The sequence below is a fragment of the Acinetobacter sp. SM34 genome, from assembly GCF_022012365.1.
Taxonomy (GTDB): domain Bacteria; phylum Pseudomonadota; class Gammaproteobacteria; order Pseudomonadales; family Moraxellaceae; genus Acinetobacter.
On the sequence record NZ_JAKLTP010000003.1, the window covers coordinates 230,686 to 279,506 of the forward strand.

At 43.2% G+C, this 48,821-nt stretch carries 40 protein-coding genes, 5 tRNA genes and 1 other RNA gene (1 of these 46 running past the window's edge); 26 read left to right on the top strand and 20 right to left on the bottom strand.

Features of this window, described 5'->3' with window-relative positions; translation table 11 throughout:
• Together LZZ98_RS04210 and LZZ98_RS04215 are read right to left on the bottom strand one after the other, a co-directional pair.
• Positions 1-327 carry the 5' portion of a 5-formyltetrahydrofolate cyclo-ligase gene (locus LZZ98_RS04210; RefSeq protein WP_237786772.1) on the bottom strand. The gene continues 261 nt to the left of window position 1, outside the view, so the window shows 327 of its 588 coding nt (coding positions 1-327); its start codon is at positions 325-327; the stop codon falls past the left edge of the window.
• Between the two features lie 47 nt (positions 328-374).
• Positions 375-755: a MerR family transcriptional regulator gene (locus LZZ98_RS04215; protein WP_237786773.1), complete on the bottom strand. Its 381-nt coding sequence runs from the start codon at positions 753-755 to the stop codon at positions 375-377.
• 82 nt (positions 756-837) lie between these two features.
• Here LZZ98_RS04215 and LZZ98_RS04220 point away from each other — a divergent pair, with 82 nt between their 5' ends.
• Positions 838-3,933: a heavy metal translocating P-type ATPase gene (locus tag LZZ98_RS04220; protein WP_237786774.1), complete on the top strand. Its 3,096-nt coding sequence runs from the start codon at positions 838-840 to the stop codon at positions 3,931-3,933.
• Between the two features lie 166 nt (positions 3,934-4,099).
• On the opposite strand, the gene ssrS is transcribed toward LZZ98_RS04220, so the two are convergent.
• From ssrS to LZZ98_RS04235, 3 genes are all read right to left on the bottom strand, one after another.
• Positions 4,100-4,282, bottom strand: a non-coding RNA gene (ssrS, locus tag LZZ98_RS04225) — 6S RNA.
• 100 nt (positions 4,283-4,382) lie between these two features.
• The gene (locus LZZ98_RS04230) at positions 4,383-4,667 is read right to left on the bottom strand and encodes a cell division protein ZapA (RefSeq protein WP_237786775.1); all 285 of its coding nucleotides are present in this window, start codon (positions 4,665-4,667) and stop codon (positions 4,383-4,385) included.
• A gap of 2 nt (positions 4,668-4,669) precedes the next feature.
• Positions 4,670-5,221 (bottom strand): hypothetical protein, encoded by a 552-nt coding sequence (locus tag LZZ98_RS04235; protein WP_237786776.1) that lies wholly within the window; start codon positions 5,219-5,221, stop codon positions 4,670-4,672.
• Between the two features lie 64 nt (positions 5,222-5,285).
• Here LZZ98_RS04235 and LZZ98_RS04240 point away from each other — a divergent pair, with 64 nt between their 5' ends.
• The 7 genes from LZZ98_RS04240 (at position 5,286) to LZZ98_RS04270 (ending at position 12,261) form a co-directional block, all read left to right on the top strand.
• Entirely contained in the window at positions 5,286-5,918 is a 633-nt protein-coding gene (locus tag LZZ98_RS04240; RefSeq protein ID WP_237786777.1) for a UPF0149 family protein, read from the top strand.
• 75 nt (positions 5,919-5,993) lie between these two features.
• Positions 5,994-7,325 (top strand): Xaa-Pro aminopeptidase, encoded by a 1,332-nt coding sequence (gene pepP, locus LZZ98_RS04245; protein WP_237786819.1) that lies wholly within the window; start codon positions 5,994-5,996, stop codon positions 7,323-7,325.
• Between the two features lie 174 nt (positions 7,326-7,499).
• A complete protein-coding gene (locus LZZ98_RS04250) occupies positions 7,500-8,450 on the top strand; it encodes a GGDEF domain-containing protein (RefSeq protein ID WP_237786778.1) in 951 nt (316 codons plus the stop codon).
• 227 nt (positions 8,451-8,677) lie between these two features.
• Positions 8,678-8,917, top strand: a complete 240-nt coding sequence (locus tag LZZ98_RS04255) for a DUF378 domain-containing protein (protein WP_237786779.1) — start codon at positions 8,678-8,680, stop codon at positions 8,915-8,917.
• A 463-nt stretch (positions 8,918-9,380) separates the two neighbouring features.
• A complete protein-coding gene (gene ubiH / locus LZZ98_RS04260) occupies positions 9,381-10,589 on the top strand; it encodes a 2-octaprenyl-6-methoxyphenyl hydroxylase (RefSeq protein ID WP_237786780.1) in 1,209 nt (402 codons plus the stop codon).
• Complete coding sequence (locus LZZ98_RS04265) at positions 10,586-11,836, top strand: FAD-dependent monooxygenase (protein WP_237786781.1); 1,251 nt, start codon at positions 10,586-10,588, stop codon at positions 11,834-11,836. The genes ubiH and LZZ98_RS04265 overlap by 4 nt, the downstream gene beginning before the upstream one ends.
• A gap of 176 nt (positions 11,837-12,012) precedes the next feature.
• Complete coding sequence (locus LZZ98_RS04270) at positions 12,013-12,261, top strand: hypothetical protein (RefSeq protein WP_086175247.1); 249 nt, start codon at positions 12,013-12,015, stop codon at positions 12,259-12,261.
• Positions 12,262-12,340: 79 nt separating this feature from the next.
• Here the strand turns inward: LZZ98_RS04270 and rsmI are convergent, their stop codons facing one another.
• Entirely contained in the window at positions 12,341-13,180 is an 840-nt protein-coding gene (gene rsmI / locus LZZ98_RS04275; protein WP_086198679.1) for a 16S rRNA (cytidine(1402)-2'-O)-methyltransferase, read from the bottom strand.
• Between the two features lie 12 nt (positions 13,181-13,192).
• Here rsmI and LZZ98_RS04280 point away from each other — a divergent pair, with 12 nt between their 5' ends.
• The 4 genes from LZZ98_RS04280 to LZZ98_RS04295 all read left to right on the top strand — a co-directional run bounded on the left by LZZ98_RS04280 (position 13,193) and on the right by LZZ98_RS04295 (position 16,182).
• On the top strand, positions 13,193-14,128 hold the full coding sequence (locus tag LZZ98_RS04280; RefSeq protein ID WP_237786782.1) for a penicillin-binding protein activator: 936 nt from the start codon (positions 13,193-13,195) through the stop codon (positions 14,126-14,128).
• Entirely contained in the window at positions 14,128-14,556 is a 429-nt protein-coding gene (locus LZZ98_RS04285; RefSeq protein WP_237786783.1) for a YraN family protein, read from the top strand. The genes LZZ98_RS04280 and LZZ98_RS04285 overlap by 1 nt, the downstream gene beginning before the upstream one ends.
• A gap of 65 nt (positions 14,557-14,621) precedes the next feature.
• Complete coding sequence (locus LZZ98_RS04290) at positions 14,622-15,305, top strand: BON domain-containing protein (protein ID WP_237786784.1); 684 nt, start codon at positions 14,622-14,624, stop codon at positions 15,303-15,305.
• Positions 15,295-16,182, top strand: a complete 888-nt coding sequence (locus tag LZZ98_RS04295) for an alpha/beta hydrolase (protein WP_237786785.1) — start codon at positions 15,295-15,297, stop codon at positions 16,180-16,182. The genes LZZ98_RS04290 and LZZ98_RS04295 overlap by 11 nt, the downstream gene beginning before the upstream one ends.
• 1 nt (position 16,183) lies before the next feature.
• Here the strand turns inward: LZZ98_RS04295 and nudC are convergent, their stop codons facing one another.
• The 3 genes from nudC to dnaQ form a co-directional block, all read right to left on the bottom strand.
• Positions 16,184-16,957: an NAD(+) diphosphatase gene (gene nudC / locus LZZ98_RS04300; protein WP_237786786.1), complete on the bottom strand. Its 774-nt coding sequence runs from the start codon at positions 16,955-16,957 to the stop codon at positions 16,184-16,186.
• Positions 16,957-18,603 carry a chemotaxis protein gene (locus LZZ98_RS04305; protein ID WP_237786787.1) on the bottom strand — a complete coding sequence of 549 codons (1,647 nt, stop codon included), beginning with the start codon at positions 18,601-18,603 and terminating at the stop codon, positions 16,957-16,959. Before LZZ98_RS04305 ends, nudC begins: the two co-directional genes overlap by 1 nt.
• 126 nt (positions 18,604-18,729) lie before the next feature.
• On the bottom strand, positions 18,730-20,202 hold the full coding sequence (gene dnaQ, locus LZZ98_RS04310; RefSeq protein ID WP_237786788.1) for a DNA polymerase III subunit epsilon: 1,473 nt from the start codon (positions 20,200-20,202) through the stop codon (positions 18,730-18,732).
• Between the two features lie 222 nt (positions 20,203-20,424).
• On the opposite strand from dnaQ, the gene LZZ98_RS04315 reads away from it, so the two are divergent.
• The 6 genes from LZZ98_RS04315 to LZZ98_RS04340 all read left to right on the top strand — a co-directional run bounded on the left by LZZ98_RS04315 (position 20,425) and on the right by LZZ98_RS04340 (position 30,579).
• The gene (locus tag LZZ98_RS04315) at positions 20,425-23,688 is read left to right on the top strand and encodes a LysM peptidoglycan-binding domain-containing protein (RefSeq protein WP_237786789.1); all 3,264 of its coding nucleotides are present in this window, start codon (positions 20,425-20,427) and stop codon (positions 23,686-23,688) included.
• 26 nt (positions 23,689-23,714) lie between these two features.
• On the top strand, positions 23,715-25,553 hold the full coding sequence (locus LZZ98_RS04320; protein ID WP_237786790.1) for an extracellular solute-binding protein: 1,839 nt from the start codon (positions 23,715-23,717) through the stop codon (positions 25,551-25,553).
• A gap of 39 nt (positions 25,554-25,592) precedes the next feature.
• The gene (locus tag LZZ98_RS04325; protein ID WP_237786791.1) at positions 25,593-26,657 is read left to right on the top strand and encodes a microcin C ABC transporter permease YejB; all 1,065 of its coding nucleotides are present in this window, start codon (positions 25,593-25,595) and stop codon (positions 26,655-26,657) included.
• Positions 26,657-27,670, top strand: coding sequence for an ABC transporter permease (locus tag LZZ98_RS04330; RefSeq protein ID WP_237786792.1), 1,014 nt, complete (start codon positions 26,657-26,659; stop codon positions 27,668-27,670). The genes LZZ98_RS04325 and LZZ98_RS04330 overlap by 1 nt, the downstream gene beginning before the upstream one ends.
• Positions 27,645-29,234 (top strand): ABC transporter ATP-binding protein, encoded by a 1,590-nt coding sequence (locus LZZ98_RS04335; protein WP_237786793.1) that lies wholly within the window; start codon positions 27,645-27,647, stop codon positions 29,232-29,234. The genes LZZ98_RS04330 and LZZ98_RS04335 overlap by 26 nt, the downstream gene beginning before the upstream one ends.
• A gap of 100 nt (positions 29,235-29,334) precedes the next feature.
• Positions 29,335-30,579 carry an NADH:flavin oxidoreductase/NADH oxidase family protein gene (locus tag LZZ98_RS04340; RefSeq protein ID WP_237786794.1) on the top strand — a complete coding sequence of 415 codons (1,245 nt, stop codon included), beginning with the start codon at positions 29,335-29,337 and terminating at the stop codon, positions 30,577-30,579.
• Positions 30,580-30,599: 20 nt separating this feature from the next.
• On the opposite strand, the gene LZZ98_RS15485 is transcribed toward LZZ98_RS04340, so the two are convergent.
• From LZZ98_RS15485 to pyrC, 10 genes are all read right to left on the bottom strand, one after another.
• Positions 30,600-30,731, bottom strand: a complete 132-nt coding sequence (locus LZZ98_RS15485; RefSeq protein ID WP_269091551.1) for a hypothetical protein — start codon at positions 30,729-30,731, stop codon at positions 30,600-30,602.
• 181 nt (positions 30,732-30,912) lie between these two features.
• Positions 30,913-30,988: transfer RNA gene (locus LZZ98_RS04345), tRNA-Glu, on the bottom strand.
• 10 nt (positions 30,989-30,998) lie between these two features.
• Positions 30,999-31,074 (bottom strand) — tRNA-Glu (locus tag LZZ98_RS04350).
• A gap of 127 nt (positions 31,075-31,201) precedes the next feature.
• On the bottom strand, positions 31,202-32,095 hold the full coding sequence (locus LZZ98_RS04355) for a lysophospholipase (RefSeq protein ID WP_237786795.1): 894 nt from the start codon (positions 32,093-32,095) through the stop codon (positions 31,202-31,204).
• A gap of 321 nt (positions 32,096-32,416) precedes the next feature.
• Positions 32,417-32,492: transfer RNA gene (locus LZZ98_RS04360), tRNA-Glu, on the bottom strand.
• Positions 32,493-32,650: 158 nt separating this feature from the next.
• On the bottom strand, positions 32,651-34,084 hold the full coding sequence (locus LZZ98_RS04365; protein ID WP_237786796.1) for an amino acid permease: 1,434 nt from the start codon (positions 34,082-34,084) through the stop codon (positions 32,651-32,653).
• A gap of 482 nt (positions 34,085-34,566) precedes the next feature.
• Positions 34,567-34,710: a hypothetical protein gene (locus LZZ98_RS04370; RefSeq protein ID WP_237786797.1), complete on the bottom strand. Its 144-nt coding sequence runs from the start codon at positions 34,708-34,710 to the stop codon at positions 34,567-34,569.
• A 235-nt stretch (positions 34,711-34,945) separates the two neighbouring features.
• A tRNA-Glu gene (locus tag LZZ98_RS04375) sits at positions 34,946-35,021 on the bottom strand.
• A 20-nt stretch (positions 35,022-35,041) separates the two neighbouring features.
• On the bottom strand, positions 35,042-35,701 hold the full coding sequence (rnt, locus tag LZZ98_RS04380) for a ribonuclease T (protein WP_237786798.1): 660 nt from the start codon (positions 35,699-35,701) through the stop codon (positions 35,042-35,044).
• Positions 35,686-36,720: a dihydroorotase gene (gene pyrC / locus LZZ98_RS04385; RefSeq protein WP_237786799.1), complete on the bottom strand. Its 1,035-nt coding sequence runs from the start codon at positions 36,718-36,720 to the stop codon at positions 35,686-35,688. Before pyrC ends, rnt begins: the two co-directional genes overlap by 16 nt.
• Positions 36,721-36,871: 151 nt before the next feature.
• Here pyrC and LZZ98_RS04390 point away from each other — a divergent pair, with 151 nt between their 5' ends.
• Positions 36,872-38,149: a GGDEF domain-containing protein gene (locus LZZ98_RS04390; protein ID WP_237786800.1), complete on the top strand. Its 1,278-nt coding sequence runs from the start codon at positions 36,872-36,874 to the stop codon at positions 38,147-38,149.
• Positions 38,150-38,203: 54 nt separating this feature from the next.
• Here the strand turns inward: LZZ98_RS04390 and argG are convergent, their stop codons facing one another.
• Positions 38,204-39,547 carry an argininosuccinate synthase gene (gene argG / locus LZZ98_RS04395; protein WP_237786801.1) on the bottom strand — a complete coding sequence of 448 codons (1,344 nt, stop codon included), beginning with the start codon at positions 39,545-39,547 and terminating at the stop codon, positions 38,204-38,206.
• Between the two features lie 729 nt (positions 39,548-40,276).
• Between argG and lldP the strand changes: the two genes are divergently transcribed.
• From lldP to LZZ98_RS04430, 7 genes are all read left to right on the top strand, one after another.
• Positions 40,277-41,959: an L-lactate permease gene (gene lldP, locus LZZ98_RS04400; protein WP_237786802.1), complete on the top strand. Its 1,683-nt coding sequence runs from the start codon at positions 40,277-40,279 to the stop codon at positions 41,957-41,959.
• 32 nt (positions 41,960-41,991) lie between these two features.
• Positions 41,992-42,735: a transcriptional regulator LldR gene (lldR, locus tag LZZ98_RS04405; RefSeq protein ID WP_237786820.1), complete on the top strand. Its 744-nt coding sequence runs from the start codon at positions 41,992-41,994 to the stop codon at positions 42,733-42,735.
• A gap of 2 nt (positions 42,736-42,737) precedes the next feature.
• Complete coding sequence (gene lldD / locus LZZ98_RS04410) at positions 42,738-43,892, top strand: FMN-dependent L-lactate dehydrogenase LldD (RefSeq protein WP_237786803.1); 1,155 nt, start codon at positions 42,738-42,740, stop codon at positions 43,890-43,892.
• A gap of 387 nt (positions 43,893-44,279) precedes the next feature.
• Positions 44,280-45,977 carry a D-lactate dehydrogenase gene (gene dld / locus LZZ98_RS04415; protein WP_237786804.1) on the top strand — a complete coding sequence of 566 codons (1,698 nt, stop codon included), beginning with the start codon at positions 44,280-44,282 and terminating at the stop codon, positions 45,975-45,977.
• A 172-nt stretch (positions 45,978-46,149) separates the two neighbouring features.
• On the top strand, positions 46,150-48,183 hold the full coding sequence (locus LZZ98_RS04420; RefSeq protein WP_237786805.1) for an NADPH-dependent 2,4-dienoyl-CoA reductase: 2,034 nt from the start codon (positions 46,150-46,152) through the stop codon (positions 48,181-48,183).
• Between the two features lie 97 nt (positions 48,184-48,280).
• Positions 48,281-48,370, top strand: a tRNA-Ser gene (locus LZZ98_RS04425).
• A 224-nt stretch (positions 48,371-48,594) separates the two neighbouring features.
• Positions 48,595-48,821 (top strand): transposase family protein (locus LZZ98_RS04430; protein ID WP_237786806.1); only part of this gene is annotated, 227 nt, incomplete at its 3' end.

Genomic DNA, 48,821 nt, shown 5'->3' on the forward strand with positions numbered 1-48,821 from the left:
CTCTTTCATGCCTAAAGGGTGATATGAAAATTGATTGTTTCTATATTGTTTTTGGCTAATTTGCACCCAGTGCAATTGCTGGTTCATGCTGCAAATCATGGGAAGATAAACTTCTTTACCCAGTTTGAAACAATATTCAATGATGTGTTGGGTATGGATTTCACCAAAGGCATTCAGATAGATGCCGATCTTTTTGGCTTGCTGAAAAGCCTTGATTCGAAGAAGTTGACTCAGTACCTGTTGCTGTGACTGTTTGTGTTGAAAGCTGGAAACGGCTCTGCGCTGATGTCGAAGTTGCTTGCGTAAAAATTTTAAATCCACTGACATCTGTTATAGGTTCCCCAAAATATATACATTTTCATCGTAAAAGCAGTTTAACTGTTTTTCAGCTCTTTCAAAATCGGGCAACAGCTTTCATTGGTGGTTTTACATTCATCTACCCAACTGCTTAAACGGGTTTTGAGTGCCTGCAATTCCTGAATCCTTTGATCAATTTTTTCCAGGCGTTGTTCAATGACATGTCTCACCTGTTCACGATCTTCGAGTTGAAGTTGCAGTAATTCCTGTATTTCACTGAGTTGCAAGCCTGCATCTTTACCTTTTTGAATAAAGCTTAAAGTTTCAATATCTTTGTCATTGTAATAACGGTAACTCTGCGTGGATTCAGGCACGCGCATTAAACCGATACGCTGATAATAACGAATGGTTTCAACATTGACATGACACTGTTTGGCCAGTTTTCCGATGGTGAGCATAAAATATCCTCAAATGACTTGACTCTGTACCTGGGTACAGACTTTATGCTAACACAATGAAAGAATAAAATAGGTGAGTCGGATGAATGAGCAACAAAAATCTTCCTGCTGTGCAAAACAGGATTCAGCTCTTGAATTAGTAACAGTTGATCCAGTCTGTGGAATGAATGTTTCGGAAAGTTCAGAACATTATTTTGAATTGGAGGGGAAAAAATATCTGTTCTGTAGTAATGGCTGCAAACAGAAATTTATCGACTCTCCTGAGCAATATCTTCAACAGCAAAACAAGCCAGCTTCCGGTTGTGGCTGTGCCAGTCGGGCAAAAACTGTTGCATCCTCAAGCTCATGTTGTGGCAGTCAAAAAGCTGAGTCACAACAGTATATTGATCCCGTCTGTGGCATGACCGTGACAGATTTGTCCAAGCCGCATAGCGAATATTTGGGACAAAGTTATTATTTTTGCGGTCAGGGCTGTTTAAACAAATTTCAGGCCAATCCAGAACAGTATTTAGAAAAAAATAAATCTAAAACCTCAGGCTGCGGTTGTGCATCTCAATTAAAAACAGATGAAAAAAAATCTTGCTGTAGTTCTCAAAATCAACAACCAGTAGTGCAATCATCAGGCTGTTGTGCGGGAAATAAAGCGCAAACCGCAGAGCAGGTGAGTGAAACAACTGTTGATCCCGTCTGTGGCATGCAGGTAAAAACAGATTCAAAATGGCACAGCCAGTTTGAATCAAAAGATTATTACTTCTGTTCAGAACGCTGTTTAACTACATTTAACCAGCAGCCTGAGCAATATCTGCAAACCAAGCAAACAGCATCCTCTTGTTGTGGTTCAACAGCAAAAGTCGCAGTTGAAGAAAAGAAATCCAGCTGCTGTGGCGGAACTCATCCTGCATCAGTACAGAGTTCAGAAATTGATCCTGTGTGCGGCATGTCGGTAGATACTTCAACCGATTTAAAAACAGAGTATCAGGCGAAAACTTACTATTTCTGTAATCCGTCCTGCCTGGAAAAGTTTAAAGGCGACCCTGAATTTTATTTGCTTCCAGCAGATCAGCGACCTGTACCGGAAGGCGCGGAGGATATGGATTATACCTGTCCGATGGACCCTGAAATTGTGCAGAAAGGGCCAGGAACCTGTCCAATCTGCGGTATGGCTTTGGAGCCGATGCAACCGACTTTAAATGATGCACCCAATCCTGAGCTGGTCGATTTCAGTCGCCGTTTCTGGATGACTTTACCTTTAACTCTAATTGTATTTGTGTTGGCGATGGGTTCGCATATTCATGCCTTTATTCCGCAGCATATTCAGCCGTGGATTGAACTGGTACTTTCTATTCCCGTCATTCTTTGGGCAGGCAAGCCATTTATAGAGCGTTGCTGGATTTCCTATAAAACCCGTAACCTGAACATGTGGAGCCTGATTGGTGTCGGGGTGCTGGCGGCATTTATTTACAGTGTCGTGGCAACGGTTTTTCCATCCCTGATTCCGATGCAGGCCAAAACCGGTCATGGGGTTGCCGTGTATTATGAAGCGGCCTGTATGATTGTGTCCTTGAGTTTGCTTGGGCAAATCATGGAGTTAAAAGCTCGTGCCAAAACTGCTGATGCCTTAAAATCACTGCTGAAACTGCAACCGCATACTGCAAAGCTGGTGCAGCATGATCAGGTAGTTGAGGTGGATATTGGCATGGTGAAACAGGGTGATATCTTGCAGATTTCTTCAGGTGATCAGATTCCACTCGATGGCATTGTGGTGGAAGGCAAAACCTATGTTGATGAAGCCATGATGACGGGTGAACCTGTTCCGGTGAAAAAAGAAGTTGATGACCGGGTGATTGGTGGGACGGTGAACCAGCAGGGCAGTATTCGTATTCAAACCACGGCAGTGGGTGCCAATACCACCTTGGCGAAAATGATTCAGACCGTGGCGGAAGCACAGCGTTCCAAAGCGCCGTTGCAAAAACTTGCCGATGTATTTGCCAAATATTTTGTGGTGATTGTTTTAGCGATTAGTGTGTTGACCTTTATGGCTTGGATGCTCTTTGGCAAAGCACAGTTTGATCTGGCGCTGATGTGTGCAGTGGCAGTACTCATTATTGCCTGTCCATGTGCTTTAGGGCTGGCAACGCCGATGTCAGTCATGGCCACCACAGGGCGGGCAGCGCAAAAAGGCGTGCTGTTTAAAGATGCTGAAGCGATTGAGGCTTTAAGCAAAGTCACCACTTTAATTGTTGATAAAACCGGAACCTTGACCGAAGGTAAACCGAGCCTGAAAGAGATTAAACTGCTTTCAGATACAGCCCAGCAAGCGCAAGTGGAACAATGGATTGCCTCGATTGAACAGTATTCAACCCATCCGATTGCACAGACTTTAACCAAGCTTATTCCGCATGAGCAACTGTTGAAAGTCATTGATTTTGAAGATGTCACCGGTTTTGGGGTGAAAGGTCAAATTGATGACCAGACCCTGTATGTGGGCAGTCAAAAGCTGATTGATCAATTGGGTTTGCAGCTGCCTGAACATGTTCAAGTGAAGCTGGATGCTCAACGTGAGAGCGGTAATGTGATTAGCTTTCTGGCTAATCAGCAGCAAGTTCTGGCTTATATCTCCATTCACGATGCGATTAAACACAATGCCCATCAGGTAATAAACCAGCTGATTGCTGATGGCATAGAAGTAGTCATGGCCACAGGTGACCATGAACAAAATGCAAAACTGGTCGCAGCAGAACTAGGAATTCAGCAAGTTTATGGCAACTGTACCCCGACTGAAAAATTAGACATCGTGAAAAAATATCAGGCTCAAGGAAAAGTTGTGGCCATGGCGGGAGATGGAATTAATGATGCGCCAGCACTTGCCCAAGCCAATGTGGGTGTGGCAATGGGCAATGGTACCGATATTGCCAAACAGACGGCACAAGTAACTTTGGTGAAAGGAGATATTCGCGGTGTGGCAGATGCCATTCACATGGCTAAATTAGGGGTGAAAAACATGAAGCAGAATCTGGCATTCTCTTTTGTGTATAACGGTTTAGGTGTGCCGGTCGCAGCAGGTATTTTTTATCCATTGACCGGGCTGTTGTTGACCCCGATGCTTGCGGCGGTTGCCATGTCGCTCAGTTCATTATCAGTAGTCATTAATGCTTTGCGACTACAAAAGTCTAAATAACTGAATGCCAGAAGTTAAGTGATATACCCAAGATGAAAATCTTGGGTATTTTTTTGCACAAAATATTGATGAATATAGCGGGGGATGAGATGAAATTTAAAAATGAAAATTTTTTAAAATAGATGAATAAGTATTGTAATAAATCACGCTTAGAATAATAAGAAAAAACACTCCGAAGATGCCGCTGCATGTCGTTACCCTGAACCCGAAGAAGTTCAAGGTGGACGCGACGCATACTTGCTGGGTTTCCCATTCGAAGATGGGCATACACTCTAAATATGCAGAACACAATCCGTAGATTTAAGTATCGGCAGGGATATAGACTCGCTGGCGAACACCTCAGAGATGAAGTAAGTATAACCAATAATGAGATATTGGCAAATCTTCAGTGTTCAGGAACTGTAAACTTAGTTTTCAACTGTCGATACTTTAGTCAATTTAAATGAAAATTAAACTAACTCATCCACTTCTTCTAAAATTGTCGTCAATAAGCGTTCACAGTGTGAGTATTCCTGCAAGGATTTGTTCATGGCCAGCACTTCCTGCATCAGTTCCAGTGCCACCATAATAATCAGCTTGCTGGGTTCAACCCGCGGTGCTTTACGACGAAAATCATCATATTTTTCATTTAATAATTCAGCAGCATGTTCCAGATCGGCTTTCTCGGTTTCCGTGGTTGCCAAGCGGAAATTATGACCCAGTACACGCAGTTCCACAGCAATTTGTTCACTCATGATTAAATATCCTCATTTGCATCGGCTGGGTGAGCAAGCTGTTGAATTTCTTGCGCATGCTGATCTTGAGCAGTACCTAAAATTGCAAGACGCTGAATAATGGCTTCAACTTTGGCTTTAGCATGTTCATTTTTTTGTAACAATCTTTCACGTTCCTGTTGCAAGCCCTGAATTTCCTGTTGAGCAACACGGTGATCATTTTGCATTTTTTCTTTAATGACACGTAATTCATTACGTTCAGCCAGAATTTCCTGAAAACGGTTTTTAAGATCGGTACAACTTTTCTCCAAACGGCTATAACGGTCGGCCAAAGATGCGGCATCTGTATTCAATTGCTTGAATTGGGACTGGGTTTCGCTTAATTGCTCGCTCAGATTATCTATTTCTTCTTGTTTTTGGGTGATAATGCCATTTTTTTGCACAATTTGGGCATGATGATGCTCGGCAGAATTTTCTTTTGCCGCGGTGAGTGCACTATTTTCACTTTCATAATGCGTAAGTCGCGTTTTTAAAACGCCAATATGCGCCTGTAGACGCTGTAATTCTTCTAACATATGGTAGTCGCACAGTATTGCAAACAAAGGTAATATATACGAAGTATAGAGATTGGATAAACGAATGCAAGACGATATTTCAGGTTGGTCGGAATGGCACCACAATTTTTCAAAAATTGAAGAGATTTCAAGCCCAAGTGAGTTACATGGACTACTTACGGGTATTGTTTGTGTTACTCAGGCACCGACAAGTGAGGAATGGCAACAAATTTTAGCCACGCTGGAAATCCCCGCATTGGACGAGCATATTTTAAATGTCTTAAGCGATGAAGCGGAAGATGTGGCACACGCGCTATCCGAAGATGAACTCGACTATCTTCCTTTACTTCCTGATGATGAACATGTGCTTGCAGACCGTGTACAAGCCTTGGCAGACTGGTGTGCCGGTGTGGTTCTGGGTTTTGGTTTGGCCTCAGGACATATCCGTCAAGATGAAATGGAACTGATCGAACATCTGCAAGATGTAGCAGCAGTCGAGTTTGATGCGTCGGATGATGACGAAGAAGGCGAAGAAAGCTATCAGGAACTTTACGAGTTTGTGCGCTTGATTCCTGTCAGCCTGTCTTTAGGTCGTAAAAAGGTAGAAGTGGCAGAAACCCCATTGTTGCAAAATATTCAGCCGCAGTTGCAAAAAAATAGCGCGACTACAGAAGCCAGCAGTGTAGTGGAAATGTTTACTCCACATCGTCCGAGCTAATTCGGGCGATTTTATTCAAGAACAGACCCTTTAAAAGTTATAACCTACTCATAAAAGACAAAAGTACACTTAATGATGAAACTGACTCAAGCAGATTTTCAGGAACGTCGTGACCGCCTGGCAGAAGAAATGGGTCCGCACAGTATTGCAATTATTGCCACCAGTCCGGTTGCTATGCGTAACCGCGATGCGGATTATAAATTCCGTGCAGACAGCAGCTTTTTCTATCTGACCGGCTTTGCAGAGCCTGAAGCAGTAGCCGTGATTGAGACTTTTGAATCGATTGATGAAGGTTATACCTATAGTCTGTTCTGCCGTGAACGTAACCGCGAGATGGAAATCTGGAACGGTTACCGTGCCGGTGTAGACGGTGCAGTGGATGATTACGAGGCGGATGAAGCCTACGCGATCGATCTGTTAGATGAAGAAATTATCGAGAAACTGCTCGATAAACAAAAATTGTTCTATCGGATTGGCCAGCAGGCCGATTTTGATGCCCGTGTAGCAAAATGGATTGCTCAGGCCAGTGGTGAATCACGCAAAGGTACTTCAGCACCTGCGCATGTGATTCAGCTGGACCGCATTCTGGATGAAATGCGTTTACACAAATCCGAAAAAGAAATTAAGTTGATGCAACTTGCGTCGAATATCAGTACTGAAGCGCATACCCGTGCCATGCAAACCGTGAAACCGGGCATGATGGAATACGCACTGGAAGCAGAATTGAATTATGTGTTCGGTAAAAATGGCTGCCTACCTTCCTACAACAGTATTGTTGGCGGGGGTAAAAATGGCTGTATCCTACATTATGTGGAAAATGACAAAGAGCTCAGAGATGGTGATTTGGTGCTGATTGATGCAGCATGTGAATATCAGCTATATGCCTCCGACATCACCCGTACTTTCCCGGTCAATGGCAAGTTTAGTCCTGAACAAAAAGCCTTGTATGAACTGGTTTTAAAAGCACAGCTTGCAGCGATTGATGTAGTACGTGTCGGCAATTCCTATAAAGAACCGCATAATGTTGCGGTGCGCATTCTGGTTCAGGGCTTGCTGGATTTAGGCCTTATGCAGGGTGATCTGGAAGAAATTATCGAAAAAGAAACTTTCCGTCAGTTCTATATGCATGGTACCGGTCACTGGCTGGGCATGGACGTACATGATGTTGGTTCATATAAAATTGATGGTGAATGGCGTACTTACGAAGACGGCATGGTGGTGACTGTTGAGCCAGGTCTGTACATTGCACCAGATGATGAAACTGTAGATGCAAAATGGCGTGGTATTGGCATTCGTATTGAAGATGATGTGGTTGCTACCGAAAATGGTCCACTGGTGCTCACCAAAGATGTGGTGAAAACGGTAGAAGATATTGAAGTGTTGATGGCTCAAGCAAAAGCAGCCTAAGCGAAAGTGTATGTTAAAAGCCGGTCGAAAGATCGGCTTTTTTATTGTTTTACATTTAAAACAAATTCCAAGATCTATTTCACGTGAACATGAGATTATTTTGAGCCTAAATATTATATTATAGCTTTTTAAATTTCCTACTTTCTGTCATTTCGAACATTATGGGCTGTGTTCATGCATAACATTCAATTTCACAACTTTGAGGAAGCAGGAAAACAAGTTCTTGAATATCTTCATGAAAATTTAGGTTTTGGCTTGTGGATGATCACTCGTGTAGAGGGTGAGAATTGGATTGTGTTACAAGCAGAAAATGAAAAATATAATGTTAAAGCGGGAAATTTTTTTCGTTGGGCTGATTCATTTTGCTACCATATGGTACAAGGCAAAACGCCAAATATCGCTCCATGTGTGAGTGATATTTCACTGTATGCGAACGCAGCTATTAATCAAAATTTATCGATTAAATCGTATATTGGTCAGGCTTTATTTAATGAAGATGGCTCTGTGTTTGGCACCATGTGCGCAATTGATACTGAAATTAAGCCAAACGATATTTTAAAAGATGCACCATTGGTGCAGCTACTCGGCAGTTTATTAAGCTCTATCCTGCAAGGTGAATTACGTGAAAATCAGCAACGTCGATTACGTGAACGTTTTGAAGTTGAAGCTTTAACTGATGGGCTAACAGGATTATTTAATCGCCGTGCCTGGGATCGTCTTGTTGAGTCAGAAGAAGGTCGATGTCGGCGTTTTGGTTTGCCAGCGACGATTTTTAGTATCGATTTAAATGACTTGAAACAAGTGAATGACCAATTTGGTCATGCACAGGGCGATCACCTTATTCAGAAGGCAGCAGAACTGTTGCTGAAAACCACTCGAAGCAATGATGTGGTTTCACGTTTAGGGGGTGATGAATTTGCTATTTTATGCCCTGAAATGTCGATGTTCGATGCGGAAGTTTTGTTTAAGCGTCTGATCAGTGTGTTTTTAGAGGAAAATATTCACGTTGCAATAGGCTATGCAACTCGACAATTAGATTCCGATTTACCTGGGGCATTTATTAAAGCTGATAAAAATATGTATGAACATAAGCGGCAAGTGAAGCTAGAAAACACGAACGTTTAGGTACTCATGCTGATATCAATAAATCTCAGTAAAAGCCGGTCAGTTGATCGGCTTTTTTACTTACGTTTATCGCCAATAATTCAAATAAAACTCACCAAGTTAAAAATTAGAACCTATAAAATGACACTAACTCAACACAGAAAATCGGTTTTTAGCATTAAAACAACATATTAACTCCAGTTTCGTTCTCATAATTTTGATCATTAAATATACAGTTGGAGAAATTTATGAAACTTAATACGATTGACTGGATTGCCTATGCTTTAGCGATTATTGGTGGCCTAAACTGGGGCTTAATTGGTGCATTCAACTTTGATTTGGTCGCTGCGATTTTTGGTGAAATGAGCACTCTATCTCGAATTGTTTATGTCCTGGTGGGTTTGTCTGCACTCTATTTAATCTATACAGGCACGAAATTAGGCAGAACAGTACATCATACTGACACACATACAAATATTGTGCGTTAACAGCCAAGGTTTGAATGTATAGATTAACTTGAATCTTGATGAAGTTGATTGTTGCGTCATTTATATCATCGGCTTATTTGCATGACTTAATTGTCCTAAACAAAAACGGAGCCTAAGCTCCGTTTTTTATGAGAATAAGTTGAGAACTATATGTTTTTCTGTGGGAAGCTTTAATTGATATTGAGCTTAGGAATCATTATTTCAACATATTTTGCTATGGTAGAAACTTTAAAATTATTCCTACAATTCGAGTAATAGTGAAAATTCCCCGTATGGCGAAAAGGTAGCAATGCATGAACATCTGTATAGCCGAATTTAGCCACACTTCCATATCATGAACAAGCAAAGTTCTAATTCATTATAAAAATGAAAATCTTTGATGTAATATAAAATCCATTACAGCTTATACGTATTTCGATTAAATCTCCTGAATTCGAATACCTGATAAAAAAAGGATGAAAGCATGCAGCAAGAAGTCATCATTGTTGGCGGCGGTATGGTCGGACTCAGTCTGGCTTTAATGTTGGCAAAGGCTAATATCGGGGTGAAGCTGCTCGAAGCCATCAAATACCCAAATTATGATGATGCCAATCTTGCACCTTATCACTCCAGTTTTGATGCACGAAACAGTGCCTTGTCACGACGTAGTGTACAGATTTATCAGGAATTGGGCTTATGGAATGCCTTGCAAGAACATGCCACCCCTATTTTAGAAGTGCATATTACCGAACAGGGCAGCTTTGGTAAGGCGCGTTTAAAAGCAGAACAGGAAAAAGTCGAAAGCTTTGGTCAGGTGATTGAAAATGCCTGGCTGGGCCGTGTACTACTGACTGAAGTACGTCAACAGCCTTTAATTGAATTGATTGATGGCGTACAGGTCACCTCACTGAAACAAGATTCTGATCAAGCTTTTATTGAAGCACAACGTGGCGAAGAAACATTATCTTTACAAGCAAAACTGCTGATCGCTGCCGATGGCCGTGACTCATTCTGCCGTAAAGCCCTAGGGATTGGTGCTTCAGAGCATGATTATGATCAGGTGGCGATTGTCACTACTGTGCAAACCTCAAAACCGCATAACCATGTTGGCTTTGAACGTTTTAGTCCACTTGGACCTTTAGCATTATTGCCATTACCGGGTGAATATCGCCGTTCGGTGGTCTGGCCGGTGAAAAAAGGTACAGAAGGGGAATGGTTAGGCGAAGAAAACGACCAGCACTTCTTAGATGCCTTACAGGAAACTTACGGTGACCGAGCCGGCAAATTCCAGAAAACGGGTCGTCGTTTTAGTTTCCCTTTATCACAAGTTTTAGCAGAAAAGCAGGCAGTTGGTCGTGTGGTGCTGATGGGCAATGCGGCGCATACCATTCACCCTGTAGCAGGTCAGGGCTTTAACCTGTGTATGCGTGATGCCTATGTCTTGGTGCGTTATTTAACTGAACAACTGGCACAAGCAGCCGACTTGGGTGATGCAGTCATGCTGCTGGAGTATGAAAAATCCCGTCTAACCGATCAACAACGGGTGATCAAGTTCTGTGACAGTGTGGTGCGTGGTTTTAGTAACCAGAATCCCATCCTGAAATTAATACGCAATACCGGACTGGTGGCTTTTGATACCATTCCAGGGATTAAGCCGCTGGTGGCCAACTATGCCATGGGGTTGAAAGCATGACACTTAATCAAAATAGTAAAGTTCGTGATGTAGTGATTGTGGGTGGCGGTCTGGTTGGTGGTCTGACTGCATTATTGCTTGCTCAAGGCGGCGTGCAGGCGACAGTACTGGATGCGGCTCCCATTCTAGATGCAGAAAAAACCAAGGCGATTGCCAATCCGCGTGTATTGGCATTAAGTCAGGCGACTATTCATTTACTAAAAACGGTCGGGGTGTGGGAAAAGCTAGCACGTCAGATGCCTTATAGTGGCATGCAGGTGTGGAATAAAAACGGCTACGGTGAAATCAATTTCGGTCAGGTATCTATAACAACACCAATGGCTGAACAGGCATTGGGTTCAATGGTCGAGCCGAGTATCCTCAATCTGGCGATTCAGCAACAAATGCTGCAGCAGCTTGAAGATTACCGCACTCAGGTTAAAGTGACAGCTATAGAGCAGGGTGTAGCAGGCATTTGGTATATCCATCTGGCGGATGGAACCCAGCTGAAAACCAAGCTGCTGATTGGTGCAGATGGTGCCAATTCTTTTGTCCGTGAACAAGCCTTTATTGATCTGGATATCCTCGATTATAAGCAGGCTGGCCTGACCTGCGCGATTCGTACAGCTCAGCCTCATCAGCATGTGGCCCGACAGATTTTTCTGGAAACGGGACCGTTGGCCTTTTTACCGATGGCCAGTTTAAAGCCGGAACAGGATGGCTATTGGCAATCGATTGTCTGGACATTACCAGACGATTATGCAGCAGAATATGCCGCTTTAAATGATGCCGATTTTACTGCGTTGCTCACGCGTGAAAGCCATCACATGCTGGGTGAGGTTGTAGAAGCAACGCCACGAGCGCAGTTTCCGCTTAAAGCACGTGCTGCACAGCAGTATGTCAAAGCCGGTTTAGCCTTGATTGGAGATGCTGCACATGTGATTCATCCGCTTGCCGGTCAGGGGGTGAATATTGGTTGCCTGGATGCCGCCATTTTATGTGATGCACTGCTGCATGATCTAAAACGTGGGGTATGGGCACATGAACAAACCTTGCATCGCTATGAGCATCGCCGTAAAGGTCAAAATGATGCCATGATGCACAGCATGTCTGCGATTGGATGGATGGAAACCACAGCGCTTTTCCCGGTGGTTTGGGCCCGAAATTTCGGCTTAAAACAGGTGGAACAACATGCGGCATTAAAAGATGCCTTTATGTCACAAGCCAATGGATTACAAACCTTAAAAGACACTTGTTATGCAGTTTGAGGTTGAACAACTGTTTTTTGTACAAATATTTATACAAGTTTACTTTTTTGATTAAAAAAGATACGATTTTTTTAAAATTGACCCTATGCGAAACGTGCAGAGATTGTTAAATTTCTTCCTAATTCGCAATCAATTTAAATTGGATTGATAGAAGTCATTGGTGGGGAGAAAGAAAGATGACAGATATGAATGACTACGATGATGTAGAAGAAACTGCAGTCGATGAAGATGAAGCAAAAGCTGCTGAAAAAGGTGCATCTGACAGTGATACAACTGCAACTGATGGTGATGTTGCCGAAGCTGAAACACTTACAGTGACTGCCAAACTGAAACAGCGTCAAGCTTTGGAAGATGAAGTTGCTGCTTTCCTTGCTCGTGGTGGTCGCATCACTGAAGTACCTGCAGATGAGTCAGCAAAAGATTAATTGAATCTTTTGCCGGGTTTTTCTACAGAATAAAAAAGCATCACTTTGGTGATGCTTTTTGTTTTGAACTGACAGCCGATCAGATTTTATTGCTGAGTTCCAAAGCACGTTGATAAGCCACTTTCTTTTTAATTCCGGTCAAGTCTGCGGCCAGTTGCGAAGCGGCCTTCACTGATAAGTCCTGTAATAAACGGCTCAACAACTGGTCCAGTTTTTCCTGTTCCAGATCTTTTTCTTCAGTTGCACCGCCAATCACCAGCACAATTTCACCTTTCTGCTGGTTGTGATCAGCTTCAATAAACTGCACCAGTTCTGCCAAAGTCATCTTTTTGATGGTTTCAAAGGTCTTGGTAATTTCACGCGCAAAACCCACAGGACGATCTGCACCAAACACCTGTGCCATATCTTTCACCGATTCCAGGATGCGATGCGGTGCTTCATAAAAAATCAGGGTTTGGGTTTCATCTTTCAACTTTTCTAACTGGCTAAGACGCTGGCTTTGGCGAGAAGGCAAGAAACCTTCAAAACTAAAACGGTCACTCGGTAAACCGACTGAACTCAGCGCGGCAATGGCTGCACATGCACCAGGCACCGGAACCACACGGATATTGTGTTGCTGAGCTGCACGAACCAGTTTAAAACCCGGATCGCTAATCAGCGGCGTTCCTGCATCACTAATCAGCGCCATGTTCTCGCCGTTTAGTAATCTTTGAATCAATACATCAATTTTATTGCTTTCATTATGTTCGTGACAGGCAGTAAGCGGAGTTGTAATATTAAAGTGCTTTAATAATTGAGCAGAAGTGCGCGTATCTTCTGCCGCGATGATACTTACAGACTTTAGAATATCAATAGCACGATAAGTAATGTCATCTAAGTGCCCAATTGGGGTCGCTACAACAAATAACTGAGCACTCATAAGGTTTCTCCAATGTTGAATAATAAAAAAATATTGATGAGCTTCATCCTGTATTGCATTTTGAATCACGCCCAAGCTGAAGTGCTGGTCATTTTACCCGAATCGGGACCTTTGGCGCGAGCCGGATTAAGTATCAAACAGGGTTTTATGAGTGCTTATCAGGCATCAGACCTGAAAACGCCAATTAGATTTGTAAACTCGGACAAAAAACAAATCGCGCAGTTGCTTAAACAAAATGTCAATAAAAAAACCCAACTGGTGATTGGACCCTTGGCACGTCAAGATGTGGAAGCTGTAATCAAGGCGCAGCCGAAGGTTCGGGTTTTGGCTCTGAATGAGGTGTCATCGCAGTTTGCCAATGTGGGACAATTCAGTTTGTCCAAGCAGGATGATGCGGTGGCGCTAGATCAGGTATTACAAAATGACCAGATCAAAGAGCTGTATGTTTTGCAGCAAAAGGATTCTGAAATTGACAATGAACTGTTTTTGATTTCTTTGCTTACCCAGACTGATTACCCGCTGAATTTAATTGAGGGAGCCCCGAAAAAATTAAATAAACAAACCGGTTTATTGTTACTGGGCAATAATAGCTGGCTAAATAAGCTGGTAAAGCTGCCACATAAAAACATCTATATCTTAGCTAATGCTATTGAACAAGATCAGGCATTACCCGTAGGGGTGAAGTTTTGTGATGCTCCGGCTTTATATGACACTGAATGGTCAGATGTCATGCAAGCCAATCAGCAAAACAGCGTTTCCATGGCCTATCAGCGACTGATCGCCTTTGGTGGTGATGCCTGGCATATTGCAAGCCAGTATTTGGTAGACCCCCATTTAAAAAGCCTACAGTTTCAGGGACGTACTGGCTTGATTCAAATCAATAATAACCTAATTCACCGGATTCCCCATTGTTATGAAAATACCAAAAAAGGGATCAGGGCATTGTGATGTCAAATCTTCCAGCGCATTTAAAATTGGGGCAATGGGCTGAACAGCAAGCGTTAAAGTTAGTAAGGGAGCACGGTTTTCAGTTGCTTGTGGCAAATTATCATTGTCGTTATGGGGAAATTGATTTAATTGTACATAAAGCTCAGGAACTGATTTTTGTCGAAGTTAAAGCGCGTTCAGTGACCCAATATGCTCAATCCTGTGAAAGCATTTCTTTTTCCAAACAACGCAAGATTATGAAATCGGCACTGTGTTTTTTGCATGCCTATCCAGAATATCAAACTTGTTATTGTCGTTTCGATGTGATTTGTTTTGATTTTTCTCAACAATTTGCAAAAACCATACAGCAAGATTTTTCCAAATTCACTTATGATCAACAATGGATTGAAAATGCTTTTACTTTTGATCAAGAGTTTATTAATCTTTGAACAAAATCATAGCGTAAATGCTGACATAAAATAGAATTTAAATTAACGATTAGGAGTCTTGCTGAGTGTTTAACCGTATTGCAATGACGTTACTGTGTGTAGCAAGTTTATCTGGTTGTGCAAGTTTTATCTCAAGTGGCACAGGGTCAGCCCCGGTAGGTACAGAAAGTGGCGCCCGTTCTCTTGGACAGGTATTTATTGATTCCTCTATAGAACGTACCGCTAAAATCAATTTATATAAATTAGACAGTCGCTTTAAACAATCTCGCGTTAATATTGAAAGTTTTCATGGCAATGTATTATTAACCGGTCAAGTGCCTGATGCACACTTAAAGCAGTTGGCTGAAGATAATGTCCGTGCCATGAGTGATGTGAAGACCGTGCATAATTACATTACTGTCGGTAACCAGATTGGTTATGGCACCATCATGCAAGATACCACCGTGACTGCGAATACCCGCGGCCTGATTATGAAAGCCGTAGTGGTATCTGACAGTAAAGTACGCATTCACACCGAAGATGGTGTTTTATATGTGATGGGGCGTTTAAATACCGCAGAAATTAATGATCTGAACCAAGTGCTGCAGCAAGTTGGCAATGTCACTAAAATCATTACCCTGATTGATAATATTGAACAGTCTAGAGCAGTGACTTCAAGCTTGAGTAGTGCGCTTGTGAATGCACAACCGGTGGAACAGACACCAGTGGCCATTGATCCCGATCAAGCAGAGCCAACCTATGCTCAATAAGGTTGTACAAGCAGTTAGAAAGGAAATCCAGCAAAAGGTCGAAAAAGCGAAAATACTCTACAAAGATTTTCGCCTTTACGATTTTGGCAGTTATGCCCTTAACCGTTTAACCCCACGCAAAGGTTATACGCTGCATGAAAATATTGCTTATGGCTTAAAAGCACGTCAGCGTTTTGATATTTTCTCCGCTGCATCTCCGCTTGAGCAGCGGCCTTTAATCGTGTTTGTCCACGGTGGGGCATGGTTGCACGGTGATAAAAAAGATTATCGTTTTGTTGGTGAAGCCTTTGCCAAAGAAGGTTATGACGTTGCGGTGATTAACTATCATCTTGCACCAGAACATGTGTTTCCAAGTTATATTGATGACCTGAGTCTGGCGCTGAATTATTTGACTCAGCATCAATCCAGATTGAATATTCGGACTGAAAAAATAGTACTGATGGGGCATTCAGCCGGTGCATTTAATATCATGTCGGCCTTGTATCATCCCCATCCTTATAGTCTGCAATGCCGTTCTCAGATTCGTGCCATTATTGGTTTGTCGGGACCCTATCATTTTGATTATAAAGATGATCCGCTATGTGCAGAGGCCTTTGACCAGAGTGTGCCTTATCAGCAGGTGATGCCTTACTATTTTATTGAATCCAATCAGGTGCGGCATTACCTGTTTTTGGCTTCCAATGATCAAGTTGTAGGGCATAGTAATTCGCAGGATTTGCACCGTATTTTGCAGGAAAAGGGCAATCATAGCCAAATGATTACCATTCCCGGAACAGGACATGTGTCTATTATGGGTTCGGTATCGAGTCTGTTTAGCCGTTATTTTCAGACCAAGAAACAAATTTTGGCGGTTCTGGATGAAGCTTTAAAACCCTAGTTTACAGCCATTCACGGGTGTCATCTGCTACGGGATGACCTTCGGTAATGTGTTTAATCATGGCGTAGGCAATACTGCCTTTAAATGGAATTTCAGGCAGTTGATCCATTTTAAAGAATTGCGCATCGCTAATTTCTGCTTCTTGAAGCTTGATTTCTCCAGAAGCATATTCAGCACGGAAGGCTAGCATCAAGTTACTTGGGAAAGGCCAGGGCTGGCTGGCAAGATATTGCACATTTTTTACTTTTAAACCGACTTCTTCCATTGTTTCACGGCGTACTGCTTCTTCTAAAGTTTCCCCGACTTCAACAAAACCGGCAATCAGGCCGTACATATTGCTTTTGTTGTTGGCATTTTTAGCCAGCAGAATTTCATCTTGACCGCGGGTAATGATGGTGATGACGCAGGGTTGTACCCGTGGATATTGATGATAACCACATGCTGGGCAAACCATGGCATATTCAGTTGCATGGGCTTCAGTTGGATGTCCACAATGACTACAGAACTTGTGGTTGCGGCGCCATTCTAACAGCTGGATGGCACGACTGGCGGTTTCAAACTGTTGGGTATCCCACAAGGTTAACAATTGACGGATAGGAACCAGTTGCAAGCCTGCAGGAATAGGTTCGTTTTCATGAAGATCACGGGCAATCACTTGATCACCCGTGCTGAAGTGAAGGTCACTTGCTAAACGTTCTACCCGAGGGAGCTGAAAGTTTTCATCGACTAGAAGTTGATGTTGATGAAAGATATAAGCAAGTGACAATTCAGACATTAGGCAACAGTTTTCAGTTTTTCGCTACTTTGCAATGCTACATCAAACATGGACTGCAGGACAGGCTGTTTTGATTTTAAATTGTCAATCAGCATGTCGGCACTGGCTAAAGTATCGAGGGTGTGGTTGATTTGTTCAGCAGTAATCGTTGCAGCATTTTCAATTTGCTGTTGAATAAAGGTTGCAGCCGTATTCAATGAAGTTCGACCCGATTCTGCATTTAAGAACAGCAGAGCACCGCCAATTTCACGTAATTGAGTAGGAATATTTTCAAGTGCAGCCAGATTTTGATCTTGCAGATACTGCATCAAGATTTGACTAGAAAGGTCAATCACAGCTCTAGTTTCGTTTAATAAAGCTTCATGTGCTTCATCTAAACGGTCTAAAGAAATGTTCATATTATTTACACGAAGTTGTAAACGGCTTGAGGTGTAATGGCGTTCCAGAACCCCAATCGAGTTCATTGCTGACAAAATGCAATTCATCAACTGCTGTGCAAAATTTTCATCTTTTAAAATATCACCTTGGCTGAGTGATGCAGCCTGACGCGATAAATCCTTATATGCTTCATTCAGGTTCAATACTTTAAAGATATTGGCCAGACTGATTAATTGCGCTTGTAGTTGCTGCGTTTTCTCGGCTGTCATATTTTGATAGTTAAATTCAATATCATTACGAATTTGTTCCATTTCAGCACTCACCAATTCACTGATGGTATGCATGGTATCAAAATCAGGGCCATAGAGATGTCGGCTGAACACCTGCAATTGTGTATCCGTTAAGTGATCTTCACCAATATTCAGCTGGCTACGGATATGTTGAGCCGTCTCATCTTCCTGGCTAATACATAGGCTTAAAATATTGGCTAGATCAGATAGGTTGGGCTTGAAGCGATCTGGCGCGCTGAAATATTGGGCCATATTGCGTTCAATGCTGACCAGGGTGCGTAAACGTGCATCATTGATCAATAAATGGTTCACCTGATTAAATGCAACATGCACCAGATTCCAGTATTGTTTGCTTAGCGTATTTTCTGCCAGACCTGCCAAATAGGCACCGACCAGTTTGATCGCTTGCAGATCTAATTCAGTTTCTTCCTGTTTAATCAGCTTGTTTAAAGAGAGTTTGTACAGGCGATGTACATATTGCGACTTTTCCAGGCTTGGTGCTTGAGGCAGCTTAAAATCAGGAGTAATACAGTCCAGTAAAGGCTCAATATGCTGACCTTCATGGCTAAGAGGTTTGCCCAGCACGATTTCTAGACGGTTTAAGGTATCCAGTAAAAATTGTGGAATTTTCACTTCGCGCAAGCAAATAAATTCGATGTAGCGTTTTAACATGGTGGTGCCTTCGCTTAAGGCAATCACTTCCTGGGTGTTAATTTGAGCAGGATTCCCCATGATCTTGCGCATTAACTCTGCAGAATATTGAGCAATTTTAGCCAGGCTTTGCATGTCAATGAGGGCAAGAACCTGGGCACACTGTTCAAACTGATTCAGTGCATCGTCAATACCAAAGGGTAAAGTGTGGTCTTCTGCCAAGGTGCTAACCGCTGATTCAACTAATTTAATTGAGTTATCAACCTCATTTTTTATTATCAGCAATGCAGTCGGGTCAAAATGAATAGAGGTTTGGTAAGAAGACATGGATCTGCACCTTTCCTAGTGTTTTATCTGTTTATGAGTAGCCCGTTCAAGGCCAAACTTCTTTGAGTTTAACTATAACGTAACTGTTAAACGTTTAAATACAAAAAACCACTAGAAATGTAGATTTTATTTTGCAAAAAGACAAGCTGTTCCATGTTTTTCTGCAAATTGTTTGACCCAATTCTCATGTGCATGCAGTTCTTCAGCTGAAGGTAAAATCACAGGCAGGTCTATTTGCACAGTGGTACGGGCAGTTTGGCCTTGTTGTTGCTCGGCTTCAGTCAGGGTATCCATATCAAAGGAAACCTGACCACCGGTCATGGCCAGATAGACATCCGATAAAATTTCGGCATCCAGTAACGCACCGTGGAAAGTACGGTCACGTTGCGGAATTTCATAACGGCGTACCAAAGCATCCAGGGAGTTTTTTTGTCCCGGGTGCTTGCTCTTGGCCATAGCCAAGGTATCGGTTACTGCACATACTTCCGATAATGCAACAAAGCCTGCGCGCTTGAACTCCATATCAAGGAAGTTCATATCGAAGGTGGCGTTATGCGCGATAATTTCTGCGCCTTTTAAATAGTCAAACAGCACATTAGCAATCTCTGCGTAAAGCGGTTTGTCTTTCAGGAACTCATCTGAAATACCGTGAATATTTTCAGATTCGCCAACAGGTTTTTGCGGATTGATATAAATATGAATGGAGCTGCCGGTCAGTTTGCGGTTGACCATTTCAATCGCCCCGACCTCAATAATCCGGTCCGTGTCCTGAAAATAGAAACCGGTGGTTTCAGTATCCAGAATCAGTTGACGTGGACCATGAACTTCCTTGGTTCGTGGGGTAATCACGATATGCGGGTGTAGTGGTTTATCCGAAGCAGGTGTTGCGCTTGCTAAAATAGGTTCTGGAACTTCCGCTAGTTGTTGCAAGCTATCTGCCTGATGGTTTTCCTGTTCCGTATTTTCTAAAGCCTGACTGTCTAAGCTTGGATTTTCTAAAGCATCGTTTTCTAAAGCTGCATTCTCCAAAACTTCGCTGTCATCTTGCAGCTCGGCTTCGATCAGGTCGAAACCAAAAGGATCGTCTAATAACCAGTCCTTTTCAGCTTTTTTTTTATCCAGCATATCCACTTGTTCTAAGTTGGTTTCGGCAGATGCTAAGGGATTTTTCATAATCTTTAAGGTTTGATCGGCACCCTGATTGGCCAGCTGATCGGCCATTTCGTTGCCTGGATGTCCGGCATGACCTTTAATCCAGTTCCACTCAATGTCGCGACCCTGACAAGTCGCATCCAGTAATTTCCACAGATCCGGATTTTTGACATCTTTCCAGTTTTTCTTTTTCCAGCCGTGAATCCATTCGGTAATGCCTTGTTTGACATATTTGGAATCGGTCCAGATGATCAGTTTGGCATTTGGAGGACAAAATTTAATGCCTTCAATTGCCGCGGTAAGTTCCATGCGGTTATTGGTGGTTTCTGCTTCGCCACCATAAATTTTATGCTTTTCTGATTCGGTAATGATATATGCACCCCAACCGCCTAAACCAGGATTGCCACGACAAGCGCCATCGACATAGAGAGTGATTGTTTGAGTCATATAAACCAAATCCGAACGCTAAAATAAGAGTCAAGTTAAACCAAGTGATTGGCATATTGTATAACGCAATTCCACCTTAAAAGTGTATTACATGGTTATTTTTTAAATTCTTGTAACATTTATAGTGAAATCGCGCTAAATTAATCGCTTGTGTCTACCCCATGCTTCACTACAATGGCAGATCTAAAAAATAAATTTTATACGAGTTGTTTGGATTTTTTTATGTATAAACCAACCGCGATTTTGTGGCAGCCTACATTACCCAATTTTTTAAAAATAACTGTACTGGGTTCAGCTTTAGCTGCTTTGGGACTGACAGGATGTTCCTCAAGTCAGAGTGTAACACATGGCTCAAAATCGAAAATGGTGGGTTCATCCGGATATCTGGATGCCGACAGCTTGGATTCATTGGAAGATTTATTGTCTGCAACAGATATGAGTGCGGTAGAAGGTGACCGCTTGCTGATCTTGAAACATGGTGATGTGTGGAAACGTATGACCGTGGGTTTCAAGATGGATCAGAGCCATTGGGATACGCGTATTGAAGCTCAGCGCGGCTGGTTTGTTTCTCGACAGCCTTATCTGGACCGTTTAAGTGCCCGTGCATCTCGTTATCTTTATCATACCGTGAAAGAAGCGGAACGTCGTGGTTTGCCGACAGAGCTGGCTTTATTGCCGATTATTGAAAGTTCATATGACCCTGCAGCGACCAGTAGTGCAGCAGCAGCCGGGATGTGGCAATTTATTCCAAGTACCGGACGTATTTACGGTTTAAGACAAACCAGTTTGTATGATGGCCGCCGTGATGTGGTGGAATCGACCCGTGCAGCCTATGAGTTTTTAGGCGGCTTATATAACCAGTTTGGGTCATGGGAACTGGCTTTGGCGGCGTACAATGCAGGCCCGGGACGTATCCAGCAAGCCATTAACCGAAATAAAGCGGCAGGTCTGCCTACGGATTACTGGTCACTGAAACTGCCTCAGGAAACCATGAACTATGTGCCACGTTTCCTGGCGGTGGCGCAAATTATTAAGAATCCGAATGCCTATGGGGTGTCTCTACCACCGATTGCTAACCGTCCGCACTTTAGGGAAGTGTCGGTGGGGCCGGTGAGTTTAAATGAAGTGGCATCGGTGACTGGTTTAAGCCGTGCCGAGCTATATCAGTTGAATCCAGGGCATCGTGGGGACTGGGTCGATGAGCAAAGCCCGATGAAGATTATTATTCCAGCCGATTTAAGCCCTGCTATTGATGCCCGACTTAAAAAGCTCTCGCCAAATTCGGGTACGCTATGGGCCAGCACTGCAAAACCTTTTACCCCGGAAAGAAGCAATCCACCTGAGTTAAATACTCAAGTGATTAATCCGGTAAAAACAGCTCCACCGGCATTAACCGCAAGCACCACCAAAACCTCTCAGCCGGTCAGCAGTACGTCGATTAAAGCAGTAAACCCTGTAACGGTAACCAAGCCTTCGACCACAACCCGTATGGCTACGCCTCAAGGGTCTGATGCCTTGGCATCTTTTGCTGCAAATAGTGATATTCCAAGTGCACCACGTATTCCTGTTGCGGTGAGTCAGGTGGCCAATGTCAAGCTAGTGACTGTAGAGCCACCATTGTCTGCGGCTGAGCGTGAGCAAATTATGGCGGCCGTGAAAGCAGACGGTGAAAATAAAACGGTAGAACAGGTGCTTCAGCCTGTGGCAAGTAAAGCTGAACAGGAAAAAGTGGTGGCAGAAATTAAAGCCATTGCACCGAAAGGCACCGAAATTGTCGATCCATTTGACGGCAAAATTAAGTTAACTGCCATTCAAACTAGCTTGTCAGTGGCTGAGCAGCAAGGTAAGGAGTTAACCAAAGGGTTTGCTTATCCAAAAGGTGTTGCGGAAAATACCAAGCCTGATTCAGATGAAGCTAAACGTAACCAAGGTAAAAATTACGTTAAGACAGATACTGAAATTGTAGTGGTTGCACCGAAAGGAAAACGCAGTACTTATACCGTTCAACAGGGCGATACTTTAGCCGTCATTGCCATGAAAAATGGCCTGAACTGGCGCGATGTAGCCAAATGGAACCAGATTGATCCAAACTCTCCGCTGTACGTGGGAACCAGCATTTATTTATACGATGCCAAACCACAAAGTACAGAGACTTCAGGCAGCAAGTCTAAAGCACAGCCGGAAACTTATGTGGTTCAAGCCAATGATAGTCTGACCGGGGTGGCTAGCCAATTTGGCCTATCGGTCAAACAATTGGCAGAGTACAATAATTTGTCGGTCAGCAGTGGTTTGCGGGTTGGGCAAAAATTATCGTTAAAAGAAACTGCGCAAAGTAATTCCGATACTGCTGAAACCAAGACTAATAATTCAAAATCCACTGCCAAAGTGAAGACCAAACCTTATGTGGTTAAGCGTGGTGAATATCTCAAACTGATTGCTGACCGTTATGCCTTGTCCAATCAGGAGTTGGCTGATTTAACCAGCGGGTTAACTGCAGGCAGTAGCTTAATGGTGGGACAAAAAATTAATGTACCCTTACATGAAGTGGCCAATAAGCCAGAAGAAAAAGCGAGTCTAGTTAAAATAGATCCGGTAGTCATTGAGCCATCTTATAAAACGGAAAATTATCAGGTGCAACGTGGCGATACCCTGTCGAGCATTGCAGCTAAATCGAAAATTTCCTTAACCGAATTGGCACAGCTGAATAAATTATCCAACAACAGTGGCGTCCGGGTAGGTCAAACCCTTAAAATTCCTGCAAGTTCAACTGTTCCGGAGAGTTATACCGTGCAATCCGGGGATAGTCTGTCGGCCATTTCTGCCAAATATAATTTAGGCATGGATTATATTGCCAATATTAACGGGATTAACCGCAATACGGGTTTACGCGTGGGGCAGCGTTTAAAACTCAGCGGTGAAGAACCCATCGCAGCAGCTAACAAAGTAGAAGTCAAAGTTGAAAAAGTCAGCTTTGAAAAGAGCGATAGCCATGTGGTGAAACCGGGTGAAACATTAAGCAGCATTGCGAAAAAATACCATTTACAGCTGGATTATTTATCAGCGTTAAATGGTTTAACCCGCAATTCCAGCGTACGTATCGGGCAACGCTTAAAAATCGAGGGTGATTTGCCCCAGCTTGAAACTAAGGCGGAAGCAGCGGTAACAAAAGCAGTGAAATCATCGAAAAGTACCGATGCGTATACCGTGAAAGCGGGCGAGTCTTTAAATGCGATTGCTAGTCGGACAGGGGTATCGGTTGCTGAATTGGCGGCGATGAATGATTTGAATGCCCGTGCCGGTTTACGCGTGGGGCAGCAGATTGTTATTCCTAAAACTGTGGTTGAATATAAAATCAAACGCGGTGACACTTTGATCGGTTTGGCTAACCGTTATGGATTAGATAAAGATAAACTGGCGGAAATGAATGCGATCAAACCAGATACCCAATTGCGTATTGGTGAAGTGATTAAAGTTCCAAACTTATAATAATGCAAAGACAGGGAGTCATTTAGATGTCATTTGCTATCGCAAAACGCTTGAGTTTTGCCTGTGGGATGAGTCTGTTGACTCAAGGGCTGTGGGCTGCTGTGCAGACTACGCCCTACATTGCAGTACATAGCCAGCCGAAATATGCTGGCTTGTTAGTCATGCCTTATGCCAATGCCCGAGCGTCTAAGGGCGGTTATTTAAGTACAGCCAGCAATGGTACTTTTGACAATCTAAACAGTATGAATGGCAAAGGCAGCTCAACGGACGGGGTGGAATATCTGTTTGATTCGCTGATGTCGAATTCGCTGGATGAGCCGGGGGTAATGTATCCCTTGCTGGCCGAAAAAGTAACGTATGATCCTGATCAAACCAAATACGTTATTTTTCATCTCAATCCCAAAGCGCGTTTTAGTGATGGCAGTGAAGTGACTGCACAAGACGTCAAATTCAGTTTTGATACCTATAAAACCAAGTCTAATCCGGGACTGCAAATGTATCTGGCCGATTTGGATAAAACTGATGTGTTGTCCAAATATGCGATCAAGATGAGTTTTAAGTCTGGCAATAATTCGGAAATGCCGCTGATTCTGGCACAAATGCCGATCTATTCCAAAAAAGATTGGCAGCATAAGGATTTTACCCGGGTCACCATGCAACCGATTTTGGGTTCAGGACCGTATTTGATTGACCGTATAGATGCCGGGCGTAGCATCAGCTATAAACGCAACCCCAAGTATTGGGGCAAAGACCTGGCGGTCAATCAGGGGCGTTATAATTTTGACCGTTTGAAGTATGTCTACTACCGTAATTTAGATATTGCTTTTGAAGGTTTTAAGTCGGGCCAATATACCCTGCATGAAGAATTTACCGCGCGTAAATGGGTGACTGAATATTATTTTCCTGCGGTCAAAGCAGGCATGGTGGTGAAATACAGGTTCCAGCATCATAATCCCATTCCAACGCAAAGTTTTGTGTTTAATACCCGCCGTGCGCCTTTTCAAGATATTAAATTTCGTCAGGCCATCAGTTATGCTTACGATTTTGAATGGCAAAATAAGGCCTTGTTTTATGGCCAGTATCAAAGGCTGCAAAGTTATTTTGCCAACAGTGAACTGGAAGCCAAAGGCACGCCAAACCATGCAGAGCTGGCAATTTTAAAACCCTATTTAGCCAAACTGAATCCCATTCAGCGGCAGGGTGTGTTGAAGAATTGGAAATATCCAGTGTCGGATGCCAGCGGGTTTAACCGCAATAATCTGCTCACGGCACGTCAGCTACTCATAAAAGCTGGTTATACCTTTAAAAATGGCCATTTGCTCGATACCCAAGGCAAGCCGATCCGGATTGAATTTCTGATTCATCAGGATGGTTTGCAGCGCACCTTAATGCCCTTTATCCGCAATATGAAACGTTTGGGAGTGGAAGTTGCGATTCGCCATGTGGATGTGCCGCAATATATCGAGCGTATGCGCAGCAAGGATTTTGACATGACCACCAACGTGATGCCGCAGTCGCTCAATCCGGGCAATGAGCAGGCACAGTTCTGGGGCAGTGCATCGGCAGATCAGCCGGGTAATTACAACTATGCAGGCATTAAAAATCCGGTGATTGATGAGGTCGTTCAGCAGGTTATCCATGCGCCGAATCGTGAGCAACTGGTACTTAGAACCAGAGTGCTGGATCGCCTGTTACGTGCCGGTTATTATCAGATTCCGACCTATGGTAAGGGAGAAAACTGGTTTGCCTACTGGAACATGTATCATCAGCCTAAGGTAAAACCCAAGCTTTCATCTGGTATTGACTATTGGTGGAGCGATGCCGAACAAGCGAAAAAAGTCACTCAATATTTACGTCAGAAATAAACAATAAGTCATAACGCAGGCACAAGGAACACTGTTTCGATGGGCATATATATACTAAAAAGACTGCTGCTGATTATTCCCACGCTGTTTTTCATTTTATTGATTAACTTTGTGGTGATTCAAATTGCACCCGGCGGGCCAGTCGAACAGGCGATTCAACAGGCGGAAACGTTTCAGGGCCTTGGTGCTACCGGGGGTGAAACAGCAAATGCCAAAAGTAATTATCAGGGTGCCAAAGGTTTAAGCGCAGAAATGGTAGAAAAGATTAAGGCCCAATATGGTTTTGATCAGCCTGCGCATATCCGCTTCTGGAACATGTTAAAAAGTTATGCCCATTTTGATTTTGGCAGCAGTTTTTTTAAAGATAAACCTGTGACTCAATTGCTCCGGGAAAAAATGCCGGTATCGCTGTCTTTGGGTCTATGGAGCACTTTGCTGATTTATCTGGTGTCTATTCCTTTGGGGATTAAAAAAGCCCGTCAGCATGGCATGCTGTTTGATAAATCTACTTCGCTATTACTCGCGATTGGCTATGCAGTACCTTCTTTTGTTTTTGCAGTATTGCTGATTGTCTTCTTTGCCGGGGGATCATATTTTCAATGGTTTCCACTACAGGGGCTAGTCTCGGAAAATTTTCACAGCCTAAGCTGGCTGGGCAAAATCAAAGACTATTTCTGGCATATGACTTTGCCTTTGCTGGCCATGGTGATTGGTGGTTTTGCCGGGCTGACCTATCTGACCAAATATTCCTTTATGGAAGAATTAAACAAGCAGTATGTACTGGCGGCACGATCCAAAGGACTCACTGAATCACGGGTGCTCTATGGTCATGTGTTTCGTAATGCCATGCTGATTGTGATTGCCGGTTTGCCTGAAGCGCTGATTGGCATTTTCTTTGTCGGCAACCTGTTTATTGAAATCATTTTCAATCTGGACGGTTTGGGACTGCTCGGGTTTGAAGCCATTCAACAGCGCGATTATCCGGTAATTTTCGGCACCTTGTTCCTGTTTACCTTGCTGGGCCTAATTTTACGACTGATCAGTGATGTGCTGTATCAGGTGATTGATCCGCGGATTAATTTTGATTCGCGAGGTGCTGAATAATGTCACCTTTAATGCAGGCGCGTTTCAAGCGCTTTCAGGAGAATCGGCTCGGCTTTGCTTGCCTGATTGTGTTTGCCATTATTTTTGTATTGTCGCTGGCTTCAGAGTTGATTGCCAACGATAAACCGCTGTTGGTGAGCTATGATCATTCACTGTATGTGCCGGTATTAAAGTCTTATCCAGAAACGACTTTTGGCGGGGTATTTGAAACCGAAGCCGATTATAAAGATCCTGCGGTGCAACAACTGATCAATGCAAAAGGCTGGGCAGTCTGGCCGCTGATTAAATACTCCTATCAAACACCTAACTTGGAACTGTCAGTTCCTGTGCCTTCCGCACCGACTTCACAAAACTGGCTAGGCACCGATGATCAGGGCCGTGATGTATTGGCGCGTATACTCTATGGCTTGCGCGTATCGCTGCTGTTTGGATTTGCTTTGACCTTTGCTTCAGCATTGCTCGGAATCTCTGTAGGGGCGATTCAGGGCTATTACGGTGGATGGATTGATCTACTGGGGCAGCGCATTCTGGAGGTATGGGGTGGTTTGCCGATGTTATTCATGGTGATGATTTTGGTCAGCATGTTTACGCCCAATGTGTATTGGCTATTTCTGATTATGCTGTTATTTGGCTGGACTACCCTGGTGGGTTTGGTGCGGGCCGAGTTTTTAAAGGCACGTAACCTGGATTATGTGCGTGCTGCACGCAGTCTGGGAGTCACAGACCGGACCATTATGCTGCGCCATATCTTGCCGAATGCCATGAGTTCCAGCCTGTCGCAGCTCCCTTTTATGCTGACGGCAAATATTACCGCACTGACGGCATTGGACTTCTTGGGCTACGGCTTGCCACCGGATGCAGCCTCTTTGGGTGAATTATTATTGCAGGGTAAATCCAACCTGAATTCACCGTGGCTGGCGTTGTCTGGCTTCTTTAGCTTGGCCATCGTCCTATCTTTATTGATTTATATTGGGGAGGCGACACGCGATGCATTCGATCCAAGACGCCAATAATCCGCCAGCTCTGCTCAGCGTTCAGCATTTAAATATTCAGCATGCAGATCACCTGCTGGTAGCTGACCTGAATTTTCAGCTGCATGCTGGTGAAACCATTGCCTTAGTCGGTGAAAGTGGTTCGGGCAAATCGATTAGCAGTCTGGCTTTGCTGGGACTGTTGCCGAGTACTTTAAAGATTCAAGGTCAGGCTTGGCTGGGGCAGAAAAATCTATTGGCGCTGAAAACTGAACAGCTGCGCCAAATTCGTGGCCAGAAAATTGCCATTATTTTTCAGGAACCGATGACCGCTTTAAATCCCTTGCATCGGGTAGAAAAAATCATTGGTGAAACCTTATTGCTGCAAGGCTGGTCTAAACAGAAGACCCGGGCACGCATGATTGAATTGCTCAAGGATGTAGGGATTCCCGATCCGGAAGATAAATTGCGCCGTTATCCGCATGAGCTTTCCGGCGGGCAGCGTCAACGCGTGATGATCGCCATGGCCTTGGCGCTAGATCCGGATATTTTAATTGCGGATGAACCGACCACAGCTCTGGATGTAACGCTACAGGCACAGATTTTAAAACTGTTGAAATCTTTACAGCAAAGCCGAAATATGGCGATGATCCTGATTAGTCATGATCTCAATCTGGTACGTCGCTATGCCGATCAGGTCATTGTGATGAACAAAGGTGTAGTGGAAGAACAGGGCAGTGTTACTGAAATCTTTAAACATCCGAAACAAGCTTATACCCGTGATTTGCTCAATCATGATTTTGGTGAAGCGTTGCACATTACAGAGGCTGAAAATTTATTAACTTTAAATCATGTTGCGGTGAAGTTTCCGATCAAGCAGGGATTGCTCAACCGGGTCAAAGATTACTTTGTCGCGGTAGAACCTTTGGACTTGCAGTTAATGCAAGGCGAATCGATTGGCATTGTCGGCGAAAGCGGGTCCGGTAAAAGCTCGCTGGCTTTGGCGATTACCCGCCTGATTAAAAGTGATGGTGAAATTGTGCTGCTCGGCACTGATATAAACCAGTGCAATGAAAAGCAGTTACGGCCTTTACGTGCTGATTTCCAGATAGTCTTTCAAGATCCGTTTAGCAGTTTAAATCCACGTCTGAATGTGGAGCAAACCATTGGGGAAGGTCTGGGCTTAAAAAAATTCTCTGCCATGGAAATATCGCAGCGCATTGATGAAGCACTGGAAAAAGTAGAATTACCGCTGAGCTTTAGAACACGTTATCCGCATGAATTATCCGGCGGTCAGCGTCAGCGTGTGGCCTTGGCCAGAGCACTGGTACTACGTCCTAAACTGCTGATTTTGGATGAACCGACTTCGGCACTGGATCGTACCACCCAGCGCGCAATTGTGAAATTGCTCAGACGTTTACAGCAGGAACATCAGATCAGCTATTTATTTATCAGCCATGATCTGCAAGTGGTAAAAGCACTGTGTCAGAAAGTTTTGGTGCTACGTCATGCACAGGTAATGGAATTTCAAAGCACTGAACAATTATTTTTAAATCCGCAAACTGAATATACCCAGCAACTTATAGAGGCGAGTCAGTATGTTTAAATTTACTGACACGTCATATTGTCAGAATGGTCATTGACGGATTGCAGAATACGTTTAGGGTATTAAAGCTAAATAAATACAAATAAATCAGGATTGAGATATGAGCCATCTAGCTGAAGCAACCAGCATTCGAAATACCACTTTTAAAAATAGAATTATCAAAGCTGCGATGAGTGAGGCTTTGGCAAATGATGCGGGTCAGCCCAGCCAGTTGCATTTCAATCTGTATGAAGCTTGGGCCAAAGGTGGTTTGGGCTGTGCCATTACCGGAAATGTGATGGTGGATTTTCGTGCCAAGAATGAACCGGGCGTGGCGGTGGTTGAATCGGAACGTGATTTGGCCAAGCTACAGCAATGGGCAGAACTAGGCAAGAAATATGGCATGGTGCAGCTGATTCAATTGTCTCATCCAGGCCGTCAGTGTCCTAAAGGTCTAAACAAGGAAACCGTCGCACCTTCAGCGGTACCTTTCTCTCCGATGCTAGCAACCACATTTGGCAAACCGCGTGAATTACGTGAAGATGAGATTTACGACATTATTCAGCGTTTTGCCACCTCTGCTCAAATCTGCGAAAAAGCCGGTTTTGAAGGTATACAGTTGCATGGTGCACATGGATATCTGATTAGCCAGTTTTTATCGCCTTTGACCAATAAGCGTCAGGATCAGTGGGGCGGTTCAATTGAAAACCGGATGCGCTTCCTGCTAGAAATTTACAAAGCGGTTCGTGCAGCAACCTCGGATCAATTTATCATTTCCGTGAAGCTGAACTCGGCCGATTTCCAGCGTGGCGGCATTACTGAAGAAGAAGTAGTTGCGGTCTTTAAAGCGATTGATGCGGCGGGAATCGACTTGATTGAGATTTCTGGCGGAACGTATGAAGCTCCGGCTATGGCGGGCGCGAAAGAGGATAAGCGCAAAGCCAGTACCATTGCACGTGAAGCTTATTTCCTCGATTTTGCCGAGAAAATTCGTAAAGAAGTGCAATGTCATTTAATGGTGACCGGTGGCTTCCGTACCGTAGAGGGGATGAATGCGGCACTCGACAGTGGTGCCTGTGATTTTATTGGTATTGCCCGTCCATTGGCGGTGGAAACCGATTTAACCGATCGACTGATCGCTGGACAGGACGTGCGTTATGCGGTGAATAAAATTAAAACCGGTATTCCTATGGTCGATAAAATGGCAATTATGGAAATTATCTGGTATGCCGCGCAGTTTAAAGATATTGCACGAGGCAAACGTCCAAATCCTAAACTGTCACCGCTGAAAGTTTTCTTGAAATATGCCAAAAATAATATTACTACCATTATTAAAGGCCAGATTAATTCACGTCGTAGTGCTTAACTGGATGACCACTCTTTAGATCAATAAGACTGAAACTGCACAGCAGACCATTGTCCTTTTTCCAATGCACGTTGAAAGGCAGGTCTGCTTTGGATCTGTTGCAGATAACGCTGAATATGCTGTAGTGATGCAAATTTCGTATTCGATTGCATGCAGGCCAGTAGCGGAAACCAAAACAACAGATCTACACGTCTAAAATGATCATTGCTTAATAGCTAGTTTTTTTAGATGTGCAGCAAAGATCAAGCAATATTGAAATTCAATCCATTTAAAAACAAAAAAACCTGATTCATGATGATCAGGCTTTTTTGTGAGATTTTTCAATCTCGAATATGGCGACCCTACGGGGATTCGAACCCCGGTTACCGCCGTGAAAGGGCGATGTCCTAGGCCTCTAGACGATAGGGTCATCTAAGTATTGGCGTCCCTACGGGGATTCGAACCCCGGTTACCGCCGTGAAAGGGCGATGTCCTAGGCCTCTAGACGATAGGGACGTTTCAGAGGTGGGCGTATAATAGGGTGGATAGCAGACCCTGTCAAACCTTTTTCCGGGATAATTTTTAAAAACCTATTCAACTGAATAAAAATAAAACAAATATGTGAAAAGTACTTTGAAATGCACTATTTTTCAGGCATTAAACCTTCAATGATGCTGTTGATCACGGCAGGATGTTGCAAGTAACCGGTAATACTATGCGGGTTTTGAAAGAAGGTGGTAATGGCCTGATTAATGATGGGGGGATCAAAATCGAAGGGCGGTTCAGACAAGGGAAAAGCAGTCAAAAAATCATCTGGGGAATAAAAATTAAACCAGTCACCCTGCAGTTGAGGTGGTCTTGAAATCGGGGTGACGAGTTTTTCCTGAATGACTCTAAAAGCTAGGGGAGAGCCTAAGGTAATAAAGCGCTGAATTCTAAAATGGGGATATTGATGCAGCAGGTTATAGGTAATGACCGAACCGAGGGAATGCGCCACAATAATATGATCTAACTCAGGATGAAGGTAAGACATGATCCGGTGATGGACTTCATGCATGAAGTCTGGATTGGATAAATACAGGTAAGTTTCAATCAGGAATTTACGGATAAATGTTTCATGCAGCTTGGGATAATGATTCAGAAATAGTGCCAGTTCTTTAAAGGTATGGTCTCTGGTGAGCGCGCTGAATACACTTAGGCGCTGGGTAAGTGATTCAGAATGTTCCGGATTAAAGATGGGTAAGGAGTGAATACAAGGTTTGTGTTCCTGCACCATGGTGTCGTTATGTCCCAAATGAAAGGGAAGATGTAAATGTGCAATAGACTTGGGTAAAAAAGTATCCAGGTCTAGGCTGTTATATAAGTGATGTTTACTGAGCAAGTCTCCATAAAAGGGGAAACGTATTTCCAGAGAGTTAAGATCTATATTTTGCTGGGAATTGCGTAAGCCTGTCTGAAAAGCAGATAGCCAATGTTGTTTTAATGAGGGTTGATCATAATTCTGTTGATTCATGCCGTGAATAAAAATGATTTTCATACATGGTCAGAGTTTTTATAGAGGTGATTCTCTTGCTTTAGCTTAAAAAAAAGACCGGTACTTGACCACTCTTTTTATGTGTTAGTTTTGCTTATCATAAAAAATAGCTATGATAGCAGGCCTTCTTATAAAGATCTGATCGTTAAAAATTTAAGGAGATAATAATTGCTACAGGCTGCTTTTGTGCAATCACTTTTAGCAGATATTAAAGAGAGAATGGCTTAAAAAAATAGATAAAACGAGTCGTTATCATGCAAACTAAAAATCTGCGATGGAATAATAATGAGAATTAAATTTTGGAAAATCGTATGGAGCGATATATGGCGACCCTACGGGGATTCGAACCCCGGTTACCGCCGTGAAAGGGCGATGTCCTAGGCCTCTAGACGATAGGGTCGTTAGGAGGTGATGCGTATATTATGGAGTTTTCAGCGGACTGTCAAACCTGTAATTGTGTTATTTTTATAATATTGAATTAATTGCATAAAAAATGACAAGTCTGCAAGAAAAAAGCGCAGTTATTACACTGCGCTTAATTGATCATACAAGCAGGCATTAATTTTTATTGTGATATAACCAGTAATAACTGGCATAGCAAGCGGCCATAAACAGCAAGCAGCCAATAAAACCTGACAGCATTTCAGGATCATAGGCCATACTTAGACCTGTGGCTGTACAGCACACAAAACCAAGAATCGGCACCAGCGGAAACCACGGGGTACGGAATTTAAGTTCTGCAACACTATTGCCCTGCTTCAACCATTGGCGGCGGAAGTTAAACTGACTCCAGCAGATACTCATCCACACAATCACCATGGTGAATGCCGCAATACCCATCAGGTTTTTAAAAATAACATCAGCACCAAACTGTTCAGATAACAATCCTGGTAAACCGCCAATCATGGTGACCCAGATCGCAATGACAGGAACGCCTGATTTACTCACTTTGGCAAAGATACGTGGCAACTGGTTTTGTGCAGCCAAAGCCCACATCATGCGTGAAGCGGCATATAGGCCTGAGTTTGCAGTAGAAAGCAAGGCAGTAATAATCACAAAACGGATGATATCCACGGCATAAGGGATACCCATCAGGTTAAATACCGAGACAAAGGGACTACTGCTTAGGCCTTCACCTTGAGCGCTAGCATTGAGACCTGCGTCGGTATAAGGAAGCAGTGAGCTGATCACGATGATGGTACCGACAAAGAAAATCATCAAACGCCATACAGCAGCATGAATTGCTTTAGGGACATTTTTTTCAGGATTTTCTGTCTCACCCGCGGCAATACCGATCATCTCGGTACCATTAAAGGCAAAGTTAACAATCAACAGTGTGCTGAAAAGCGGAATCAAGCCATTGGGTAACCAGCCGTGTTCAGTCAAGTTGCTGAACAGTGGTGCAGACTCGTAACCCTGGAATGGAATAAAGCCAAAAATACTGCCGAAACCGAGAATAATAAATACCAGCACGGTCGCGACTTTGATCATCGATAGCCAAAACTCGGATTCCGCAAAAGTACGGGTTGAACTCAAGTTTGAAATGAGTACGCCGCTGGCAAAAATCAGGGTCCATAACCAGATGGAGGTTTGCGGGAACCATTCCTGCATCAGAATGGCGGCTGCGGTGAATTCTGTACCTAAGGTGGCTGACCAGCCCAGCCAATACATCCAGGACACCATATAGCCTGTACCGGGACCAATATAGTTCGAGGCAAATGCACCAAAAGAACCGGATACCGGTAAATGTACAGCCAGTTCGCCCAGGCAAAGCATGACCATATAAGCGATTAAACCACCAATGATATAGGCAAGTACTGCACCAAGTGGCCCGGCTTGTGAAATAACTTCACCAGAGCCCATAAACAGGCCTGTACCAATGGCACCACCAAGTGACAACATAATGAGGTGACGTGTAGACATGGCTCTTTTGAGCGATGGCTTACGCTCCTCGGCAGGCGAATGCTGCGAAGGTTGGGTAGGAGATTGCATAAAATAAATAATAGGTTGAAAGTACTATTTTAAGTGTTTGTTCGATGAGTTTTCAAATAAATCATTTTTTGCTGATGATTATTGCCTCATTAGGCTTCTCTCATAAATTATTTTAGAAACTAAAAATTGTTCGTAAAGCCAAAATTGAAAATAGATTTCAGTCGATATTAGATTCATGAGTGTGGCATGGATGCCACACATTTCCCATCCCTTGCACTGCATTTTAAAGCAGTGCTTAAAACTGACTCAGGATGTCGTGTATGGGAAATAAAAGGTTTTTCTTGCGGACTCAAAATATATTTTGAGATCCTCATTTTGACCTTTCAAAAGTAGAGAGATTGCCTACGAAAAGGTAAAAAAATTAAATCAATCAAATGAGGCCGTGCTGATTTAAAAAAATCTAATATTGAACATTTTTGATTTATGAAAGAGATCTATTACAGCTGTAGATTTAAAAAAGACCACATTTAGTGGTCTGGTGTCTAATATTTCTGCGGCTGGGGTGCCGGAGTTGTGGTTGTGGTATTTGCCGGATTTTTGCTTTGTTCTTCATCTTTGCTGGCGAGATATAAATATACAGCTGAAGGCAGCAGAATCATTAAAACAATAAAAACTTTTTTCAACATAATGGCTTTTTCAACCTGATGATTTGAGTATTGACCGGAATAAGTTGATCTTCACATGTAAATTGCGATAAACCAAGCCATAAGTACAGTGCTCAGACGATCAATCTGCAAAAAACTAAAATTTTAAAACTATAAAATTAAAATATAGTTGTGCTTAAGCAGCGATTGATATCAAAAGAATGAAAATAGAATAAAGAAATTGAAGTGTTGAATTAAAACAAGAAGAGAAAATAGATGGCGACCCTACGGGGATTCGAACCCCGGTTACCGCCGTGAAAGGGCGATGTCCTAGGCCTCTAGACGATAGGGTCGTTTAGAAGATGGCGGTATCTTATTGATCCGCCACCAAAGTGTCAAGTAGATGGGGTGCGAGTTTGTTCAAAATATAGCAAAACAGTTCGGCAGTCTTTTGAGTATCGTATAGAGCAGAGTGTGCTTCCTTACCATCAAACTCGATTCCAGCCTGAATACATGATTTTGCCAGCACGGTTTGACCAAACATCACGGCACTTAAAGTCACGGTATCGAACACAGAAAAACTGTGGAACGGATTCTGATTTTTAGTACCGGTACGTGCAATGGCAGCCTGGACAAAGCCCAAATCAAAATGCGCATTATGACCGACCAAAACGGCATGGGTACAGTTTTGCTGACGGCGAACTTCATTCACAGATTTAAAGATACGCTTGAGCGCCGTCTTTTCATCTTCCGCCATGGCAATGCGCATTGGGTTTGAAGGATCTATACCAATAAATTCTAAGGAACGACGGTCTAAATTTGCCCCTGCAAAAGGGTTAATATGTGCATGGTGGGCTTCACCAGGTACAAATTGACCTTCTTCATTATAAATAATCGGGATAGCTGCAATTTCCAGCAAGGCATCGGTCTGTGAGTTAAAACCTGCTGTCTCGACATCGACAACAACAGGTAAAAATCCACGGAAACGCTGACCAATTACTGGTTGGGTTTCATTTGTCACACTTTTCTCCATTGGATGGTCTTACCCGCATACAGTGGGATAATCTGTTCTCCATCCAAATAGTCTAAACTTTCCGGAATAACTTGCTCTTCTTTTACCAGGGTAATGGTATTGGTATTGCGCGGCAGGCCATAGAAGTCAGCACCGAAGTGGCTGGCAAAACCTTCCAGACGATCCAGTCGGCCTGCCTGATCAAAAGCCTGCGCATAGAGTTCAATTGCAGTCGGTGCGCTATAACAACCGGCACAGCCACAAGCATTTTCTTTGGCATTTTTTGAATGTGGCGCACTGTCTGTTCCCAAGAAAAACTTAGGATTAGAACTGGTCGCAACTTCAAGTAATGTTTGCTGATGGGTTTGACGTTTTAAAATTGGCAAACAATAAAAATGCGGTTTAATACCACCAACCAGCATATCGTTACGGTTAAACAATAAATGCTGAGGGGTAATTGTAGCAGCTACATTGCGGTCTTGTTCAAGTACAAAATGGGCAGCTTCACTGGTGGTGATATGTTCGAGTACCAGTTTAAGCTTTGGAAACTGTTTAAGCAGTGGTGAAAGCACTTCATCCAGGAAGCGTTTTTCACGGTCAAAAATATCGACATGGTTATGGGTGACTTCACCATGAAGCAACAACGGCACCTGATGTTCTTCAAGCTGTTCAATCACGGCATAGACTTTACGAATATCACTTACGCCATTATCTGAATTGGTAGTGGCACCAGCTGGATACAGCTTGATGGCATTGACATGTTCAGATTCTTTGATTTTTTTTACTTCGCTCGGCTGGGTTTGATCGGTAAAGTAAAGCACCATACGCGGATCAAATGCGACACCTTCAGGAACGTGCGCCATAATGCGTTCACGATAAGCCAGTGCTTCTTCAACTGTTTTAATGGGAGGGACAGTATTTGGCATACAGATGGCACGCGCAAACTGCTTGGCAAGGTCGGGAACTGTACGTTTTAAAGATAAACCGTCACGTAAATGAGCATGCCAATCGTCTGGCTGGAGAAGAGTAAGAGTATTCAAGGCCATTTCAATCGAAGAAATAAAACAAATGATAATCCATAAAGTGTGAAAATGGTAACGAGAATTACAGACAAATGGTTAGATATGTATAATTACAAACATGAAATATATGTTATTTTTAGTAACTAAAAGAAGTAAGTAATGCTAGGAAATGGAATCCAAGTATATTTTAGCGAAATTACAATACGATAAAGAAAAAATAGAAGAGCTGATTACGCGGCAAAGTCGTCGTGTAGGTCAGGTTTTTCCCAAAAAAATGGAACAGGAATTTTGCTCTAAAAACCTGGAACGTGCCCGTAAGCATGTAGAAAAATATCTATGGGGCGGCATTTTATCCTATTTTATGTTTATGCTGGTCATGATTCCGAGTGATTACTGGATTATAGATCAGCAATATTTTGCTCATGATTTTGTGCAATGCGTGGTTGGCCTGGTCAATGGCGGTCTTTGTTTACTCTTCTTATTTTGCTTTTCATATTTTCCTAAATTACGTGCATATTTTGCTCAAGCTTCCATGGCGCTTATGTTCTGGGCCATTATATCCATAGCTTGGACGACTATTACTGTAAAAACCATTGCCATGCAGCATCAGGCCATGGCCATAATTTGTATTATTTATATTATTGCTCCTCTTATTACCGGCGTGAAGCCAATCCAGATACTCATGACTGGATTATCTGCAGCATCAGCGACCATCCTGCTATTTGTTGCTTTGGATGTTGAATTTGATGCCGTGGTACTGGGGCGTATTCTCTTTGGTATTTGTATACTGAGTTATGTGATTTGCCACATGATTTTTGCACGTGAACGAATGATTTATTTGTATTCCATGCGTGCCAGAATCAGTGAAAAAATGCATCGCATTCATAATTCGGAATTATTGCATTTAAGTCAGCATGATGACCTGACCAAAATCTCAAACCGTCGTAGTTTCGATGAAATGATGGAAGTGTTTTACCAGCAAACCCGTCAAGAGCGAAGTACTTTGGCGATTCTGTTTATTGATATTGATTTTTTTAAAAACTACAATGATTTTTATGGGCACCAAAAGGGCGATGATGTGATTTCTTCTATCGCCAAATCGATTAAAAATGCCATTCGGCATATGGATTTTGTTGCACGATATGGTGGGGAAGAGTTTGTGGTACTATTGCCTGAAACAGATGCTCATGGTGCCTATGCCGTAGCGTCAAATATCTATAAGGCCATCGAGCGTCTAGAAATTCCTCACGAGAAATCTTCAATCTCCGATTTTATTACCATCAGTTTAGGAATTACTGTTTATTATGGCGAAGCTGAGCTAAGCAAAGAAGAGTTATTAAAAATTGCTGATCAGGCTTTATATCGTGCCAAGAATTTAGGCCGTAACCAGATTTATTATCAATCTCTCCGTTCCAATATCGCTGCAACTGAATTTATAAAATCATAAACAGGACAGATAAAAAAACCGCTCGAAAGAGCGGTTTTTTGACCTAAAACAAACTTATTTGTTTTTGTCTTTTAATTGAGGAACAGCTGAACCTGTACCTACAGAAAGTAAGCCTGCACCTGTATAGATACCTAATTTCGCACGTGTATCTGTAATATCCAAGTTACGCATAGTCAATTGACCAATACGATCCATTGGAGAGAACATTGAATCACCTTTCTCCATGGTTAAACGCTCAGCTTCATAAGTGAGGTTAGGAGATTCAGTGTTCATAATCGTGTAATCGTTACCACGACGAAGTTCTAAAGTCACAGTACCAGTCACTGCTTTAGCAACCCAACGCTGTGCAGTTTCACGAAGCATCAGCGCTTGAGAATCGAACCAACGACCTTGGTACAACAAGCGACCTAAACGTAAACCGTTGATACGGTATTGTTCGATGGTGTCTTCGTTATGAATACCAGTCACAAGACGTTCGTAAGCAATATGAAGGAGAGCCATACCCGGAGCTTCATAGATACCGCGAGATTTTGCTTCAATGATACGGTTTTCGATCTGGTCAGACATACCTAGACCGTGACGACCACCGATACGGTTGGCTTCAAGAATGAACTCAACCGGATCTTCAATGCGTTGACCGTTAATCGCAACAGGGAAGCCTTCTTCAAAAGTAATTGATACTTCTTCAGGTTTGATTTCGACTTCTTCTTTCCAGAACGCCACGCCCATGATTGGGTCAACGATTTTGATACCGGCATTTAAGTATTCAAGATCTTTCGCTTCGTGAGTCGCACCCAGCATGTTTGAGTCAGTTGAGTAAGCTTTTTCTTTTGACATTTTATAGTCAAAGCCGTTGTCGATCAGGAATTGTGACATTTCCGCACGACCACCAAGCTCATCAATAAAGGTTTGGTCTAACCAAGGTTTATAGATTTTAAGCGCTGGGTTAGTTAAAAGACCATAACGGTAGAAACGTTCAATGTCGTTACCTTTATAAGTCGAACCGTCACCCCAGATGTTTACGTCATCTTCTTTCATTGCGGTAACAAGCATGGTACCGGTTACTGCACGACCCAATGGCGTAGTGTTGAAGTAAGGAACACCACCAGTGCTGATATGGAAAGCGCCACATTGAATAGCAGCAATACCTTCTAATGCAAGTTGTAAGCGGCAATCAACCAAGCGAGCTTTTACTGCGCCATACGCTTCCGCTTTTTTCGGAATCGCATCATAGTCGTCTTCATCAGGCTGGCCCAGGTTTGCTGTATAAGCATAAGGTTCTGCGCCTTTTTGTTTCATCCACAATAGAGCAGCTGAAGTATCTAGACCACCAGAGAAGGCAATACCAACTTTTTTGCCTACTGGGACATTCTGCAAGATAGTTGCATTATCAGACATTGTTAATCCTAACGATATGAAATAGGCACCGAGAAATTTGGTGGCCCAAGAAAATACACATTTCTTCAATTGTAGCACTATTTTATTTCTAATGGTTTTACAAAAGAAAATCTCGTTGAAAATTTGAAATTGATAGATTCAATATATGGTTATAAGCAAAGATTTGGATTGAATCGTGAAATAGAGCAGAGCTGTGGCTTTATAAACAGGAGTTAAAAGGAAGGTTGATAACAATTGTGAGCAGCCCATTGAAAGTTTGATCGGTTGCAACAGTCCGCGCATTATATTTCCTCTCAGAATGGCTTTCTGTTGCACTTGTTATGTGTATCTAATTATCCAGGATACTAATGATCAGTATCTATGCTTGTTATAAATAGTGTTTTGCTTTGAGCAAGCATTGTTCAAATAATCCATATTATCGACTAAAGTATTACATGATTGTCCCGGATTTATTATTTTTCTAAAAAAATAATAAAAATTAAATAATTAAAAATACCTGAGTGAATTTTAATCAGTGTGGTCTGTGCAAATTTTAAATATTTCATGTGTAATATTGGTATGACCAATTATAAATAATAAATTATTAATTGATCTTTAATTCGGCAAAAAGTAAGATATTTAACATTAAGAGACATATTTTTTTTATTAAATGATTATTGGTCATACCAATTAAGGTGTTAATTGGTAGGTGATCAGACCATTTTGTGTTCTGGAAAGCATTTCAAGGAGATGACAATGCTTCAACAATGGCAACAGATTTATGATCCTATGGGCAATATCTGGCTCTCCAGTTTGATCGCCCTGATTCCCATCATTTTCTTCTTTTTAGCGCTTGCGGTATTCCGCATGAAAGGCAGCGTAGCGGGAACCATTACCGTGATCCTTGCGCTGCTGGTTTCATTATTTTCCTATCAGATGCCGGTCGTGATGGCTTTTGCATCGATGATTTACGGTTTTTTCTATGGTTTGTGGCCGATTGCCTGGATCATCATCGGCGCGGTATTTCTGTATAAAATTTCGGTTAAAACCGGGCAGTTCGATATTATTCGTTCGTCCATTCTGTCGATTACCGAAGATCAGCGTTTACAAATGCTCTTTGTGGGTTTTGCCTTTGGTACCTTCCTTGAAGGTGCAGCCGGTTTTGGCGCTCCGGTTGCAATCACGGCTGCTTTATTGGTGGGTTTAGGGTTTAAACCCTTATATGCAGCGGGCTTGTGCCTGATTGTAAATACTGCACCCGTTGCCTTCGGCGCGATGGGTATTCCAATTATCGTGGCAGGGCAGGTTTCAGGTGTAGATACCCATGAAATTAGCCAGATGGTAGGACGTCAGTTGCCGTTTATGGTGCCAATTGTTCTATTTTGGATTATGGCGATTATGGATGGCTGGCGTGGAGTAAAAGAAACATGGCCCGCAGTGATTGTGGGTGGTGGATCATTTGCTATTGCGCAATATCTGACATCTAACTTTGTAGGCCCTGAACTTCCTGATATTACTGCCTCAATTGCATCACTGGTTTCATTAACCATTCTTCTGAAATTCTGGCAGCCAAAACATATTTTCCGTTTTGCAGACCAAGACGCAAATGTTGATGAAGCAGATGCTCAACAGCTTGCCGCTCAAAAACAGCAAAAATATAGCATTGCCCAAATTGCCAAGGCATGGTCGCCATTTGCAATTCTAACGGCTATGGTGACGCTGTGGAGTATCAAACCCTTTAAGGATTTATTTGCCAAAGATGGTGCACTGCATGATCTGGTCATTTCCATCAAAGTACCGTATTTGCATCAGCTGATCCAGAAGATGCCGCCGGTGGTTCCTGAAATTAAGGACTACGATGCGATTTATAAATTTGACTGGATTTCTGCCACAGGCACAGCCATTTTGATTGCCGCCATCATTACCATTATTTTCCTGAAAATGAAGCCAAAAGTAGCAGTGATCACTTTTGGCGAAACCATCAATGAGTTAAAAGTACCTATTTATTCCATTGGTATGGTACTGGCCTTTGCCTTTATTGCGAACTATTCAGGCATGTCGGCCACCCTAGCTTTAGCGCTGGCGCATACAGGCCAGGCATTTACTTTCTTCTCTCCATTCCTGGGCTGGATTGGCGTGTTCCTGACTGGTTCAGACACGTCTGCTAATGCGCTTTTCTCGGCACTTCAAGCCACTACTGCACAACAGATTGGGGTGCCAGAAGTATTGCTGGTTGCAGCCAATACTAGTGGCGGTGTAACCGGAAAAATGATTTCACCTCAATCGATTGCAATTGCCTGTGCGGCTGTAGGTCTGGTAGGTAAAGAATCTGATTTGTTCCGCTTTACCGTGAAACACAGTATCTCCTTTACCGTGATGATTGGTATTATCATTACCTTACAAGCCTATGTGTTCCCATGGATGATTCCATAAATTGGAATTGATGCAAGAGTAGAGAAATGCAGATGAAAGTTTCCGACCAAGCCGTACAGCAGCTCCGTATGTTGATTGAACAGAGCAATATGCAGGTTGGAGACCGTTTGCCTGCAGAACGTAAATTATGTGAACAGCTCGGGGTGTCGCGTTCATCGCTGCGTGAAGCCATTCAGCATTTGGTCAGTACAGGCATGTTGCTCAGCAAGGCAGGCTCGGGAACCTTTTTGCAGTTGCTACCGGGTGCCTGGACCAATCATCAAATTGTAGAACCTTTAAGCAATTTGATCGATCAGGATCCGGCTTACCGATTTGATGTGCAGGAAGCCCGCAGCGTTTTAGAGGGTGGTACTGCCTGGTATGCCGCTCAGCGTGCAACAACAGCAGACCTGGAAAATATTCGCCGCTGCTATGATCGGATTGCCCATTATCAATCTATTGGGGATGATGATCAGGCTTCTAAAGCGGATGCCGAGTTCCATTTAGCCATTGCTGAAGCCTCACATAATTTAGTGCTAATACAGATGATGCGCGGCCTGTTTGACCTGTTGAAATACAACGTGGTTTTGGGCCGGCGTAAAGTCTATAGCGAATCGCACCGTTTTGATCAATTGCACGATCAGCACTTTCAAGTGATGGATGCAATTGAACGCCGTGATCCTGATGCTGCACGCAGTGCAGTCTGTGGACACATTGGGTTTGTAGTACAACAGGTACGCTTGATTGATGAAGAAGAAGCTCGTCGCCAGCGTGCCAGTAGATTAAACAGGATATAAGCATGATTATTTCTTCTGCGAATGATTATCGTGAAGCTGCGAAACGCCGGTTGCCCCCTTTTCTTTTTCACTATATTGATGGTGGCGCATACGCGGAATATACACTGAAGCGTAATGTGGAAGATTTATCAAAAATTGCGTTGAGACAACGTGTACTGAATGACATGTCGCAGTTAAGTCTGGAAACCAAACTGTTTAATGAAACCCTGTCGATGCCAGTGGCATTGTCGCCAGTCGGTTTAACCGGTATGTATGCACGTCGTGGGGAAGTTCAGGCGGCAGTGGCGGCAGATAAAAAGGGTATTCCTTTTACCCTGTCTACTGTTTCAGTCTGTCCGATTGAAGAAGTTGCGCCAGCGATTCAGCGTCCAATGTGGTTTCAGTTGTATGTGCTGCGTGACCGTGGCTTTATGAAAAATGCCCTGGAACGTGCCAAAGCGGCAGGTTGCTCAACCTTAGTATTTACAGTAGATATGCCTGTTCCAGGTGCACGTTACCGTGATGCCCACTCAGGTATGAGTGGACCCAATGCAGCAATGCGCCGTTATATGCAATCCTGTTTCCATCCGCATTGGGCCTGGAATGTCGGCATGATGGGCCGTCCACATGACCTAGGCAATATTTCTAAATACTTGGGTAAACCCACGGGTCTTGAAGATTATATTGGCTGGTTAGGTTCTAACTTTGATCCCTCGATTTCCTGGAAAGATCTGGAATGGATTCGTGAGTTCTGGGATGGTCCAATGGTGATCAAAGGTATTTTGGACCCTGAAGATGCCAAGGATGCAGTACGTTTCGGTGCAGATGGTATTGTGGTGTCGAATCACGGTGGCCGTCAGCTGGATGGTGTTTTATCTTCCGCACGTGCTTTGCCGCCAATTGCCGATGCGGTTAAAGGTGATATCAAAATTCTAGCCGATTCGGGTATCCGTAATGGTCTGGATGTAGTGCGTATGCTGGCCTTAGGTGCAGATACCTGTATGTTGGGTCGTGCCTTTGTTTATGCACTGGGCGCTGCCGGTGGTGAGGGTGTTTCCAATCTGCTCGAATTGATTGATAAGGAAATGCGCGTAGCAATGACGCTGACCGGTGCCAAAACCATTGCCGATATTACTTCGGATTGTTTGGTGAAGTTAGATAGAGAGTTGGCGGAGTGATTCTACCCGAACTCTTTTTTGACAAGAAAAAGTTCCCCTCTTTATTAAAGAGGGGTTAGGGGAGATTAAATAATGAATTTATTAACATTTATCATGCGTTAAACATGATTGTAAAACTTCATATTAAGTATTTTCACGGCCAGCTTTTGCGGAGAATGGGTTTAGATTTATTTGTGTAGGCTTTATCTTACTTTTGATGGATCAAAAGTAACAAAAATCCTTCGTTGAGCAGAAGGAACTTCCTTGTTTCTCTGCCCAACGGCGGCATCCATGCCGCCAGATGCGATAGTCAATGCTGTGAATAATCAAAGTTTAAAAATCAGGATATTCATACTTTTAACTATTTAAATTTATGGACATGAAAAATCAAACTAGCAGAGGTGTTAAGTGCTGACTGCAACAAATCCACAGCAAACCATTCAAAAGCTCATCAACATTGTCGGCAAGCAACATGTATTAATAGATGACAATGACACACGTTTATACCGTCAGGGACGCCGTTACGGTTCCGGTCAAGTCCTGGCCGTGGTCGTCCCGGGTTCATTGCTGGAACAGTGGCAAGTCTTGCAGGCTGCGGTGGATGCAGACTGCATAATTATCATGCAGGCGGCCAATACCGGACTTACTGGTGGTTCCACCCCCTTTGGTGATGATTATGACCGTCCTGTCATTTTAATGAGTACCCGTCGTTTAGCCGGTATTCAAGTCATCAATAGCGGTAAACAGGTAATTTGCTTACCTGGAGCAACGCTAGACAAACTTGAAAAGGAACTTGCCCAATTTAACCGTGAGCCGCATTCTGTGATTGGTTCTTCCTGTATTGGTGCATCGGTTTTGGGTGGTGTGTGCAATAACTCGGGTGGTGCGCTGGTTCGACGTGGGCCTGCCTATACCGAACTTGCCCTGTATGCACGAGTGAATAGTGCTGGCAAATTAGAGCTGGTGAATCATTTGGGAGTGAATTTAGGTGCAACGCCTGAAGAGATTCTGACAAAACTGGAAAGCCAAAACTACCAGACAGCGGATATTGAAAATAATCCAAGTTGCTGTGCTTCGGATCAGCATTATGCGCATGATGTGACTCAAGTCGATGAGAATACTCCGGCACGTTTTAATGCCGATCCATCGCGTTTGTATGAAGCATCCGGTTCGGCGGGAAAAGTCTGTGTGTTTGCGGTACGTTTGGATACCTTTGAAAAAATTCCCAGTCAGGTGTTTTATGTCGGCACCAATACCCAGCAAGATTTAACCGCAATCCGCCGTTTTCTACTCACTGATTTACCGCGCTTGCCGATTGCAGGCGAATATATTCACCGGGTAGCTTACGATATTGGCGCTGAATATGGCAAAGATACCTTCATGTTTATCGAGAAATTTGGAACAGCCAAAGTACCGGCGGCTTTTGCCATGAAAGATAAGGTGGATAGCTACCTGGAAAAAGTCGGCATGAAAGGACTGTCTGACAAAGTCCTGCAAATGCTGAGCAAATTTTTACCGTCGCATTTACCGAAACGCATGAATGAATTCCGGGATTTGTATGAGCATCATCTGGTGCTGCGTATCGAGAATCAGGACGTAGAACAGGTGCAGCAATTTTTGCAGCAATATTTTTCAGCCAATACCACTGGAAATTATTTTCTATGCAGCGAGGAAGAAGGGCGTAAAGCCTTTCTGCACCGCTTTGCGGTTGCGGGAGCGGCAATTCGTTATCGTGATACCCATCGGAGTGAAGTAGAAGATATTGTCGCGTTGGATATTGCCTTACGCCGTAATGACCGTGAATGGGTCGAAACCTTGCCTCAGGAAATGGATGACTTGATTATTCATAAATTGTATTACGGTCATTTTTTATGTCATGTGTTCCATCAGGACTATATTGTGAAAAAAGGCGTTGATCCTTTGGCGATGGAGCATCAAATGTGGCATTTGCTGGATGCGCGTGGAGCTGAATATCCGGCTGAGCATAATGTTGGACATTTATATGTGGCCAAGCCTGCGCTTAAAAAGCATTATCAAAAATTAGATCCGACCAATAGCTTTAATGTGGGGATTGGTCAGACTTCCAAATTAAAATACTGGGATTAATATAGATTTATTTTCCGGAACTTATACGAGGTGTGGTTTTAAAACTGCACCTTTTTTTATGCTGAATTGACTGTTTCGTCAGACAATGTTTAAAACAAGTCATAAACAAAATGATAAAAATAGGTAAAGTAATATGCAACAAGTTGCAGAGCCAATATATTAAGGACCCATTATGACAACTAGCTATGCAAATATTTTAAAACCGCTACATTTAGGCTTTACGACCATTAAAAACCGTGTCGTGATGGGTTCCATGCATACCGGTCTGGAAGACCGTTTTTATAATTATCCTAAATTAGCCGCATATTTTGGTGAACGTGCAAAAGGTGGCGTAGGCCTGATTATTACCGGAGGGATTTCGCCGAACCGTCAGGGTTGGCTGCTTCCTGCAGGCGGCACCATGAATCATTTGGCGGATGTTGCACCGCATCGTTTGGTGACGCATGCTGTACATAAGCATGGTGCAAAAATTTTAATGCAGATTTTGCATTCTGGTCGTTATGGTTATCAGCCTTTTGTGGTTTCTGCCAGCCCAATCAAGTCACCAATTTCACCGTTTAAACCGCGTCAGATGAGTGAAAAACAGATTCTCGAAACCATCAATGATTATGCACATACCGCTAGTATTGCCAAAAAAGCCGGCTATGATGGTGTGGAAATCATGGGCTCTGAAGGTTATTTGCTGAATCAGTTTTTAAGCCGTCATGTCAATCAACGTGCTGATCGCTGGGGTGGAGACATTCAAAGCCGGATGCGTTTTGCAGTGGAAATTGTAAAAGCTATTCGGAAAAAAATTGGCGAAAACTTCATTATCTGCTTCCGTTTGTCGCTACTAGATTTGGTGCATGATGGCAATACCATGCAGGAAGTGATTACGGTTGCCCAAGCGCTGGAACAAGCAGGTGTAACCTTGCTGAATACCGGTATAGGTTGGCATGAAGCACGTATTCCGACCATTGTGACTTCGGTACCGCGTGCAGCATTTGCTGATTACACGGCCGAAGTGAAAAAGCATGTCGCCATTCCTGTGATTGCATCTAACCGCATTAACATGCCTGAAACAGCCGAAGCCATTTTGGCTGCTGGAAAAGCCGATATGGTGCAAATGGCCCGACCATTGTTGGCAGATGCATTCTGGGTCAGCAAGACCGCAACCAATCGTGTTGATGAAATTAATACCTGTATTGCCTGTAACCAGGCTTGTTTGGATCACACCTTTAAAAATAAACGAGCAACCTGTTTGGTGAACCCGCGGGCTGCCTATGAAACAGAACTGGTCTATTTAAAAACCAAAACACCGAAAAAAATTGCTGTTGTTGGTGGTGGCGTAGCAGGCATGTCTGCTGCAACAGTTGCGGCAAGTCGCGGCCATAAAGTCACTTTATTTGAAGCCTCTAAAGAAGTGGGCGGGCAATTTAATCTGGCCAAAGTGGTTCCGGGCAAAGAAGAATTCCACGAAACCATTCGTTATTTTAAAGTTCAAATTGAAAAAACTGGATTGGAGCTTCGGTTAAATACCAGAGTGAACCGTGAACAACTGGAACGTGAAGGTTTTGATGAGGTCGTGGTTGCGACTGGAGTTGTTCCGCGTGCATTAAAAATTGAAGGCAGTGATGCACCACAAGTATTGTCTTATGCAGAAGTACTTCGCGGTGCTCCAGTGGGGGATCGTGTTGCAGTGATTGGTGCGGGGGGGATTGGTTTTGATGTATCGGAATTTTTATTAAAACCTGAACATCAGCCACAGCCGCAACCATTGGCGGACTGGCAGCGGGAGTGGGGCATTGACCCAAATCCAAATTATATTTCTGAAGGAGGAATGCAAGCTGCTGAAGTGGCTCATCCTGTCCGTGAGATCTATTTATTGCAACGTAAAACCACACCGCTGGGGATTGGGTTAGGCAAAACCACAGGTTGGGTGCATCGTGCTCAATTGAAAAAACATGCAGTGAAGATGTTACGCGGCGTGCAATATAAGTCTATTAGCAATGAAGGCTTATGGATAGAAACCAATGGTTATGACCAACTGTTACGTGTTGATACCGTGGTGGTGTGTGCAGGACAAGAGTCAGTGAAGGATATTATGCCGAATGACGGTGAACATACCTTGGCGAATTACCATATTATTGGCGGTGCCAAACTGGCAGCAGAGCTTGATGCCAAGCGTGCAATCCGCGAGGGTGCTGAATTGGCAGCCAAATTATGATGTTTTAAGTTGATTTGGTGAAACAATATTCATTTGAATGGTTTAGTTGTAATTTTTACTTGTCAGCTTTTAAAAACATCCGTATTATGGCGCACATGGAAGCGTGGCAGAGCGGTTTAATGCACCGGTCTTGAAAACCGACGAGGGTGCGAGTCCTCCGTGAGTTCGAATCTCACCGCTTCCGCCAAATTTCGAATTAAGCCCTTGTATTTGCAAGGGCTTTTTTCTTACCTGTGCTTTTGTCCCACATTATAACCCACATAAAATTTTGGATTGGAATAATCAAAATAAGAATAATTCAGACAGGTTTGGATAATAGGTAAATAGATCTCTTTCATAAATCAAAAAACGAGCACCTTTTTGATTGATATTTGTACTCTAATTTTCTTAGCATTCGTGCATAATCTGCGGATGAAATACATTGATTCAAAGAAGCTTTCTGAAAAACAGTTTAAGCGATATACGGGCATCTCATGGTCAACCTTTTATTTAATGGTTGAGCAATTGCAGAAGCATGTTCCAGCTAAAGGCAGACCACCCAAGTTAAGTGTGGAGGATCAGGTTCTGCTCTGTCTGAGCTATTGGCGGGAATACCGAACCTTATTTCACATTGCTACGAGTTATGGGGTTTCAGAGCC

Bases quoted from the DNA above. Each gene is read 5' to 3' on its own strand.
- LZZ98_RS04215 (WP_237786773.1), bottom strand. From the start codon at position 755: ATGCTCACCATCGGAAAACTGGCCAAACAGTGTCATGTCAATGTTGAA.
- LZZ98_RS04220 (WP_237786774.1), top strand. From the start codon at position 838: ATGAATGAGCAACAAAAATCTTCCTGCTGTGCAAAACAGGATTCAGCT.
- LZZ98_RS04230 (WP_237786775.1), bottom strand. From the start codon at position 4,667: ATGAGTGAACAAATTGCTGTGGAACTGCGTGTACTGGGTCATAATTTC.
- LZZ98_RS04235 (WP_237786776.1), bottom strand. From the start codon at position 5,221: ATGTTAGAAGAATTACAGCGTCTACAGGCGCATATTGGCGTTTTAAAA.
- LZZ98_RS04240 (WP_237786777.1), top strand. From the start codon at position 5,286: ATGCAAGACGATATTTCAGGTTGGTCGGAATGGCACCACAATTTTTCA.
- pepP (WP_237786819.1), top strand. From the start codon at position 5,994: ATGAAACTGACTCAAGCAGATTTTCAGGAACGTCGTGACCGCCTGGCA.
- LZZ98_RS04250 (WP_237786778.1), top strand. From the start codon at position 7,500: ATGCATAACATTCAATTTCACAACTTTGAGGAAGCAGGAAAACAAGTT.
- LZZ98_RS04255 (WP_237786779.1), top strand. From the start codon at position 8,678: ATGAAACTTAATACGATTGACTGGATTGCCTATGCTTTAGCGATTATT.
- ubiH (WP_237786780.1), top strand. From the start codon at position 9,381: ATGCAGCAAGAAGTCATCATTGTTGGCGGCGGTATGGTCGGACTCAGT.
- LZZ98_RS04265 (WP_237786781.1), top strand. From the start codon at position 10,586: ATGACACTTAATCAAAATAGTAAAGTTCGTGATGTAGTGATTGTGGGT.
- LZZ98_RS04270 (WP_086175247.1), top strand. From the start codon at position 12,013: ATGACAGATATGAATGACTACGATGATGTAGAAGAAACTGCAGTCGAT.
- rsmI (WP_086198679.1), bottom strand. From the start codon at position 13,180: ATGAGTGCTCAGTTATTTGTTGTAGCGACCCCAATTGGGCACTTAGAT.
- LZZ98_RS04280 (WP_237786782.1), top strand. From the start codon at position 13,193: ATGTTGAATAATAAAAAAATATTGATGAGCTTCATCCTGTATTGCATT.
- LZZ98_RS04285 (WP_237786783.1), top strand. From the start codon at position 14,128: ATGTCAAATCTTCCAGCGCATTTAAAATTGGGGCAATGGGCTGAACAG.
- LZZ98_RS04295 (WP_237786785.1), top strand. From the start codon at position 15,295: ATGCTCAATAAGGTTGTACAAGCAGTTAGAAAGGAAATCCAGCAAAAG.
- nudC (WP_237786786.1), bottom strand. From the start codon at position 16,957: ATGTCTGAATTGTCACTTGCTTATATCTTTCATCAACATCAACTTCTA.
- LZZ98_RS04305 (WP_237786787.1), bottom strand. From the start codon at position 18,603: ATGTCTTCTTACCAAACCTCTATTCATTTTGACCCGACTGCATTGCTG.
- dnaQ (WP_237786788.1), bottom strand. From the start codon at position 20,202: ATGACTCAAACAATCACTCTCTATGTCGATGGCGCTTGTCGTGGCAAT.
- LZZ98_RS04315 (WP_237786789.1), top strand. From the start codon at position 20,425: ATGTATAAACCAACCGCGATTTTGTGGCAGCCTACATTACCCAATTTT.
- LZZ98_RS04320 (WP_237786790.1), top strand. From the start codon at position 23,715: ATGTCATTTGCTATCGCAAAACGCTTGAGTTTTGCCTGTGGGATGAGT.
- LZZ98_RS04325 (WP_237786791.1), top strand. From the start codon at position 25,593: ATGGGCATATATATACTAAAAAGACTGCTGCTGATTATTCCCACGCTG.
- LZZ98_RS04330 (WP_237786792.1), top strand. From the start codon at position 26,657: ATGTCACCTTTAATGCAGGCGCGTTTCAAGCGCTTTCAGGAGAATCGG.
- LZZ98_RS04335 (WP_237786793.1), top strand. From the start codon at position 27,645: ATGCATTCGATCCAAGACGCCAATAATCCGCCAGCTCTGCTCAGCGTT.
- LZZ98_RS04340 (WP_237786794.1), top strand. From the start codon at position 29,335: ATGAGCCATCTAGCTGAAGCAACCAGCATTCGAAATACCACTTTTAAA.
- LZZ98_RS15485 (WP_269091551.1), bottom strand. From the start codon at position 30,731: ATGCAATCGAATACGAAATTTGCATCACTACAGCATATTCAGCGTTAT.
- LZZ98_RS04355 (WP_237786795.1), bottom strand. From the start codon at position 32,095: ATGAAAATCATTTTTATTCACGGCATGAATCAACAGAATTATGATCAA.
- LZZ98_RS04365 (WP_237786796.1), bottom strand. From the start codon at position 34,084: ATGCAATCTCCTACCCAACCTTCGCAGCATTCGCCTGCCGAGGAGCGT.
- LZZ98_RS04370 (WP_237786797.1), bottom strand. From the start codon at position 34,710: ATGTTGAAAAAAGTTTTTATTGTTTTAATGATTCTGCTGCCTTCAGCT.
- rnt (WP_237786798.1), bottom strand. From the start codon at position 35,701: ATGGAGAAAAGTGTGACAAATGAAACCCAACCAGTAATTGGTCAGCGT.
- LZZ98_RS04390 (WP_237786800.1), top strand. From the start codon at position 36,872: ATGGAATCCAAGTATATTTTAGCGAAATTACAATACGATAAAGAAAAA.
- argG (WP_237786801.1), bottom strand. From the start codon at position 39,547: ATGTCTGATAATGCAACTATCTTGCAGAATGTCCCAGTAGGCAAAAAA.
- lldP (WP_237786802.1), top strand. From the start codon at position 40,277: ATGACAATGCTTCAACAATGGCAACAGATTTATGATCCTATGGGCAAT.
- lldR (WP_237786820.1), top strand. From the start codon at position 41,992: ATGAAAGTTTCCGACCAAGCCGTACAGCAGCTCCGTATGTTGATTGAA.
- lldD (WP_237786803.1), top strand. From the start codon at position 42,738: ATGATTATTTCTTCTGCGAATGATTATCGTGAAGCTGCGAAACGCCGG.
- LZZ98_RS04420 (WP_237786805.1), top strand. From the start codon at position 46,150: ATGACAACTAGCTATGCAAATATTTTAAAACCGCTACATTTAGGCTTT.